The organism is uncultured Actinomyces sp. (assembly GCF_963542285.1).
Classification (GTDB): domain Bacteria; phylum Actinomycetota; class Actinomycetes; order Actinomycetales; family Actinomycetaceae; genus Pauljensenia.
On record NZ_CAUTWQ010000002.1, the window covers coordinates 57672 to 115342 of the forward strand.

Genomic DNA, 57671 nt, shown 5'->3' on the forward strand with positions numbered 1-57671 from the left:
CGCTCGGGTCGTAATCCCAGAAAGGTGCGCATTCTCCCCACCCGTATTCGCCGCGCAAAAGAAGACCTTCGCGGACCTCAATATTGCGAAAACGTACGCGCATCGGAATTGAGTAGACCAGCAGACGATCGATGCCTTCTAAGACCATTCGAGTCTTGGTGGGAAGTGAATCCACAGAAAGCTCGTGGAGGCGAACAGCTGAAGACGTGCTGCCAGTATCCCCCACGGGCCATCTCCTATCGTTCAATAACCATTGCTGATCGCGGGGCAAGAAGAACGTGTCCCGTACACTCAGCTCCGCTGAGAAGATCTTGACCCACAATCCCAGCGAGTTCAACCGCACGATCAGAGTGGTTGAGAATGAAGAGGAAGCCTTCACGTTCTTGAGCTTCCACACCTTCAGGAAGGTCTGGGCACACAGGGCGAATTCGCGTGTAGGTCGTCCACAAGCGCAGCAGGACCGAGCGAGTCAACGCATCAAAGTCCGCAGCTGCGTACCAGATGCTTCCACGGCCAACTTTCCTGCGGGTGAGCGCAGGAAGCCCCGCAAGGTCGAGGCCGCCGCCTCGGCCATCAAAGTATGCAACGCACTCAGGCCCACCCTCCGAGGAGGAATCCCCGGGAATCTGCCACTGCAAACCGGCAGCGGGGGCAAGCTTTTCAGCCCAGCGGCCAGCGCGAAGGTCCAAAGCTGCTCCCCCAAGAAGATCCGCGCTTCGTTTGAGGGCCTCGTTATCGGTATCGATCCCGCACCAATCACAGGCCGCGGGGGTACTTACTGCGGCAGAAATCCGGTTCGCAGCCTTCTCGCGCGCATCATAAACACGCCCCTGGCTGGGACCGGTAAGGGTTGAATGCTCCAGAACCCGCACTCCCGCAAGATCAGAAAGAGAGCCGAGGTATCCGCCTAGAATTGCCCCCAGCTGGGAATCGACAACACCGCTTGGCGCGGTAATGACAATGTGTGCTCCGCGTTCAGCTGCCGTACGCAAAGCGTGAGTTATCTGCGGGTAGTCAATGAAAATCGCGGGAAGAATGATGAGATCGTAAGAGCTGAAATCATTGTCGACGCCCACAACATCAGTGGCGATTCCCGCTTCCCACAAGCTTTGATGCCAGGACTTAGCGGGCGCGAAGTTCCCCCACGAATCTGCGGGATTTTCAGAACTTATCGGACCGATCGCATAGTGGCGCGCCCACTCGCTCTCCCAGTCAATGACAACTGCAGCGCGTGAGCTCATGGAAGTCCCCGTAATGGGCGCCAAAGACTTTAGAGCTTGGCCGGTGCTCACAACATCCGTCCAGATCGGTGAATCTTCGCCAGAGTGCGGCACCATCCCGGCGTGGAAGGTTTCCGATCCCCTAGCGGATTGCCGCCACTGGAATTGGAGGATTCCATCTGCTCCGTGAGCGAGCCTTGCGATGGTCCACAAAAGGAACTGCCCCGGACGCTTGGGAGAGTTTTGGGGTCGCCACTGCACCGCACCGGGGCTCTGCTCCATCAGCAGCCAGGGAGCGCCATTGCCGAGGCCGCGCATGACATCGCCCTGCCACGCAATGTCGTGTGCAGCCTGAGGATCTGCGGGGTCCGGGTAAGAATCATCGGCGATGATGTCGCATAGTGGTGCCCACTTGCGGTAATCGAGAAGCGGGAAGGTCCCCATAAAATTCGTCGTAATGGGACGGTCCGAATAGCGACGAATCACCTCTCGTTCACGTTCCATCTGGGAACGCAGAGCGTAGTCGCTAAAACGACGCCAATCCAGCATCTGCCCGGGGTTGTAGAAGGTGGGCATTGCACGGGGAGGCTGAATTTCTTGGATCTCCCTATAGGTTTGGGACCAAAATGCAGTTCCCCAGGCCTGATTGATCGCCTGAATATCCCCGTATTTCTCCACGAGCCAGCGTCGAAATGCCTCAGCGGACTCATCGTCGAAACTCTCCGCCGTGTGACAGGCGTATTCGTTCGAAATGTGCCACATGACGACACCGGGATGGTCACCAAAACGGCGCGCCATGGCCTCGGTCAACTCGCAAGCTTTACGACAAAAAAGCTCGCTTGAGGGGTTGTACTGCTGGCGCGAGCCAAATCCTAAACGCACGCCTCGAGAATCAACGGGAAGGGTTTGGGGGTAGCGCTGAGCCATCCACGCCGGAGGGGAAGCGGTCCCATTGGCCAGGTCCACGCCAATTCCAGCACTGTGGAGCTGATCAATGAGGTCCGCCAACCACTCCAGATCGTAGTGACCTTCTTCGGGTTCAAGAGATGCCCAGGAAAAGATCCCCAGGGAGATCAGATTGACGCCGGCACGGACCATGCGTTCGATATCGTGTCGGTTGGTTTCCTTGTCCCACTGTTCGGGGTTCCAATCGCCGCCGTAGGCAATCGTGTCCATTAACCTATCCTTCCCAGCACCTCGTGGTGGATCGACAGCGGACTGACTATCCCTTCACAGAGCCAGCAGCCAGACCTGATTGCCAGTACTTCTGCAAGCCTAGGAATAGCACGATCAGGGGCAGAACTCCCAGAAGGGCACCCAGCATGACTGCACCCTTTTGGGGAGCAAAGTAGCTCATCATCCCGTACAAGCCCAAAGTGACAGGTTTGAGTTCAGGCGTCGAGACCATCATCAAGGGAAGCAGGAAGTTATTCCAGGTTGCCACGAAGATGAAGAGGAAGATCGTGACCATTGCCGGAGCAAGCAGGCGAAGAACGATCGTGAAGAACACGCGCGCTTCGGATGCGCCGTCGATGCGGGCGGCCTCAATGAGTTCTGTCGGAACCGAAGAATCCGCGTAGACACGGCCGAGGAACACGCCGAAGGGAGACACACAGCTGGGAATGAGGATCGCCCAAACAGTGTCGGTCAGACCCAGATTGTGGAAGACCACGTACAGCGGGATAGTGAGCAGGGCGACCGGCATGAGCAGACCCGCCATGATCAGCGCCATCGAGACATTACGCCCCGGGAAGGCAAACTTCGCCATTGCATAACCTGCTGCGACCGAGATCAGGGTTCCGATGACGCCGGCAGTTGTTGAGTAGAAGAGTGAGTTGAGCACCCAGCGCCAGAACAGACCTTGGGTCCATCCCATGAGCTTCGTGTAGTTATCTCCCAACTCAAAGTGACCAAACCAGAAGCCGTTGGTGGAAACAAGATCGGCATTCGACTTCGTCGCCGAGAACATCACCCAGATGATGGGCAGAACGAAGTAGAGCATGGTGAAGGTCAGAGCAACGATGGTGACGATTCGAGCGATCTTCGAGGGTGCGAGTGAACGCGGAGGCATTCCCTCGAGAGAGGGGGTGTACTGACGCCCGTCGGGCAGTGTGCGCGTGGTAGTACTCATCGGACGGTCTTCCTTTGCAAGAGCGCGTAGATCACGGCAAGTCCACCCGCAACCAGCGCCATAACGATTGAGATTGCCGAGGCCGGGCCATCGCCACCGGGCGAGATCTGACCAAACATGGTGTTGTAGGCCATCATCATGGGTGTGTAGGCGTTACCCATCCACCCATTTGCAGAGTGCATCACTGCGGGTTCGTTGAAGAGTTGAATTGTGCCGATGATGGAGAGCAAGACTGCCAAGAGGGCAGCTCCGGACACCATGGGGATCTTAATTTGGCGCACAATCTGCCACGAGGAAGCGCCATCAAGACGGGCTGCCTCATAGAGTTCGTGAGGGATTGATTGAAGCGCTGCCAGGAAGATCAGCATGTTGTAACCGGTGTAGGTCCACGTCGTCATATTTGCCATCGAGGCAAGGATTGGTGCTCCAGGAGCCATGAAGTCGATATGGATTCCAAAGGAATCGAAGAACTTCACGATCGGAGAAAGCTCAGGGGTGTAGATATAGAGCCAGACCATTGCGGCAACAATGCCGGGGATGGCGAAAGGTAGGAAGTAGGTCAGTCGGAAAAAGCCTGCGCGGCGGACCAAGAAGGAGTCCAAGACAAGGGCGAGGACAAGAGCTGAGATGATCATGAAGGGGATCTGGAAGGCAGCGTAAACAACGACTCGCCCCATACCGGACCAGAATTGGCCGGAGGTGATCACCATGGTGAAGTTTTCGAGGCCGACGAATTGATTTTTCAGTTCGCCGCCGCCGTATAGGCCTCCGCCACTTGCGACCTGACGGAAGAAGGATTGGTAGATTGCCACGCAAATCGGAACGGCAAAAACCAAGAGGAACATAATGAAGAAGGGGGCCATGAATGCCCATCCGGTTCGCGCATCGTGCCGCTCTCTGATGCGCCGGTTTTGAATGTCAGACTGCATGTATCAATCACCCTCGATTGCTGGCAGATTGTGGACTTTAAACACGGTAGGGGGTGTGGTTCCTCAGCGGAGAAACCACACCCCCTCCGCGATTAGCGCTTACTCAGCGACGGGAAGGTTTCCGTCCTTGAGTGCCTTCACGGACTGCTCCTGAGCAGCCTTGAAGATGTCGATCACCTTGCCGGAGCCATCACCTGCTGCGGTTGCAGCCTTGGTCATGGGATCGCCGAGGGTCGAGAAGAAGGGGATGTAGGGGAAGTTGGGAGCCAGGTTGGCGTTTGCCTTCGACAGTTCAGCGAAGACATCCTGTCCGCCGTAGAACTCCTTGACCGAATCCGGGGTCTTCATGGTGCCGGTCGTGGTTGCAACGACCAGGCCCTGGGAGACCAGAGCGTCGACCTGGGTGTTCAGCCAGTTGTTGAACTCCATGGCACCCTTGGGGTTCGAGCAGCCCTTCATGACTGCAACGCCGGAACCACCGTCGGGTCCGGTGAGAGCGCCCTTGCCGTAGTCAGGGAGCTGAGCAACTGCCCATTCGCCCTTGTTGTCGGTCTTCTCCAGGTCACCGGAGATAAGCGGTGCTTCCCAAGCGGCACCGATCGTGCCGATCAGGGTCTTGTCCGTCAGAGCCTTGGTGAAGGAATCGCCCCAGCGCTCGGTGACGAGAGTGGTCTTGTCATCGAGCATCGACTGCCAGAAGTCTGCAACGGTCTTGGCGGAAGCATCGTCGATATTGACGGTCCACTTGTCGTTTTCAGCCTTGTACCAGACGCCGCCTGCTGCAGCTGCCTGTGCAGACAGGTTGTACTGTGCTTCATCGGTCTCGAAGGCGGAGATGTACTTGCCCTGGGCTGCCGCGGTCTTGGCAGCGGCCTTGAACTCGTCGAGGTTGGTGGGAACCTTGATTCCCAGCTTGTCGAATTCTGCCTTGTTGTAGTAGTAAACAAGCGGGCCGGTGTCCTGGGGCAGGCCGAAGTACTTGCCACCCACGCCAACCTGCGAGAAAGCGCCAGCGGAGTAGTTGGCCTTGTACTGGTTGGCGTACTGGGTCACGTCTTCGAGAAGACCCTTGGTGAACATTTCGGGGATTTCTGCGTAGCCCAGCTGTGCCAAGCAAGGTCCAGAGCCGGCCTTAACGTCAGTTTCAAGCTTCTTGATCATTTCGTTGGCCTTGCCATCGAACTTGACCGCCTGAACCTGAGTGTCAGGGTGTTCCTTGTTCCACTGATCAACCAGCGAGGACACCTTGGTCATTCCTTCACCATCGGGAAGACGGTGCAGGTAGGTGATGGTCGCTGCCTTATCAGCAGATGCCGAAGAGCTTGCGGTGGAATCCGTCTTCGTGCCCGAACCCGAGCATGCAGTCAGACCCATCGCAGCGACTGACATGAGCGCGACAACGCTCATGGAACGGCGTGACATGTGCATGTTGTTCCCTCTCCATCGTGGGACGTTTAAAAAGTTGACACCTTTTGTCAGCTTTATCCATTGCTCTCTTATGCTAACTCACAGAGAAGATGTCTGACACATTTTTAACTTCTGACTGTGCAATTAGTTGATTACGATTTTATAACTAAAGAAGCTGACCTTTTCCCCAGTCAACCCAGCGCCCTTCACCTGCAGCCAATTCAACACGGATTAGTCCGCCCTGGCCAGAAATCTCACTCGAACGCGGAGCATCTGCATCGTTATAAACGAATGCAAGTTCTGATTCTGGATACCAGGCAACTTCAACATCCGGGTTCGACGAGGACAGAACGCTCTCCCATTGATCCTCAGCATGGGCTGCCCACATGATGGAGCGGTGAAGCAAACGGCTATTCGCTGTTGACCATGTCAGACCCGCAAGATACACGCCGCGTCCCGCACAGAAGTCGTGAGCCGAGGCGCGAACACTGCCGCGATCCATCACCAAAACGCGAGTTGCAGAGTCGGTAACGACAACATCACCGGGGTCTTCACCGAAGACATACTCTCCGTCCAGATCAGCCGTAATGAAGTGCTCGCTCACCGGCTCCTCGTAGCGGTCCTTGGACAGCGACCACGAAATCTCCTGATCAACCCCCAAAACGTCAGAGAGAGCGAAGACGCTTCCGCGGCAGATTCCTCCACGATCAGCGTTTCCCTGCGTACCTACCGAGGCCGTGGGCTGACCGACCCCAATGAAACCGCCGCCACGGGCGACAAAGCGGCGCAGGGCATCTTGCAGTCGCAGGTCCTCCCATACTTCCCCTCCGGAGAAGGCCGTATTCGCAGCGCCGGCGTTGATGACCACGTCGACATCCTTCAAAGAGGAATCTCCCCCATCGATGACCTCATCGAAAGACATAAAACGCACGTCAAAAGGAAGCCCCGCAAGGGCTTCGATAACCCCCAAGTAGGTATGGATCTGCTTGTACCACAGGGCATGGGCAACCATATGGGTCTGCCACGTGCGCAGTTTTCCCCAAGCGTTCAAAACTGCAACGCGCACGGGTGCACACGCGGGCTTTTCCCCGCCCGTGGCCTCGTGAAGGGAACGGAACTCTCCAAGGATTTCCTCCACGCGGTCGATGAACTCAGGGAACTTCAGCGCCAAAGAAAGGTAGCCGCCATAGCCCATGCGATCGAGAGGACTGCGGACGATCGCGCGGCGAGCGGTGCGCCACGATTCATTAGCCTCGCCTAGGGGATCACCGCCCTCACGGAAGACATCGGGGAAGAAGTAGGGAAGGAAGCGCCCCTCGGTGTAGCGCACACCGGGAATGTCGGAGATCATGCGGCAGGTCGCTGCCGAACCGACAGATCCAACAACCGCATCCATCTTGATCGAAGGGAAGTAGGGACCGTAGGGCTCCATGCCGATCCAGTTATCGCCAAGGAACATCATGGCCTCGCGGCCCTCCTCGTGAACCTGACGAACCAGCTCACCCGCCTTTTGGGCGACTCGCTTGGAGGTGAAATCGATCCAGTCTTTGAAGACCGGAGTGGGAGTGCGGAAGGGGCAGTTGTACCAGCCGCCATCAACAAAGTCCTCGGGGGTTAGCGCATAGCCGTATTCCTTTTCAAACTCTTCCATCGCCGGGATCGACACCGAGGCCGAGTATCCAAACCAATCGACGTAGCGTTCGCGGCCTCGGGAATCAAAGGCCAAAGTGAAGTGGTAGAAGAAGGTCGTAAAACGAACCACGTCCACTTGAGGGTTCGCTTTCAGCCATGCGGCCAAGGCGTCCTTAACGTGTTCCCAGGTCCGCGGGAATGCCACATCGAAGGGACGCTCCTTCACACGTCCTTCCTCAAGCGCCCAGTCATTCGTCAAATAGTTATACATCTGCGTGGAATCCCACATCTGCACGGCAAAGAAGCTCACGGTGTACACGTGGAAGGGAATGGGCTCGTGGATCGTCACCACCGCGCTCGATGCAGTGGGCGGTAGCTCTCCAACGATCGGCACGGGATCAACGACGGGTAAGGGCTCAACCTCCTGAATGCTCCACTGTGAGGGATCCAAAGCCTGCCCACTGGTCCGATCAATGACCTGCCACCAGCGAGAGGTATCGCATTGAGTATCAGGACGGAATTGCGCTTGGAACCATCCCTCCATGACATTGATACTCAAAGGCCCGCTTTCTGGCGCCGTATGAGGGTTTGACGAAAGGTATTGGTGGATGCGCTCGCATTCGCTCTGATCGGCCCAGTCTTCATCACCACGCGCAGGGAAATACGTGGAATACACCTTGGCAAATGCTCGGTCGACCCACTCAGGAAGTTCTGTTCCATCGGAATTTCGCACTGCGTCCGCGCCAAGGCGCTCAACAAGAGCGCGCACTTCGGCATCAATTCCACGCTCAATGGGAAGGGTAAGACGACCTGGCTTGGTCGATTTGTCAGTCATTGTCACTCCGATGTGTTGATTTCAGCGTCATTGCGAAGAGGTAGACAACTTCGGGCACTTATCCAGCTAGTCCTAAGTTATTTCCTTCTTGGTACGATAGTACAAGCACGCCGAGGTGGTGATGCATTCCCGATAACAATGGAGACACCGATGTCCCTTACTTCTGAAGAAATTAACAGCCAACCTGAGCTGTGGCGTCGAGTTCTTGACGTTCCCACTGATGCACTTCCCAAAGATGGTGAGGCCATTGCCGTCATCGGCTGTGGAACATCGTGGTTTATCGCGCAGGCATACACCGTTGCTCGCGAACGCCAGGGCAAGGGTCTCTCTGATGCCTTCACCGCCACCGAATTCCCCTGGGATCGCCACTACGACCGCGTCGTGTGCCTGTCGCGCTCGGGCACGACAACTGAAATTATTGACATCCTGCACGGTCTGAAGGACCGCGGCGTCCCCAACGTCTTGATCACCGCTGTGGGTAATGGCCCCGCCACCCCCTACGCAGATGTTGAGGTTGTTCTGGACTTCGCCGATGAAGAATCCGTTGTCCAGACTCGTTTTGCAACCACTGCTCTTGCATACTTCCGTCACAGCTTGGGTGACGATATCGCTGCAGCTGCGGATGACGCACAGCGCGCCCTCGAGCTCGAAATCCCCCAGCGTTGGGTTGATGCCGACCAGATCACCTTCCTGGGCACCGCATGGACCATTGGCCTGGCAAACGAAGCTGGCCTGAAGCTGCGTGAGGCATCTCAGTCATGGACTGAGGTCTACCCGGCAATGGAATACCGCCACGGCCCGATCTCTATCGCTCAGCCCGGTCGCCTGACCTGGGTTTTCGGCCCGGTTCCCGAAGGCATGGCCGATCAGGTTGCCGCAACTGGCGCCGAATTGGTGACTTTCGACGGCGACCCCATGGCTCACCTCGTTGTTGCACAGCGTTTGGCCGTTGCTCGCGCTGAAGCTCGCGGTCTCAACCCCGATACCCCGCGCCATCTGACCCGCTCGGTGATCCTCAAGTGAGCAACTCGGACCAGAAGCTCGCCATCGGGATCGATGTCGGCGGCACCACCATCAAGGGGGTGCTCGCTGACACCCGAGGCACTGTGATTACCTCTTCCGAGGCCGTCGCCACCCCCCAGACCGGTGCTGATGATGTCGTTTCTGCGGTCGTGCGTCTGGCCCGAACTCTTCGCGAGGCTTCGGTCGATGCGCCCGTCGGCGTGTGCGTTCCTGGAATTATTGACGAAGAACATGGAATTGGTATTTTCTCCGCCAATCTGGGCTGGAAAGACGCTCCTTTAAGGGAAAAGCTTTCCGAGGCGCTGGGTTCTTTCGTCCCCCTGGGACACGATGTGCGCTCGGGAGCTCTTGCCGAGGCTCTGTGGGGCGTTCGCCGTCCCTCCTGCCTGTATGTGGCAGTAGGGACCGGGATCGCATCGGGCGTTGTGATCAATTCGCACCTCGCGCCGGCACCGCCGTGGGCTGGTGAAATCGGACAGGTTCCCGTTCCACACCCCGATCGCCCCTATGAGGTTGTTCCGCTGGAGCAGGTTGCCTCGGCCAGCGGTATTGCACGCCGGGCAATCGAGGCCGGGATCGTCCCCGAAGGATCGGGGGCCCGAGAAGTTGAGGAACTTGCCCTTTCATCCAGCGAAAACGCTCGAAAGGCACGCGAGATCCTCGAGACCGCGATGAGTCTACTGGGCGGGATTCTTGCAACGGTTTGCCACCAGGTTGGTTCACTTCCCGTCGTTCTGGGAGGTGGCCTGTGCAAAGGTGGCTCACTTGTTTACGATTCCCTTCGTAAAGCCTTGGAATCGGGGTGCACGGTCATGCCCGCACCTGCGCTGCTCTCCGCTGCTTTAGGTTCCTCGTCGCAGGCCTTGGGCGCCGCAGCGTTGGCATTCCAGAGCCATGGAATCGAGGTTGAATCATGATCTGGACCTTCACTCCCAATCCGGCTCTGGATATTACGTGGCAGGCTCCTGACCAAACCCGCGGTCAGGTTCACCGCATTACGGAGTATTCCCAGCGTCCTGGAGGGAAGGGACTGAATGTCTCTCGTGTCTTGGACCAGCTCGGAGTTCCCAACCATGCAACAGGTTTCTTGGGGGGCGCAACTGGCAATGTGATCGCCTCGCTCATGGAGGAAATGACTTCTCTGGTCACACCGGAGTGGGTTGAGGTTCCTTTCCAAACGCGACGCTCAATCGCCATGATTGATAACACCGCCACGGTATACAACGAGTCCGGCCATGCTCTAGATCCTGATTCCTGGAAGCAGATGGTTGATCTTTTGGGTAGCCGCCTGAGCGGCGATGACCTCTTGGTGGTTTCGGGTTCTCTTCCCGGAAATAGCACTTTTGAGGTTCTCGAGCCGGTGTTGCGCCGTGTCCGTCAGATCGGTTGCCGCATCATTCTGGATACCTCAGGGCCATCCTTGGTTGAGTGCGCAGCGTGGGCCGATGTTCTCAAACCCAATCACTTGGAGCTTCTCGACGCTACGGGGGCGTCCTCCATAGAAGAGGGCGCGCGCGCCCTTATCGAGCAGGGACCGAGCTGGGTGTGCGTATCGCGAGGCGAAGAGGGAATGGACCTCTTCTCTCGCGAAAGCCATTGGCACGCCGAGGCCGGAGTTGTCCTTCAGGGCAATCCCACCGGTGCTGGGGATGCCTGCGTTGCATCCCTAGCTCGCTCGCTTGCTCAGGCCGGGGACGACCTTGAGTCTAAGATTCCTACTGCTATTGCCGAGGCCGTCGCAACCTCTGCCGCCGCGGTGACAATGCCCGTCGCTGGGGAGATTGATCTTCCCCTTCGCGAGGAGCTTCTTTCCCGTATTTCTCCTGTTCGCCTGTCCTAATTTGTCAAGAAAGTAGGTCGCTATGCTTGCTGATACCGCTGTACTCGCACGCGATTGCGCCGCCCGCAAGGTTGGCCTTGCGGCTTTTAACGTGGTCCTTCTTGATCACGCTGAAGCATTTGTCGATGCCGCCGAAAACACCGGTTTACCTTTGGTTCTCCAGCTGTCCCAAAATGCCGTGAAGTATCACGGTGGTCGTCTGCGTCCCCTGGGGCGCGCGCTTATCGAGCTTGCCGAGGCCTCCACCGTTCCCGTTTCTGTTCACCTTGATCACGCTGAATCCACCGATTTGTGCCGTGAGGCTGTTGAGCTCGGTTTTACCTCGATCATGTACGACGGTTCAAAGCTTCCAGATGCGCAGAACCGTGAGACTACCGCTGAGATCACCGCTTTCGCTCATGAGTACGGTGTCAGCGTCGAGGCCGAACTGGGTGAAGTTGGCGGAAAGAACGGTGTCCACGACCCCTCGGCACGTACCAATCCTGAAGATGCAGCCCAGTTTGTTGCAGATACCGGCGTTGATTTGCTTGCTGTTGCTGTCGGTTCTTCTCACGCGATGGCAACTCGCGAGGCGGTTTTGGACAATCAGCTGATTGCTGCAATCCACGAACTCGTGCCTGTCCCACTGGTTTTGCACGGCTCTTCCGGCGTTCCCGACGAGGGCATGGTCGCGGCAATTCAAGCCGGAATGACCAAGATCAACGTATCGACACACCTGAATGTCGTCTTCACCCAGGGCGTTCGTCAGATTCTTGATGAAAACCCGAAGATTGTCGATCCGCGAAAGTATGTCGGCCCCGCAACTCATTTGGTTCAAGAAGAAGTTGAACGTCTGATGCGCCTCTACGCACAGGCTTAAAACTCAACGAAGAAAATTTGCCGCCCACCGTGTTTCATGCGATGCGGTAGCACGCAGCCCTCCCGCGCTTGCGCGTGGGAGGGCTTTCCATCTGCGCTCTTATTTATTTGACGTACCAGCCGCGGCCTCGCCACAGGCCTTCGAGGCCCGCCAAACGTTCTTGGAAGTCTTCCCAACTTCCTCGGGGGCCTCCCGCCCAGGCAACCTCAGCAAGAGCCGCTAGGCGCGGAAGCAGCATCTCCCAGACGTCCTTCTCCCGGCGCAGGGTTTCACTCCACAGGCAGGCCTCGACGCCTTCAATTCCCTTACGGTCCACGCCCTCACAGATGCTCTCGGGATCCCAATCCCAAGCTTTCTTCAAAGGAAGGATTCCGGCCCACGTGATCCCGAGCTTCTGTTCTGGGTATTCCTTCATATCGAAGTAGGCTTTCGGGCCGGGTGACATGATAGCTTTCACTCCACGTCCGACAGCACGAGCGATCGAGTCTCCTTCAAGATCGTCATGCCACACTTGGACAAGATCCCCTTCACCCAGTAGATCCGCGGCTTCTTCCCACGCCACAGCGCGCTTGCCCAGTGCATGGATGCGTTCGATCTGGCTGCCAACGATGATCGGGTAGTCACCTTCGGCAGTTGCAAAGGATTCATCGCCACCGATGTGGATACCAGCAGGAGAGAAGGGAGCAAGGGTCTCGACGACGGCCTCGAGGAAGGCTTGGGTCGCGGGCGCCTTGGTTGAGAGAGTCGAGAAGCCGACTTCCGTTCCTTCGTAAAGGGGCGGACAGACACCATCGGGGTTGAGTCCTTCAATCGCATGGAGAGCAGCATTGACGTGCCCGGGGATATCAATTTCGGGGATGATCGCAATCATCCGCGAACGCGCGCCATCGACCAGGGTCTGATAGTCATCGAGAGTGTAGTAGCCGCCTTCTTCCCCGCCGACTGCGCAATCGGATGAGCGTTCAATGAGTTCGGGGAATTGCGGGATTTCAATGCGCCATCCCTGATCATCACTCAGGTGCAGATGCAAGATGTTCAAACCCATTTCGCTCATTGCATCCATAACGCGAAGGATCGTGGGAACGCCGAAGAAATGGCGGGCAACATCGATATGCAAGCCGCGGTGTTTATAAGCGGGATAGTCGATGATCTTCACTGCAATGGGGGCCCGGCTGTGATTCGCGATGGCCAATGTGTTGAGGCGACGCAGACCTCGAGATAGCCCCAATTCGGTAGCAGCAGTCACCTGCGCGCTTCCGCCGGAAATCGTCAAAATATAGGCCTCTGCGAACTGCCATTCCTCGGGGATTGCCAGGGGTGCAATTGCCGCCGAAAATTCCTCAGGAGTCTTCAGCACAACAGAGGGGCTAATTTCTGCCCAAGTGGCTTCTTCCGGATGCGAATCGGCCTCTTCAATGGAGACTGGAAGTGGAAGAAGTCCGGGAATCGCGGACAGCGAGGAGGACATCGACGAGCTCCTTTGCTTAGTCGTCAACTGTATGAACATCCCTATCCTAGCCCTCTAGGCATCAAGTGGTCATCGGCCGCTATTGTTGGGGCTATGAGTGCACTGAATTTCGTTTCCGATACCTTTGATCCTTCGCGCTGGCGTGAGGTTGAGGGTTTCGAGCTGACCGATATGACCTACCACCGCGGGATTTCCCGAGGCCCCGTCGACGGACGCGAAAAGGGCGCCGACTTGCCCGTGGTCCGTATTGCTTTCGATCGTCCAGAAATTCGCAATGCCTTCCGCCCCCATACCGTTGACGAGCTCTATCGTTGCCTGGACCACGCACGAATGACCAGTGATGTCGCTGCGGTTATTTTGACGGGAAACGGGCCGTCCCCTCGCGATGGTGGCTATTCCTTCTGTTCGGGTGGCGACCAGAGGATCCGCGGTAAAGATGGCTACCACTACGAACTTGAGGGCAGCGAAGCCTCGGCGGGAGTGGAACAGCGACGCGAGCAAATTGACCCCGCACGCGCGGGACGGCTTCATATTTTGGAGGTTCAGCGCTTGATCCGCACCATGCCGAAGGTCGTTATTGCGGCGGTTCCCGGTTGGGCGGCTGGTGGCGGCCACAGCTTGAATGTTGTGTGCGATCTCTCGATTGCTTCTCGTGAGCATGCCGCATTCATGCAGACCGATGCGAATGTTGGTTCTTTCGATGCCGGTTACGGCTCTGCATTGCTCGCGCGCCAAGCGGGTGATAAGCGTGCACGTGAGATTTTCTTCCTTGCCAGGCGCTATGACGCCGATACTGCGGAGCGCTGGGGAGTCATTAACGAGGCCGTTCCCCATGCTCAGCTGGAGGAAACCGCGTTGGAGTGGGCTCGGATCATTGCAACGAAGTCTCCGCAGGCTATCCGCATGCTGAAATTTGCTTTCAACTTGGCCGACGATGGCTTGGCCGGCCAGCAGGTTTTTGCCGGCGAAGCGACGCGCATAGCCTACATGACGGATGAGGCTCAGGAAGGTCGCGATGCCTTCATCGAACACCGCTCGCCAGACTGGTCTTCCTTCCCCTATTATTTCTAAATAATAATTCGGCTTTCAGGACTCAACCAGCTTTGTCACAGCTCAAGTCATGGTTACTTTGTATGACATTTCTGCGGAAATATCAGGGAAAAGTACCCAAAAGATACACTTCTGTATCCCATTAGCTTGACAAAACCTATAAACTATTAGCCGTGCGGACTGCAGGAACTCTCCAGCAAGACGTGTCCCCATCACACGAATTGAGTTCATAGAAAGGGCCTATGTGAGAATTCGCTTAGGATCGCGAAACTCCCGAAGGGCACTGTCGTATCGACAGGGCTCCAAGCTTTCGCGCACCCTGATTCTTCTCATAACTGCCGCGATTGGCGGGTCCTTTACGCTTTTAGCTCTGCCTTGGTCATCCGCGTCTGCACATCCGGACACAGCGCCCGTTACGACTGTTTCCACTGATCCTCTTGATCATCTCGACGATGTCGGCGGCAGTCTGGATGTACACGCTACGGCTGAAGCACCCAGCGCAGACCCAACTCTCAGCGTCAAGGATCTTCAGTCAACTCCCGATCGCCTTGTCCTTGACAGCGATTCCCCGCTGGCAAAGAAATTTGTCCGCACACCTTATGAAAAGGCAGAGGTAGTTGTTGAAGGTGCTGAACTTGCGCCCGAAACAGCACTGTCCAATCAGACTCCGGCGGTTACCTTCGACCAACTTGAACCCAAGTCGGCATCCAGTGACGGCACGCCCGCTCTGAATGATCTGAAGGATCACGAAGGTGCGCTTTGGGTTGAGAGCAACGCAACGCCTTCCACCAACGCCACCTCAATTGCCCAATTGCAAGGCGATGAGCAGGATGCTAAGACTCTCGATGAGTTGCAGGAAAAGGGTATTCCCGCCATCGATTCTTCGCTTGCAACCCCTGAGATCCTCGTCCAAAACGGACAAATTCGTACCCTGACATTCGAGCTGACCAATGTCGGCAAGGATGCGAAGGACATCGAGATTGAAGGCGTTTTCTCCAGTAAGGCCTCCGGCAGCAGTACGGTCATTTGGAGCCTCCAGTGCTCAGTTAAAGGCGGAGCAACCTGCCCCGAGCGCGCTGATGGGTATGCAGAATCAATTACCCTCACTCAGGACAAGCCTGAGTTCTCTCCTTTCCATTCCGTGATCAACATGCCAAAGGGCTCCACCATCACGATCACTGCTCAGTTACGCCAAACAATCAGTCAGTGCACTCCCGATGCCCTCAGTGAAACAACTACTCGTTTCAGCTGGGGACGCTTGGGTGCTGACAAATCAAAGCAGACCGATCTTGAGCTAACTGGGAAGATTGCCTGTGCAAGTGCAACTTCCACGCCGACGGCAACACCTTCAGCGACTCCAACCCCCACTTCAACGCCTACCGTGCCTTCAAGTGATGATCAGACGCGTTCTGCGACTGCAACGCCCCTACCGACGGCAACTCCGACCCGGCACATTCACGAGAGCCAGTCGAACGTTCAGCCCCGGCCCAGACAGAACGAGGCTCGCCCTGCCCCTGCCCCGGCTCGTCGAGTACAAGTCTTCGCTCCCGGTTCACCGAACCGTCCGAGCGCACAGGAAGCAGTGCGTCGCAATGCTGCTGCTCAACAGGCTCAGTCAGCTTCCCGTCAGCAGCAAAACACAAACACTGCGGCCCAACGTAATAATGCTGCACCCGCCGCTCCGACGCGGGCGAGCAGCGATGCCACTCCCACTGCTGCTTCCCAAGCTCCTGTAGAGAACCAAGACAACTCGCAGCTGGTTGATTCCAGCTATGGTTTCAACGCGAACGGTCGCCGCGGCGGCTTGATGAGTGACGTCGAAGCCAATAGCGCGGTTGCAGTTGCTGCACTGCTCGTCACTGCTGGCGCCGGCGCGCTGGCGACCTTCCACAAGGGCAAGTGAAACACTCTCGTTGATTTTCCCTGGTACCTATCACTCGATAGGTACCAGTTTTCTTTTTATATTCGAAGAGTTCCTTACGCTCTTCTGAGACGCACAAGCAAGTGCTGCCCGCAACGAGGATAAAGAAGCGCTGGGCTGACCGTGCAGCCCAGCGCTTGTGTCGTTTCAGATGACCTTAGCGGCGTCCAAACTTCGCACGCATCACGCGTGCCAAGGCAAGTTCAGCGAAAGCATCCACCAGAAGAGCACCACCGAAAACACCCGAGAAGATCTTCCATCCCGAACGCGGCTTCGCAGCCTTCACCGCAGAAACCAGTAGCGCCGCACCGGCCGCTGCTTCAATAGAAGCGAGAGCTGAAAGAATCCAGGGGCGGTCAGAAACGACCGCCATATAGGCCTTCTGAATAGCGCTGGGATCTTCTTCCTTGTTCCCGGTCATCATGATGTCAACACTACGACCGATGGCATTCGAGATGCCGCGCGCGTTGTGGAGAACCGCACCTTCAACATCCCCGGCTTCAATCGTGCCCTGTAGGAACTCTGCCACGCCGTGAGGCAGCGCAAGCGCCTTCACAACGGCAGTAATTGCATGAACTCCGTTAAGGTCCTGAGCGGCCAGCAATGCCTCGACATCAGCACCCGGGACATGTGCCGCGATTTCGCGAAGGGCGGGGCGATCTCCCACTAAATCGACCACGGAAGGATCCACAGACTCGACAGAAACGGAACCGGTCACGATACGCGTTGTCATTCCCCAGTTATGGGTGAGCACATGCTCGAGATGCTCATCGGTCACCAAGTACAGATGCAAATCACCATCGGACATCGCCAAGGAAACCAGCGGAAGATCACCGAAGTTCCATCCTGACTTGTCTTCGGGAATTTCTGCCAACAGTGCGCGATACCCATTGTTCAGCTCGACATCTGCGACATCAACACCCTCAAGCGCGGCCAACAGCGGAACCGAGGACGCGGGAGTACGACCGATCTCAACGACACGAACACCCGACTCTGATTCTTCGACCTCTTCAGGAAGGAAATCAGCCAGAGGGCTATCACCCTGAGGAAGAGCATCGATATGTTCTCCGCCCAAACGCACTTCTGCTTTAAAGTGCGAAGCTAACTGAGAAGCAAGCTCGCTGACCGTAATTCCTGCTTGCACATCCTGAGCACCTTCAGCAAGTGTCGCGACTCGCCCGTTCTCAACCGCAATATTGAGACCCAGCAGCTGAGGAGTTGCCTCAAACCACTCCAATTGGGCCAAAACGGAACTTTCACGGAGCACGTGCACAACTTGATCGGGATCAAGCTGGGAGGCAATCATCATTCCCTCAACGCGGGTCCATGTCGCATCAGTCATCATTGTCATCCTTCCGAAGACCCTGAGAATCGTCCTTCGACTAGCTACAAGTTTAGCCTGTCCTTCCGACCGATAGGCACATCACAACAGAAAAGGTGAGGGCACCCATTTGGGTGCCCTCACCTTTCAGTGCTAATGAAGCAGTTCAGAAGCGATCAGCGCATCTTGGTGCCGACCGAGCCCAGACGCTCAGCAGCCTCAACGACGCGTGCAGCCATACCGGCTTCAGCTTCCTTGCCCCAAGCGCGAGGATCGTACTTCTTCTTGTTGCCGACCTCGCCGTCAATCTTGAGGACACCCTCGTAGTTGGTCAGCATCCAGTCGACGACCGGGCGGGTGAAGGCGTACTGGGTGTCGGTGTCAACGTTCATCTTGATGACGCCGTTGGCAACTGCCAGTGCGATCTCTTCGTCGGTCGAGCCGGAGCCACCGTGCATGACCAGGTCGAAGGGACGGTGATCCAGACCGTAGTGAGCAGCGACCTCTTCCTGGATGGTGCCCAAGAGCTCGGGACGCAGCTTGACGTGGCCGGGCTTGTACGCACCGTGCACGTTGCCGAAGGTCAGAGCGGTGATGTAGCGGCCATTCTCGCCCAGGCCCAGGGCCTCAACGGTCTTGATGGCATCTGCGGTCGAGGTGTAGAGCTTCTCGTTGATTTCGCCAACGACGCCGTCTTCTTCGCCGCCCACGGCGCCGACCTCGATCTCGAGGACGGTGTGGGAGTCAACGGCCAGCTGGAGCAGGCGCTTTGCGATCTCGAGGTTCTCATCCAACGGAATGGCGGAGCCATCCCACATGTGGGACTGGAACCAGGGCAGACGACCTGCCTTAACTTCCTCGGCCTCCATGTGCATGAGCTGCTCGGTCCAGGAATCCAGGTTCTGCTTGGCGCAGTGGTCGGTGTGCAGAGCAATGGTGACGTCGTAGTTCTTTGCGACCTCACGAGCGTAGGCAGCCATTGCCAGCGAGCCGGCGATACGGTCCTTGACGGTGGAACCTGACCAGTATTCAGCGCCACCCACGGAAACCTGGATGATGCCATCGGATTCGGCATCAGCGAAACCGCGAAGTGCAGCGCTCAGAGTCTGAGAAGAGGTCACGTTAATTGCCGGGTACGCGAACTTTCCGTCACGCGCACGGTTGAGCATTTCGTTGTAAACCTCAGGGGTTGCGATGGGCACAGGAGCCTCCTAATTGATGACAACATTTGTCGCTTCATATTGTCCCACATTTGCAGAAGAACATCACTGGACTATTGGCCCTCAGATCGAAGTCGTTTGAGCAAGGTATCACTCCCCCTGCTCAACGCTGATCAGAGACCAGTTTTAGACCTACTAAAATACGCCTTCTATATAGGGTGTACTCTTCTTGTCCCTTTTCCCAATATAGGTGGGTGGTTTTTTGGAACGATTCAAACGCGCGCGAATTTGGCTTCACTCTCCGCAGACTTCGTGAGGAACACGGACTCTCACAAGAAACCTTGGCCTACCGTTCTGGCGTGACGAAAAACCAGATTCAACTACTGGAATCAGGACGCGCTTCGGGACGCAAAGGCGAAGCCGGCGCCTCCAATCCACGCATGACAACACTCAGCGGCATTGCACAGGCGCTCGGCATGAGCATCTCTGCACTCCTCGCCGAGGCAGGACTCTAAACTAAAAACTCAGCGTTTTAGTAGTGCGACATGACCGGAGTACCAATCTCCGACCACTGATACACCCACTGCGCCTCTTCAACTGGCATGTTGATGCAGCCGTGTGAACCGCCGGGTCCGCTCCAGCCGAACGAATCCTGCCAAGGGGCACCATGGAATGCGTAGGAGCCAGTCCAATAAGTCACCCACGGCACTCCCTTCGCGCAGTAAGGCCAATCTGGAGTGCACCCCATATCCTGCGCCTCATACTTGAGGTATACGCTGTAGAGTCCCGTGACAGTCTCATGACCAGGCGAACCCGGAACAATCGCGACCGGACCGTGGACAACGGTGGCACCCTCATAAGCGGTAACGGAGTTGTTTCCAAGATTGATCTCAAGCCACTTCTCACCCGGGGCAGCCTGATAAACCAGGTTTTCAGCTCCATCAGCAATGAGCTTGCGTTCATAGGTAGCCGGAGTGACGTCGTAGCTGAAGTTTCCCTCGAACTTCTTATTGTCCTTGAGCGAAGTAATCACCGAGGTAGCGAGTGCATCAAGATCCTTGACCTTGCGACCATCAACAGCCTTCTTCGGAGTCTGAACGATATCGCCAGCAGAGTTGACATTGTGGCGGCCATTCACAGGATCTCGGTTTGTTTCTTCACCCTGAGAACGTACCCACTCGCGGATGCGCTCTTCATCAACCACGGGCTGTTTCAAGGAACCATCATCGGCCAGAGCGATCTTCACCCATCCAACCCGATCCTTCGAGCTGGCCTCGATCGTCTCTTCACCATCGGAGATCTCAACGGGAATCTGCGCAAGCTTATTTGCGGCCTCGGCGATGGTCTGCGCGCTCGCATCATCAACCACGGGAAGAAGGTTAGTTGCACTCAACTGCACTTCTCCCCCGCGAAGCATCCGCGCGGCCTCGTCCAAGGAATTGCGCAGGGCGTCATAGGGAACACCACGCCCAGCCTGGGACTTGGTTGAGACAAAGGACTCCTGATCCTCGGCTGGACGAACAGTAGCGTCAACCACCGGAGTTCCCAGTGAGGAGGCAATCGAGTTCGACAGGTCTTTCATCTTCAGGTCGTCGACACTGATTGCAGCTGGTACGTCATTGTGAACGAAAATCGCCTTGAACCGATTAAACAGGTTCGAATTCGCGGCAAGCGCCCGGTCCGCGCTCCCCTGCGGATCAACGGTTATTCCCATATCGGAAAGCGTCAGGGGTGTCGAATGCCCCTCAACAACGACATTGACCTGCATCGTCTTCGCGCGTTGATCAACCATCTGTGTGATTTCATCCCGGGTCATTCCCGATACCGACTGACCTGCCACACTGACGTTGGGCAGCGCACGCGCCGAATAGTGCAGGGCATAAGCAACCCCAGCCGCACACAGAGCGATCAGAACGCATCCAAGCGTTACACCGATCACAAGCGGCTTACGCAACCGTGAAGATTTATGTTCAGACATCCTCTCCATCCTACTGATTTCACAACATTTTTGCTTGAAATTCTCAGATTGTGCACATCTGTGTCACCCACATATCTTCAGACAGCCCAGATTGTTTCCTGTTACCCTATTCCAACTGGTCGGGGGTACCGTTAGAGTAGGCGGACCCCAGGAGGGATAAACGTGAGTGACCTTCGTCTTCTTGTCGTTCCGGGGGGCACTTCCCCGGCATCTGTAGCGATGGCTCATGCCTCGCTACACAAGCTCGCAGAGCTGTATGAAGAGCGTCAGGCAGACCCCGATCATCCCGCGCCGCACACCGTTGTTGTTATTCGAGACCCAGAGCTCGTCCCCCCATCGAGTTTGCGCACAGCTGCGACCACACCGCGTGAGGCCTTCCCGCCCGAGCTCTACCCAGAGCTTGCCGACCGCATCGACGCCCCCTCTCTTTTTGACAACATCGATCTGGTTTTGGCCTCCTCTGGTTCATCTGGTGAACCGCGATTAGTTGGCCTCTCCATCGATGCATTGATGGCCTCGGTCAAGGCGACGCATTCCGTTCTAGGAGGACCGGGGCGTTGGATCTTGGCGCTGAGTTCTCACCATATCGCGGGCGCTCAGGTACTCATGCGCGCTGCCGCGACCGAAATTTCTCCTCAGATCGTCGATTGTTCCCACGGTTTCAATCCAAAGGATCTGCTTCCCGCGATTGCGGGGGCAACCTCCGATCCCTCTCTGCCGGGCTATCTGTCACTAGTCCCGACCCAATTGGTTGATTGCCTGAACGCTGGCGACGAAGTCGTCAGTGCACTGGCACGCCTCCACACCATCTTGATCGGCGGGACTCGTCTTGATCCCGCACTGCGCCAACGCGCCGAGGACGCAGGACTCAGCATCATCGAATCCTTCGGAATGACCGAAACCTGCGGCGGCTGCGTGTACGACGGCGTTCCACTTCCCGGGGTCATGGTGCGCACCCTCGAATGGGACGGTGCCACCCGTATCGCTATCGCCGGCCCAGTCTTACTGACGCGCTACCTTGTCGGCGACACCCCATTCCACGACGAGGCCGGCACCCGCTGGTTTATCAGCGGGGATACCGGCGTGATCGACGCCGGTGGGCGTCTGAAAGTTTTGGGGCGCGCCGACGACATGATCATCTCCGGAGGGCTGAACATTCCGCCCATCCGAGTCGAGGATGCCCTGAAGAACGTAGCCGGCATCAAGGACGCGTGGGCGCTGGGATTAGACGATGAAAAATGGGGACAAGCGTTGTCCTGTCTTGTTGTCCCCGAGGACGCTCCTTCCTTCCCTCCCCCACCTGATTTTGTTGAGGAACAGGGGCATCGCATTCGCGAGGCCGTTTCTTCCCAGATCGGTCGCCCGCAGGCACCGCGTCGCGTGATCTTCGTTTCTTCGATTCCGCAGCTTTCTTCCGGAAAGGTCGATCGCATTGCCGCACGCCAGCTCGCCCAATCACTCACGGGGACAGAGTCTGAGTGGCGCCGATGAGCAGTGAGAATAGGCGGCAAGCAAGCCTAGGCGACTGGGTTGAAGGTGCCAGGCTGCGCACCCTTCCTGCTGCTGCAGCCCCAGTCTTCGTCGGCGTTGCCGCGGCTTTCGCCTTGGGCGCTGTTCATCCGGAACGCTCAGTCCTGGCGCTTTTTGTCGCACTATTGCTTCAAGTTGGCGTGAACTACTCCAACGACTACTCCGACGGCATCCACGGAACGGATGACCAGCGAAGCGGGCCCCAACGTTTGACCGGGTCAGGGCTTGCGCGGCCTCGTACTGTTTTAAAGGCGGCACTGGAGTGCTTTGCCGCAGCCGGCGTCCTTGGGTTGATCCTTGTTGCAATCAGTGGAACGTGGCCTCTGATCGCCGCGGGTATTGCTGCGGTTGCAGCAGCCTGGTTCTACACGGGCGGGAAACACCCCTACGGCTATATGGGAATCGGCCTATCGGAACTCTTTGTCTTCGTTTTCTTCGGACTGATGGCGACCGTTGGAACGACATGGACACACATCCCTTCAGCGCCTTGGTGGCTGTGGCTTATGGCCTCATGCTTGGGTCTGATGTCGGTGGCGATGCTCATGGTCAACAACATCCGCGACATTCCTACCGATAGCGTCACCGGGAAAATGACAGTGGCTGTTCGCTTGGGACAGCGAGCTTCTCGAATCCTCTTTTCCCTGTGCCTATTGGCCCCAATCTCTGCCTTCTTTGCGCTTCCCGCAGCGATCGGCACCCATGTCATCATCTGCATTTTGGCGTCACTCGCGTGGATTCTGGCGATCTTCCAGCCGGTCTATTTGGTGTTGAGTGGAGTGAAGGGAAAGGACCTCATCATTGTCCTCAAGCACACCGGCTTTTTAACCTTGGGGTGGGCACTCTTCATTAGTGCACTCTTGATCTCAAGTACATTTGCCTGAACAACTGCTCTAAACTCAAACCATGGTACGCATTCTGTTCATCGTCGCATGGTTCGCCGCATCGATTTATGCAATTTCAGATTGGGCAACAACGCCTGCCGACAGAATGCCTATGAAGCTTTCTCGGATGACCTGGCTGGTCATCTTGGTCGTGACAGTTCCATTCGTTTCTCTTGGAGCAATTGCGTGGATCGTCCTCAAGATGGTCGCAAATGCCGAGGATCGTCAGGCACAATCCACTCCCAAAGCCCCAACCGCCCCAGACGATGATCCTGAATTCCTCTTCCGGTTGGAGCGCGATCTTCAGATGAAGCGTAAGCGCGAAGAAGAACGGAAGAATAAAGAAAACCCCTCCACCACTGAGGATGAAGGGGATGGACCCGAAGAAGGGCAGACGAAGAACTAGCGCTTGAGATGGCATTCAGACACCCCGGGGACCATATCCGATGCCTTGGATAGCAGGTGCGCAGCCGGCTCGTTATAGGTCATTCCAACCAGCACGTCATCGTCAAAAATGAGCGAGGTCAGCGAAGCAAGGGAGCATTGCCTTGACAGCGGTGAGTGTCTCAATGGCTGGTGACGGATCAACCGCTGAAGTGAAACGATGGGCATTTGGTGCGAAACCAGCAGCGCTTCATGGCCGCGCGCCTCACGCAATGCGCGAGCAACCGCACGGGTCATGCGCTGAGCAGCATGCGCATAGGACTCTCCCCAAGAGGGGCGCAAGGGGTTGACGTAGTAACGCCAGTATTCGGGGCGTGCAAGAACCCACGGATTCGCATTGACCGCTACACCTTCAAAAACCGATTCAGCCTCAATGAGGTTGTGATCATGTTCAATCTCAAGCTCGTAGGCAAGCGCGGTCGGCGCTGCGCTCATCTGGGCGCGCAACAGGGGCGAGGCAATGACGTGGGTAATATCAGCGCCGCTGTCGACAAAATACTCAGCGACGGCCTCGGCCATCTCAATTCCAAGGTCAGTTAAGCCATAACCGGGAAGGCGGCAGTACAAAACACCATCGGGATTATCAACTTCACCGTGGCGCATCACGTGAATAACAGTCTTCATGACAGTGCCTTTCTGGAGGTACCTCTGCGCTGAGGCAATACTGCGATGTATTCAGCGCATGCGTTGCGGGAGATATGCCGAAGGGCCCCACCAGTGGAGGGACCCTTCAAGAAGATCACTTCTTGTTGCGACGCTGGTGACGCGTCTTGCGCAGCAGCTTGCGGTGCTTCTTCTTCGCCATGCGCTTGCGGCGCTTCTTAATGACGGAGCCCATGGGGTTCCTCCCTCGAGTGTGTAGGTGCGGCAGAGGTGACTACCGCCTGACGTCAGGTGCCAAAAGGCACAGCAGGTTTATATTACCCGTTAATCCCCGCAACGCGTTCATCGATGTGATCAGTCAGACCGGCGCGGATCAGCTGTCCAACAGCTGACTCGGGTACGCGGAAGCTCTTGCCTACGCGAATTGCCGGCATTTCTCCGTTGTGAATCAGACGATAAACAGTCATCTTCGAGACGCGCATAATATCCGCCACCTCAGACACCGTCATAAAACGCGGGGCAGAGTGCTGATCCATTGATGACTCCCAGACGTGCAAAGATTATTTCCGTCCTATGATACGTGATTCACTCACCCAAAATGCAACTTTCTCCACTTCAATTTCATGCAATTACTTCAGTCACCTGTGTCACGTTATTCACATACGTTTCAGCCAATAGACTTTTAGGGCATTAGGATGAAGCTTGCGAGTGATTCTGGAGGTGACATGGCTCGTAGAAAACGGCGTCCTAGCACGCTTGGTCGGGCATCCGATCAGCATTCCTCTGCATCACATCGTCGTGCGCTCGCTCACTCAAGCCGAGGCTACGGACCAACAGGTATCCCGGAAGATCGACCGTCACCTACCGTTGTCTATCCCGCCGGAGTCAAGCCCTACATGCTTGAAGATTCCGGAATTCTCACTCGCTTCCGCGTCTGGTTTGCACATGAAGCTCGCTTTTCGCCCGCACGACTGGTGCTCATCGTTTTCGTCATGCTCATCGCATTCATCACCTGTCTGCTTGCCCTCCCCATCTCAACAGCAGCTGATGAACGCGCACCTTTCGTTGATATCCTCTTCACTGCAATTTCCGCGGTCTGCGTGACCGGCCTGACCGTTGTTGATACCGCGACGTATTGGTCAGTTTTTGGCCAAACCGTCATTGCGATGGGTATCTTTGTCGGCGGCCTAGGTGTCGTTACCCTGGCAACTATTTTGAGCTACGCCGTTTCGCGGCAGCTGGGACTCACACAGCGAATGTTGGCAACTGTGGAGACAAAAACCAGCGGTATGGGGCGGCTGACCGCTCTGCTGAAAGCGGTCATCGGCACCTCATTTATCGCCCAGATTTTGCTCACGATTGCTTTCGTTCCCCGCTTCCTTACCCTGGGCCATGAGACAGTATGGGAATCGCTCTTCCATGCGGCTTTTATGGCAATCTCGGTGTTCAATAATGCCGGCTTTGTCATCTTGAGCGGTGGCTTGGTCCCCTACCACACGGACTGGTGGATGCTCAGCCCCATTATTCTGGGAACCTTTGTCGGGGCGATCGGCTTTCCTGTCGTCTCCGATCTCTCACAACACTGGCGCACTCCCTCCAGATGGGCCCTGCATACGAAACTCACACTTTCGACATACATTCTTCTGGTTTTCTTTGGCACCATCACTTTCGCCATCACCGAATGGACGAATTCAGCCACCCTTGGCGATCTTGATATTTCCTCGCGATTGTTGAACTCCCTCTTGGCAGGGGTCAACACCCGCTCCTCGGGTTTATCTTCTTTAGACGTAGCGAATATGCGCCCCCAGACCCACTTCATCCAAGACATCATGATGATGATCGGTGGCGGTTCCGTATCAACCGCAGGTGGTATCAAGGTCACGACCTTCGCCGTTCTTTTGTTGGCTGCTGCTGCCGAAGCCCGAGGCGACCGCGACATAGAAATCTTCAGCCGACGCATCCCCCACTCGGTGCTTCGCCTGGCCGTTGCAGTGACCCTCTTGGGATCACTTTTGGTTGCACTCTCGACCGTCGTTTTGCTGACTCTGACCGGCTACACTCTTGATGTCGTTCTCTTTGAATCGATTTCCGCATTCGCGACCGTTGGACTTTCAACAGGTATTACTCCCGAGCTCCCAGCAATTGCAAAATACGTTCTTGCAGCCCTGATGTTTGCGGGGCGTACTGGAACCATGACCCTCGCAGCTGCGCTCGCTCTGCGCGATCGGCCTCGGGCAATTCGCCAACCAGCCGAGTCTCCGTTGATCGGCTAAGGCCGCGTCGCCCCACGAGCAAAAGCCCTCACTCGTGGGAGAATACGACTATGGCAGAAGAAAAGACCCTTGCATCAGGAACCCTGGTCATCGGATTGGGACGTTTCGGTTCAGCCGTTGCTCTCACCCTGGACAAGCTTGGCTACGAAGTGCTGGCAGTTGAAAAAGACAGCCGCCGCGTCCAGCAGTTCTCGGGTCGTATTCCCGTTGTCGAGGCCGACGCCTCCTCGATGGAAGCACTGAACCAGTTGGGAGCCAGGGATTTCTACTCCGCGGTCGTGGGGATTGGATCTTCCTTGGAGGCTTCGGTGCTCATCACTGCAAACCTTGTCGATATTGGAATGACAAATATTTGGGCGAAGGCCATCTCGCGCGAGCACAGTCGTATTCTTCGACGCATCGGCGCCCAGCACGTTGTCGCTCCCGAATTCGATGCCGGTCAGCGCACAGCCCACCTCGTTGGTGGACGCATGATCGACTACATCGAAATGGACAAGGACGGCTTTGCCATCATGAAGCTCCGTCCGCCGAAAGAAGTGTGTGGTTTTACCCTCAGTGAGCTCGATCTTCGAGGCCGTTACGGCGTGAATGTGTTGGGGATCCTTCGTCCGGGGGCGCCCTTTGAGTACGCCGACCCGACGACTCGAATTAACCGCGAAGACACCATCGTGGTTTCAGGAGATACGCGACTTTTGGAGCATTTCGCAAACCGACCCTAAGTGGCAGCTTCACTTTCCTATTCTGTGCATACACCGTGTTATTAACGTGCACGGATAGGAATTCTATGTGCGCACGAGGCCAAACTGGACGCAGATGCCGGTGGTGTGGTTTAGCGTAGGGATATGGCGAAAGAAAAAAGTGTGTACCGCTGCAGCGAATGCGGTTGGACCTCACCCAAATGGGTTGGCCAGTGCAGAGAGTGCCATCAATGGAACTCCATGGAAGAGTCCGGCCCCTCTGTTTCCGCTCCGGGTGCGGCTGTCGCACTCACGCCTCGTCAGCCCGCTCAGCCCATCAACAACATCAGTGCTGAGCGCGCGCGGTCCAAGCCGACGGGAATCAGCGAGTTTGACCGTGTTCTCGGTGGGGGTATTGTTCCCGGAGCTGTCATCCTTCTTGCCGGTGAACCCGGGGTTGGAAAGTCCACTCTTCTTCTGGACGTTGCTTCGACCTGCGCCGCCCAGGCACCGGTCTTGTACATCACCGGCGAAGAGTCTGCTTCACAGGTCAGGGGGCGCGCAGAACGTATTGGCGCCCTGCACCCACAACTTTTCCTTGCGGATGAAACATCGCTTTCCACGGCTCTTGGGCAAATTGACGCGACCAACCCTTCTCTGGTCATCATCGACTCGGTTCAAACTCTTCAATCCGACCGGCTCGACGGCAGTGCTGGTAGCGTTGCACAGGTTCGCGCCGTTGCAACAGCGCTGATCCGCGTTGCAAAGGAACGATCAATCCCAATTCTCCTTGTAGGCCATGTGACTAAAGATGGCGGCATTGCCGGACCCCGCCTACTCGAGCACTTGGTGGATGTCGTCTGCCAATTCGAAGGCGATCGACACACGCGCCTTCGCTTGCTCCGAGCTGTCAAAAATCGTTACGGCCCCACCGATGAAGTGGGCTGCTTCGAACTGGGTGACACAGGAATTGTTGGTTTGACAGATCCTTCGGGTTTGTTCCTTTCCCAGTCCCAATCTGCGGTTCCAGGCTCGTGCGTCACCGTCACTCTTGAGGGACGTCGTCCCCTCCCCACTGAGATCCAAGCTCTTGTTGCTCACACTTCTGCGGGTTCCCCTCGTCGAACCACCGTCGGAGTTGACCACTCACGCGTAGCGATGATTTTGGCAGTCCTTCAGGCACGCCTCGGTATTGATACCTCGGATTGCGACGTTTACGCCTCAACTGTCGGAGGTGCCCGCATCAGTGAGCCGGCTGCCGACTTGGCAACGGCAATCGGAATTGTCTCGGCCATTCGGGGAACTCCAACACGCAGCGCTCTGATTGCTTTCGGCGAAGTGGGACTCACAGGGGAGGTCCGGGCATGTACTGGCGTACGTCGCAGAATTCAAGAGGCTGCGCGCCTTGGATTCAAGGTTGCCATCATTCCCGCACAGGGAAGTGAAGAGGCCATGGGGATCGACGGAATTACGGTTCTGCCAATCTCGGACCTTGCCGGCGCGCTACGTGCCGCTATTCACTGAGTCTCTTCCTTCATTGTGCGGATACTCGAATACACTTAGAGCAGGAATCACGCATCGAAAGGCAGGATTCATGACATCAGATGCCGCTCTTCTGCGCAGCGCACTTCAAGATATCGCACCGGGCACGCCCCTTCGCGAAGGATTGGAACGCATCCAGCGCTCCCATACCGGCGGCTTGATTGTTCTTGGTGTCTCTCCTCAGCTTGAGGAAATGTGCTCGGGTGGTTTCGATCTCGATATCGAATTCACAGCCTCACGTCTACGCGAATTGTGCAAAATGGACGGCGCGGTCATCATCGACCCCACCGATTGGCGAATCCGCAAGGCAAATGTCCAACTTTTCCCCGATCAGAGCATCCCTACCGATGAATCGGGTATGCGTCACCGCACTGCACAACGCACCGCCTACCAAACCCACCTTCCGGTGCTCTCAGTTTCGGCGTCAATGCGTCTTATTTCCATCTACGTCGGCAAGTACCATCACATCGTTGAAGAACCCGAAGCACTGCTGTCTCGCGCTAATCTGGCCGTCGACACCCTAGACCGTTACAGCCAGCGTCTGGATGAGGTCCTTCAAACACTTACGATCTTGGAAATGCGTGATTCTGCAACTATCCGTGATGTCGCAACCGTCATGCAGCGCATGGAGATGATCCGACGCATCACCTCTGAAATCAACGAATACCTTGAAGAACTTGGTTCAGAAGGACGCCTTTTGGCTTTGCAGGTCGATGATTTGGTTCGCGGTTCAGGGTCCGAACGCGCATTGGTTCTTCGCGACTACACCCGTGATGCCTCCGCGGTCTCAACCGCAGAAGCAGCCCTCTCGGAGCTTGCCAGCGATCGTCTGGTTGATCTCGCGGCTATCGCTAACGTGCTGGGCTTGGGCGTTTATGATCCCACTGACCTAGATCGCACCATCCAACCGCGTGGCGTGCGAGCTCTTTCTTTGGTTCCTCGTCTTCCATGGAATGTCATCAAAGACATCACCAGTCATTGGGAGAACCTTGCGGACCTGCGTGAAGCAACAGTTGAGGATCTGCAGCAAATCGAAGGCATCGGCCCCTACCGCGCAAAGCTCATCCGCGAAACGCTCGAGAATCAATTCTCAATGGCTGCTACGGGGATTGTCGGCTGGTAGTCAGCTGGTAAGACAACTACAAGCTCCCCCCAACAAGCCCTACGTTTGGGCATTCCCCATTGCCCCTAACCTCAGTGGGGAAGAATTCTAATGGCCTTCTTCACCCTGCGGCGCGCTCGTCGCTTCAGAAGTGCTGGGCGAGGGCTCAGGCGTTGCTTCAGTTGTTGGCTGAACCGGCTGAGTCAAAGTGAATACCCGTTCATCTCCGACCGTCTGGCCATTCAACAGCAGCTGTAAACGATATGTTCCAGCTGGAGCAGGATCGGTCGCACCATCGGAATTCCGGTCCTTCGCATCGCACCCCGAGTAGAGCCCGCCATCCCATGTGAGACCACCATTCCACGTATCTCCGGGAATCAAGAGCAAGGTCGCACTCTCGCGATCACGCTGGCACTTCGAACCGTCATATACCGTTTCATCACCGGTGGAAATCTTGAAATCAATGTGCCCAAACTCAAAAGAACAGGCGACTCCCGCACGGTTTTCAATAGCGACCGAAATGTTCTGTGCTTGGCCGACTTCACCACCAGAAATGGTCGGTCGAACCGTCAGATCTGCCGAGGCACAGGCGGGAATACGAACTCGCCCTTCCGCATCGACAATTCCATCGGCCGTGGCCTGTTCACCATCTTTAAGCGCTGCGGTTCCAGAGCGCGTCACCGTCGCGGTGGGCGTCGGCGAAGGAGTTGCAGAAGCGCTGGGAGTGGCCTCGGGCGCGGAAGACTGAGTGACCGCTGAAACGGCCTTTGCAATCCCCCACACAACAAGTGCAATGATCACAAGCAATCCAAGTCCGGTGATAATACGCCTGACCCACAGGGAAGGGGGCACCTGTCCCCCAGCCGGCTTTCTTGGAGGGGTCCCACCCGAACGAGCTGTGGGACGAGCACCCGGACGTCCTGCGCGAGGAGCCCTTGAACGTGATGTTGAGGCCGAAGAAGACCGTGGCCTATTGGGCATGAGACTACCTTCTCCCCTCAGATGCATCGCTCTTACGAGCTTTCACACGTTGTGCTCCAAGAGTGCCCTTGTCACGCCGAGTGCGTGACTTCATCACCTCAGTGTCATCATCCTTTGGATCAATGACGCACCAGCGTTCAACGATCACTCCGACAATGCCCCACACACCAGCACCGAGCGCACACATCAGTCCGCAAATTCCAGCGTAAACACTGGTCTGTGCTTCCCAGCGAGCGAGGAAGGCCAATGACATACCTGCTAAAAGTCCAGCGCTGATCCCACCACCAAGCGCACTCGCGCGAGCGAACATTGCGATTCGGAAGGCTGATACAGCGTCAACCCAGGTAGTCTTATGCGCTCGAAAGCGCCGAACCTGGATCCCCATCCAGAGAAGTACGCCAGCAACAACAACAAAAACCAGGGCCAGGGCGGGATGAATAATCCACGGCCCCGCACCCTGACGAATCGCAAAGGCGGTTGCGGCTGCGGCAAGCGCCGAGGCAGCCGCTGCCTCGGCGATCAACAGCACAATACTCAGTGGCTTCATGAATCCTCAGGACGACGACGGAAGACTGGAATCTGACCGGTAATGCTTGGACGGATTGTCACGTCGCGGTTGACAGAGGAGGGGGTCTGCGAGCCGGGAGTTATTGGTCCCTGATCAATGGAGTCATCGAGTTTGGGATCAAGAACATGACTGTAGCGAGGCGGCAAGCTCGGCGAAGGACGACCCACGTCCTCACGCGGACTCAGCGCACTGGAATCATCCACAACACGTACGTCCTCAGAGAAGTTCCAGCCCGGCAGCGCACGCGAGGCGCGAGCCTGTGAAGCGGACTTCCGCTGGGCCGAGGCAGCCGAAGGCTTCGCGCCCGAAGCGTTTTGTGCAGGTGGGGCACTCTCTGTACGTGCACGTCCCTGCGTGGGGGCCGAGGCTTGATTTCCCGCTGACGAGGCCGACTCGGGACGGCGAGCAAAGAGCGAACTACGCCTTGGCTGGGTATCTTCCGTTCCGGGATTCTGTTGCTCTTGAGGAGCAGAAGCGCGGTGCGAGGGCTTTGCACGATGAGACTGCGCTGCAAGACGGTCAGTACGTGCACGGAAAGGACGCGGCGAATTAGCCGTCGAGATACCCGTTCCTTCTTCGGTTACCGGACGCCAACGCGGGCGACGAGTCCGGCGCCCAACGGGAACCTCAGCTGTAATCGGTGAAGTTGAGCGAGAATTCTGCGCTGGCTCTTGCGCGCTTGGGGTATTGGCAGACTGCGGTGCGGCCTCGGGAATGGGTTGAGGAAGCGTGCTGTTGTGCATGCGTTCGAGGAGCGAGTGACGCTCGACCACGGGGGGTTCGGGCTCAGCAGAAGGGACAGGACGACGAGGCTCCAAAGAGACCATGCCCGAAGCGAGGTTGGTGGAAGCCGCAGTCGTATCTGCCGGAGACGGGGTGGCCGACAGGCGCAGTCGACGAAGCGGAGGTGCACTCACGGGAGAAGGTGCAGGAACCTGGCGGCTCGCGAGCTGCGCGGGCACCTCACCGGAAGTATCCACGGGAGAGGACACGGAAGTTTCTTTGGGCTCAGGCGCGGGTTGAGCGGCGGAAACTGCTGAGGGAGAAGGCTTCGACAGCTCAACATGGCGCGATTCAACGGATTCAACCGGGGCCCCCCAGCGATCCCACAAGCGATGCCAAGTCACATCGGTGCCTTCATCAGTGGGCGCAAGGCCAGAACGCGATGCTTCGGGAAGCATATCCAGGCGACTCGGACGCGAGGACTGGGAATTTGTCTCAAGCTTCAGCGGACGCAGCTGCTGAGCATGATCGAGGCGCGGAAGGCGCATCCTGTGAAGAAGTTCGTCCGAATCAGCGATCACCGATTCGGGATCTTCGAGCCAGTCCCCCACTGCGTCAAGAATTCCACCACGATCCGGAGCCTGTTCGATAAGCTCCGATGCGGCGCCGAAGCCGGAAAGCTCAGCCTTAGGCTGGGCCATCAGCCACGGAGAGAGCACAAAAGCACGCTGGTGTGCACGCGGATGCGGCAGTGTCAGACGTGGGTCATCCGAGCTCACGCCGTCAATTTGAATGATGTCGATATCGATGGTGCGCGAGCCCCAGACTTCATGACGCACACGACCCAAGTGTGCTTCAAGCGCGTGGATTCGATCCAAGAGCTGAAGGGGTGCCATAGACAGTGTTCCCATAGCCACGGCATTCCAATAATCAGGCTGAGGCTTTTGTCCGGGACGCAATACAGCACGAGTACGAACCAGAGGTGAAACTTGAGTAATTTCCACGCCATCCCAGCTGGACATTTCGTCAATCGCTCGCTTAAGGGTGACGGGAACATTGCCCAGATTTCCACCAAGTGCGAGCACTAGTGCGCGTGGAACCGAGGGTGCGTCAAGTTCGTCCTCGGCAGGCTCTTCGCGCTGTGCTGCTTTGCTGTCCTCCTGAGCGGTGTCCACCACTAGCTCCGAGGCCGTGGCGGGCTGCTGCGGCGCTGCGGGAGAATGCAGCTGAACAGGCTTATCCGAATCGGGGGCCTGGGCTTCCTCTTCCTGGGAAGCTACGGCATCTGATGGTGCACTGGGCGCAGAGGGAGCAGGTGACAGATCCTCATCAGCATCGGGAGCGCTGGGGGGAACAACATTCGATGCCGCGACGAAAGGAAGCGGGATATCGCCCTTGCGGATCGTCACCGAAACATCGGTAAAGGGAACCTCAATTGGCGCTTCAGGCTTGTGGACAATAACCTCCACGCCACGAACACGCGAATCTTCAAGAGCCGCATCAGCGATCTTGTGGCCAAGTGTTTCAATCAGACGAACCGAGGGGCCCACAAGGATCGCGTGAGCTTTCTCTGCAATTTCGGCGTAAGAAACCGTATCGGCAATGTCATCACTGAGTGCAGCACGATCGGTATCAACCCACAAAAGCAGGTCAACAGTGAAGGTTTGAGGAGCGCTCCACTCCTTTTCGAGAACTCCGTGGACAGCCTCAGCTGTAATACCGCGTAACGCGATCACATCGAGCTGTCCCACTGTGCCCTCACCTCCCTGCACGTACAAGCTTTGCTTGTTGGCTTATGGCATGGACCCTGACGGCCCATATTCCGTCTGAAAGCGCGCGCCGAGATATATCGAGAGTTGCTTCATCTCGGTCCGAAAGGGGGGACTGACCGAGGAAGCGTTTTCGGGACGCACCTATAAGAACAGGGTACCCAAGCTCAGCAAAAATGGGCAGCGACGCGACGAGAGACCAGCATTGTTCGTTATTCAGTGAAAAACCCAGTCCCGGGTCAACAATGATGCGCTCAGGATCAACCCCGGCCTCGAGAGCATCACGAACCTGAAGGGAAACACGCTCTCTCAGAGCAACTGCGATGGGCTGATCACCGTAGTCGAAAGACTCTTCAGGCATCCCCGGAAGCGCTCGATAGTGCTGAATAACATAGGCACAGGATGTCGAGGCAACGGCAGCATTCATCTGCGGATCCCAGCGTCCTCCACTGACATCATTGATGATCGCAGCACCCGCGTCTGCCGCACGACGTGCTGTCAGCGCGTGCAGGGTATCCACAGAAACAACAACCCCCGATGCAGCAAGGCGTTGAATAATCGAGCCGATTCGCCCCCATTCTTCGTCCTCGCTGATTCGCGTGGAGTTCGGACGTGTTGATTCGCCGCCCAAGTCGACCAGGTCCGCGCCTTCCTCAAGCATTTGCTGAGCATGGTCGAGTGCTGCCCCCGGATCCAGAAAACGTCCCCCATCCGAGAAGGAATCTGGGGTGACATTCAAAATGCCCATGACAAGCATTCGATCCCTTGGCAGATCAATCCCTTCGGGAAGACGAGGCGGTTGTGCACCTCCCGCGAGTGCCCAGGAGGAAGAGGCCTCGACAGAAGTCATCGGCGGACCCCGCCCAATGCCAAAGACATCATTTCCGCACGAGTGGCGTCACGCTTGACAATTCCGCGAAGTGCGGAGGTCACTGTCGAGGAGCCCGGCTTGGAGATCCCTCGCATCGTCATGCACATGTGCTCGGCCTCGACAACGACAATGACACCCTGAGGTGCAAGAACCTCATCGATCGCATCCGCGATCTGAGCTGTCAGACGTTCCTGAACCTGCGGGCGACGCGCATAGCCTTCGACGACGCGCGCGAGCTTTGAAAGCCCCGTGACGCGGCCGCCCTTGGGGATGTACCCCACGTGCGCATGCCCATAGAAAGGCAGCAAGTGATGCTCGCACACAGAGTAGAAGGGAATATCGCGGACCATGACAATCTCATCAGTGCCCACTTCGAAGGTGGTCTTGAGATGGTCACGAGGATCTTCTTCGAGGCCGCTGAGAAGTTCACGCCACGCACGACCCATCCGCGCAGGAGTATTGCGAAGCCCCTCACGGTTAATGTCTTCACCGACGGCTTCAAGAAGCGCGCGTGAGGCGTCTTCAACTCCTTGTTGATCGTAACTCACTGGGCATTCTCCTCGGGTGCGATACCACCATCGGGGTCATCCAGAACCTCTGCGGGAGCAGCTTGTTCAGCCGCTGGATCATCAGCAGATTCGGACTGCGCGCGATCACTGAGGGGCATAGCGATCGGATTTCCCATAACCGCGCCCTGAACCGCTCCTTCCGCACCGTAATTCCACACCGGACGTTCATCTTGCTTGATGACATCCTTGAAGATCTCAGCAAGCTGAGCTTCATCCAGGGTTTCTTCTTCCAAAAGACGCTGGGCCAAACGATCCAGAACCGCGCGGTTCTTAGTCAAAATCTCCCAAGCCTCACGGGTTGCGTTATCCAAGAGGGCACGCACTTCCTGGTCAACAACAGAAGCAAGCTCATCAGAATAGGAACGCTCAGCACCTCGACCGGTACCATAACCGGTCATCGGATCCGAATCATCCGCAGTCAAACGAACGTTACCCACGCGATCGGACATGCCATATTCAGTAACGAGCGCACGAGCCTGAGAGCTGGCCTTCTGGATATCGTTCGAGGCACCGGTTGAAGGATCACGGAAGACGATTTCTTCGGCAACGCGACCTCCCATTGCATAGACCAGATCGTCAAGAATCTGATTCCTGGTCTTGGAGTAGCGGTCTTCGGTGGGCAGCACCATGGTGTAGCCCAGCGCGCGTCCACGCGGAAGAATGGTGACCTTCGTGACCGGATCCGTGTAGCGCAATGCCGCTGCACACAGGGCGTGACCGCCCTCGTGATACGCGGTCACCAGCTTGTCGTGGTCATTCATGACACGAGTGCGCTTTTGCGGGCCGGCAATCACACGGTCAATGGCCTCGTCGATCGCGCGGTTATCAATCAAGTCAGCATTTGAACGAGCCGTCAGCAACGCGGCCTCGTTCAAGACATTTGCCAGATCCGCACCGGTGAAGCCGGGAGTGCGCTTTGCGATCATATGCAGATCAACATCATCGGTCAGGGGCTTGCCCGCAGAGTGCACGCGCAGGATTGCCTCGCGTCCCTTCAGATCGGGGGCTTCAACCGCAATCTGTCGGTCAAAACGGCCCGGACGCAGAAGGGCGGGATCAAGAATATCGGGACGGTTTGTCGCCGCGATGAAGATCAGGTTCGAGGAATCGTCAAAGCCGTCCATCTCAACGAGCAGCTGGTTGAGCGTCTGGTCGCGTTCATCAGAACCACCACCATAACCAGAACCGCGGTGACGACCGATCGAATCAATTTCATCGACGAAGATAATCGCGGGAGCAACCTTCTTTGCGCGGGATACAAGATCACGCACACGCGAAGCGCCAACACCGACATACATCTCAAGGAATTCCGAACCTGCGATGGAGAAGAAGGGAGCCTCAGCTTCACCCGCCACAGCCTTCGCCAGCAGGGTCTTACCGGTTCCAGGAGGCCCGTAGAGCAGAACACCGCGAGGAATGCGCGCACCGACCTTGCGGAACTTCTCGGGGGCAATCAGGAACTCGCGAACTTCTTCAAGTTCCTCAACGGCCTCGTCTTCACCAGCCACGTCTGCAAAGGTGACGTTCGGGCGTTCCTGGTTAAAGTCCTTGGTGCGGCTCTGGCCAAAGGGCCCCATCATCTGGGATCCACCCACACGCCTCATAAAGAACCAGAAAAGCCCCATGACCAGTGCCAAGGGAAGGATCGCGGCAAGGGTAGAACTCAGGAAGGAGGACTGCGGGTAGTACGCATCCCAGCCTTTACCGGGATTAGCATTCTCAATCGACTCAACAATTGACTGCGATTGCGTGCGCGCATAGGTGAAGCTGATGTTCCGACCTAGGCTTCGTTCGGGGTCATTGGCACCAGTGGACTTGTGGGTCCACGGGTCCTTCAACACCAAGTTGACCTGCTGAGTTCCATCGTTCACGACGACGCGTTCAATCTCAGCTTCCTTCAGGATCTGAAGACCTTCGGAAGTATCCACCGATTGCGGCTGGAACCACGTCCACAGGAAGAACAGGGCAATCACCAGAGGAAGCAACGGGATTGCAACAAGCCCCCAGGTGTTCCTCTTCTTCTTGTTCTGAGTGTTATCTGCCATGGATTTACCTTTCAGCCGCCGTATACGTGCGGTGCCAGGGTCCCAACGAAGGGAAGTTGACGGTAGTGCTCTGCGTAGTCCAGTCCGTAGCCCACAACGAATTCATTCGGGATATCGAAACCGACGTACTTGACCTCGACCGGGACCTTGAGGGCTTCGGGCTTGCGCAGGGCAGCAGCAATTTCCACAGAGGCTGCGCCTCGAGCCAGAAGGTTTTCGCGAAGCCACGACAGAGTCAGTCCAGAGTCAATGATGTCTTCGACAATCAGGACATCACGGCCGGTGACGTCTGTATCGAGGTCTTTGAGGATACGGACAACGCCGGTCGACTTAGTGCCTGCACCGTAGGAGGAAACAGCCATCCAGTCCATCGAGAGAGGAGTGTGGAGGTGGCGCGAGAGGTCGGCAACGACCATGACCGCGCCCTTGAGGACACCCACAAGAAGAATTTCTTTGCCCTGGTAATCGGCATCAATTTCAGCGGCAAGCTCAGCCATTCGGCGTGCCAGCTCGTCTTCCGTAACCAGAATGCGTTCGAGTGCGTTTCCCATGTCCTGTGCGTCCACAGTCCCATGTCCTTTCCTGTGCGGGTCCCGACTTTATAAGAGTGCCACATATACGCGAAGAGGCGCTCAGCATGGCAGAGTTTCTCGCTCTTGGCGCAACAAGGAAGAGTCAGCAGGTGTCATGGCAATGAGATACGCCTGCTTTCCTTTCCCCTTGCGTAAGAGTGTTCCCCCTGGAATCGAGATGGGCCCTTGTCCTGTCCAGTGGTCGATAAGTGCGCGTGCCTCTTGCAGATGTACGTAGCTCGGTGCGCCAAGTGCGCTCAGGTAACGGTGTAGGACGCGCATCTGCACCGCCTGGGGAATCTGCAGCAGGCACTCGATTTTGAGGATTCCCATTCCCGAGGCAGTATCCTCCCCTAGCGGCATCGCTTCCCACGCGCCTGTCCACACCTGGTTCGCCCACTGATCCAAGGCCTCGTCATCCGCTGCGGAAAGCTCCGCAGTGCGCGCAAGGGAGGGCACAGGGTCGATCCCCAAGCTTTTCTGCAAACTGGGAAGTGCGCATTCTCGGATCGCGCTTCGACGTAGTGCACTTCCATCAGAGGCCCTCCAAGGACCATCCATAGCGTTCGAGGGATCATCAACCCAGGGAAGACCAAGCTCGCGACATACACCAATAGTCTCAATACGTCGACATTTTATAATTGGTCGAATCCAGACGATCTCTCCCGCGTCATCACATAAGCTCATCGCTTTCAATGACCCAACTCCAGAGCCGCGCGCCAAACGCAAAAGCACGGTTTCAGCCTGATCATCCATCGTGTGTCCAAGGAAGACCGCAACGCGCCCTCCCAAAGATCTGGCATGGTCCACAAGAGCACGCCGACGCGCATCGCGAGCCGAGGCCTCGGGCCCCCCTTCTGCCGCAAGTGTGACGCTCACCCATTCGGCGTGGGCACCGAGCGACGCCATGCGCTCACTCACCTCGCGTGCCTCGATATCCGAACCAGCTCGGATCCCGTGATCAACAGTCAAGGTGTGGGGAGTAGAGCCCGCGCGCAGGCAGTGATCAATGGTCACCGCTGCGAGCGCAGTCGAGTCTGCGCCCCCGGATACGGCAATAAGTAAGGCATCGCAGTGCTGAATGGCCCACTGAACGTGCGGACGCACTTCCAGCGAGAGAGTACGTACATCTCCCTTGGGATTAGCGGGAATTGTGATCACTGGAAACTCGGCCACATCCGGTTGTTGAGAATCGATTCAAGACCGGGGCCGATCAAGATCTGATGGACTTCATTCGCCATCTCACGGCGAAGCTGTGTAATTCCTCCGGGAGCCACTCCCCCAAGCAGGCTGATCAGAGCCCCATCGACCATAAAATCTGCAGGCCGATGCGCAGTAATCCAATTGACCGAAGACAGATCTTTCGGAGTCAATGAATCCATAAAAACATCGATGAGACACTCACGAAGAAGCAGCTGACGCGCAAGCTCTTCAGCATCAATTGCATCAATCGGCGCGGCGGCGACAAGTTCGCGGCAGTACTCCCGATAAAAAGGCGTTCGCATGGACAGCCAAGTGTCAACCCCCGCACGCAAAGACACCCACTTTGCCCAATCTCCCAGATCGAACTTGGCGCGCACACCCGCTTCTAAAACATTCGGGGCGACAAGATAGGCAGCAGCACCGCTAGGTCCGCTCACGCTCAGAGAATGTTTTGCCAGCACTCCTAAAGCCGCGCACAGGGTGGCTGCGCTGGGAAGACTGCGTGCGCATACTCCCCATTCATCGGCAAAATCTGCCCACTGGATCATTGCGCTGCGACGCTCAATGATCGGCAAATCCACGTGCACGCCGTCCTGCACATCAGAAGAGGGGAACTCAGCGAAGCGAGTGATCAGGGAAGGCAGACGCCTAGAAGCCCATTCTTGCCCACGTCGAAGACGTGAGACAATCGCCTGCGCCGATGAGGCTGAAGCCTGCGGTCCAGAAAACATGCCCATCGCGCTCAGGCGCGCAATCTGTGTGAGCGAGGGATACAACGGCATGTCTCTATGCTATCGAATTGCTCTGCGCTTGTATGCAGCCTTTTCGACTGAAGCCACAGCTTCACCACCGCTCAGCGAATACTTCGTAGCACTCACATCTCCGCAATGGCAGTGACAAAATCATTCAGATAGCTGCGAGTTGAATATGCGCCATCATCGGGAACTTTGTCGAAACCGACGACAAAAATCACCTGGTGCCCCTTCGACGTCGACACCACGCCGGCAAGTGAAGAGACCTGCGAAAGAGAGCCCGTCTTCGCTTGCGCATTGCCAGCCACGACCTCGTCATTCAAGCGGTGTGCGAGGGTTCCCTGCACGCCCGCCCAGGGCAGGTTTCGGACCACTCGTGGCGCAACGGGCTGCGAGGCCTCGAAACCCTGGGAAAGAATTGCCGCCAAGGTCTTTGGCGCAATCCGGTCATTCGAGGACAGGCCCGAGCAATCCTCCAGCGAGAGCTGATCTGTGGGAATTCCGCGATCCGCCAAGGTCTTTTCAAGATTCTTGACCGCACCATCGAATGTCACTTCAGAGCCTGCCTGGCGCGCCGCAAAGTGACAATACTGGTCTGCAAGGGTGTTATCTGAGTGGTAGAGCATCCAGCGAATCTGCTCATCAAGGCTTGCGGACTGAACGGATGCAATCCGGTTCGCACCCTGCGGGGCTGCGCCTCGGACACCAAAATCGACGGAGATCCCCTGTTCACTGAGCTTTTGCGCGAAAACCTCCGCGACATTGGAGATTGAGTCGGGGTAGAACTCATTGGAGTTCGGGTAGGTGCGACCCGCATCGATCGCATAGGGAGCAAGCTGGCCTTCGTAGCTGGCAACCTGCTGTTCGCTCCACGAAGCGGGGCGCTTGCTGTCGGCAAAGAGCGCGGGAGCCGCGTGAAGTTCGACGTGAGAAATGCCCTTAGAGGTCAAGGCATTTGCCGTGTCTTTTGCAAGGGTTTCGAGGCCTGCGCGCCCGCTGACCTCAAGGGAATTGGTTCCCTCACCCAAAAGAAGGTCGCCTTCCCCTTCGAGGTAGATATCATCATCACTTTGCGCAACCGAAGTGGTCAGGTGCGCATTGGGGTCCAGGTGACTGAGAGCGGTATAGGCCGTGAGAATCTTGGTGATCGAAGCCGGGGTGTGCGCACTTTCCGCATTACTTTGGAAGAGCGTCTGACCATTGTTCGCGTCAACAACAAGTGCCCACGCGTTCCAACCGCCTTCTTCAGCTGCCGAGGCCGCAGGAGCCCACGCTTCTTGGAGTTGTTGGGCGCTGGGAGCTTGACTATCACTCTGCGACTGTGAAACATTCAATGTAGGAGCGGGTACAGCAGAGGCTGTGGGGGCTGCAGATGGTGCAGATGCTTGAGAAAGTGTGAAGATGCCGGGTGCGATATCATGCACATCTGCCACAAAATAGGCTGCGATCAGCACCGCGGCGCTAGTAGCGCCTACAATCGCAGCAGTAGTCCCGCGTCGCATGTGGGGATTGTCCTTCCATCAATGGTCTAGGAATAACCCTAATGCTTCGAGGGGTAGTAATACGTAATCGACATCCACGTGGTGGATCAACGACTCAACCAGTCAGGAGAGGCTCTAATGGAATTCGACGTGACCATCGAGATTCCTAAGGGAAACCGAAACAAGTACGAGATCGACCACGAAACGGGACGCATCCGTTTGGATCGTATGCTCTTCACCTCGACTCGCTATCCCGATGACTACGGCTTCATCGACGATACCTTGGGCGAAGACGGCGACCCCTTGGATGCGCTAGTTTTGCTTGAAGAGTCGACCTTCCCGGGCTGCGTAATCCGCTGCCGCGCACTGGGCATGTTCCGTATGCGCGACGAAAAGGGCGGTGACGATAAAGTCCTGTGCGTTCCCGCATCCGACCAGCGTGCAGCATGGCGTACCGAGATCGAAGACGTCTCAGAGTTCCACCGTCTTGAAATCCAGCACTTCTTTGAGGTCTACAAGGACCTCGAGCCCGGCAAGAGCGTTGAGGGCGCACACTGGGTTGGACGAGAAGAGGCCGAGGAAGAAATTCGTCGTTCCTACCAGCGCGCAGAAGAGCAAGGTTTCAACGCGCACTGATCGCTTAAACACTTTTTCAACGGGATTGGGCTGGTGTTCTCACGAACACCAGCCCTTTTCTGTTTGCAAAACAGACACACGAAGTCGGTAAATGACACAGGCTATAACCCGTGACATTCGCCGACAACATGTGTCGAGCCGCTTACCCCCACGCCCATCCCGGTTTCCACGCCGCTCACCACCCAGCCCCAGCCTCGTCTTCACTTCCCCTGCCACCCGGGCCCGGCCTCGTCCCCCCCTTTTCCCACACGAAGTCGGTAAATGACACAGGCTATAACCCGTGACATTTAGTGACTTCATGTGACTTTTCTAAGAAGACGAACGGGAGCAGCTACGCACTCAGCGCTACTCACACCAAGCAGCCAAGAGTTATCCATAGGGTGTACACGCAATCGGCGTTTTCCACAGATTTTTACGAAACTCTCCCTCTTGAACGCCGCTATTAAACACTGAGCAGATGGACGAAGAAGAGATAGAAGGGTGCGTACTCTCCCGATCAACACGAGAAGTTTATTTAGCACCAATAGACGGAAGTTCTCACTCACAAGTCAGGATAAAACGCGGCTTTATGCTGACCATTTCGTCGGGACTACCTCGGTGGGAAGTTAAGCAATACATTGATTGTGCACGTATTGCTTCTCTCGCACAATCACGAGATCCGCGGATCGTATTCGTCGGAACCAGCTCGCTTTGTGTCCAGGGAGTTCCACTGTGGTCAGCGAACCATGACATCACCTTTTGGTGTCCTCAGCCCTATCCAAATTCCACTCTCCCATCGGTGCGCTACTCAGGTTTCACCATTCCACGTGTAAAGGTGAGGAAACTGCGCAGACCTCCGCTGACAGATCACCGGTTAACTGAGAAAGGTGTTCAAGTAGAAGACAAATTGGATGCAGCTCTTCGCCTTGCAATGGGGTCGCAACACTTTGAGGCTTTTATAGCCATGTGCATGACACTGCACACCGAATCGGAATTCTCGCTACAGCGCATAGGGTCTTCACGTATCCGCGAGAATGACCTGCGCGAGGAGCTCATTCGACGATTGTCCGCTGCTCAGGAAAACGGCTGGAAGTATGGAGTATCCACTGCGAAGCTCATTGTGAAGAACGCAGATGCAGGATGCGATAACCCCGCCGAAGCGGCAATGCTCTACGCGATCCGCAGCATCTACAGTGGTCCTGTACTGACACAGTTCGAGATGAACGGTAGTGCAGGAAGATATTTCATCGATTTCGCTCTACCAGAGAAACGCGTCGCGATCGAATTTGACGGAATGAGCAAACTGGGAAGTACGAATGAGGACCTCTACCGCGCAAAACAACGATGGATTCGTAGAGAACAGAACCTGCGCGACTGCGGATGGAATGTCATTCGATACACGTGGGAGCAGCTAAAGACCCTGCCTCGCCTTCAGATCGATCTTGCCCAACGGCTCGACTTACTCGAGGCCATACCAACGACTTCTAGCCGGCTGTGGGATAAGGGGTATATCGATTAAGTATCCAGCGTCTTTCACCTGACGCGTCTCTCGATGGCCTTCCACATTCTCCTTGCGAAGTCGCTGCACCCACCCAACCTCCACACGTTATCGCCAAATGTCACAGGCTATAACGCATGACATTCACCGACTTCCTGTGGCAGCGAAGAACGAACAGCTTGTTGCGAAAGCAGCGAGAGCATCACGAGCAGCGCCCCGGCTACCTACACACGAAAGCTCTACGCTCGCCTAACCTCCACACGTTGTCGCCAAATGTCACAGGCTATAACGCATGACATTCACCGACTTCGTGTGCAATTAGATGAGAGCCATGCCAACTTCGTGTGACATTTAGGGATGAGCTGGCGGCACCCGATGCCACACAACCGCACCCCGAACAACCACAGCAACCGCGAAGTGCCCGCTTTACTTGAGCAGCGAGCACCTCACTTGAGCAGCGAGCACCTCACTTGTGCAGCAAGTGCCTTACTTGCGCATCAAGCCTTTTACTTGTGCGGCAGCCCCTTCGATTCAAGCCACTTCGACGCAATCGCGGAGGCAGACTGCGCCTCAACAGTCGACTGGCGGTTCATTTCCACCAAGTCTTGCGGTCCCAGTTGTTTCGATACGCGATTGAGCACCTCGCGCGCATTCGAATCCAAACGAGAAGACACAACCGGCACCACCCTCGATGCCAAGATCAATCCCTTCGGGTCATTCAAGATCTTGAGTTGTCCCTTCGCCAGCACCGGATCCGAGGAATAGATATCGACCAGCTGAACCTGGTTATTCTCTAAAGCCTTCACCGTCAGCGCACCACCGGAGTCTTCAATCGGAGTAAACCCAACCTTGACTCCGTACATGGACTCAAGCCCTTTGGGGCCGTAGGGACGTGTATCAAGCTCTGAATTTCCACCCAAAGTCACGCTAGGAAGACGCGATAAGTCGCCAATCTCTTGGAGCCCGTATTGATCCGCCAGAGCTGTCGTCACAACGTAGGAATCTTGATCAGCCGCCTCAGCCTGATCCGTGATGGAAAGGCCGTCAGGCATGACCGAGGCCAAGGCTTCGTAAACCTCGTCGGCTTGGGTCTGCGTGGCCTGGGGATTGAGATACTGCAGCAAGGAACCGGTGTATTCAGGGAAAACGTCGATTTTTCCCGAGGCAATTTCGGGCATATATACTTCACGCTGCCCAATGCGAAACTCTCGTTGAACGCTATAGCCGGCTCCTTCGAGAGCTTGCGCGTATGTTTCGGCCAAGATCTCATTCGAATAGTAGTCCTGACTTCCAACGACAATGGCGCCATCAGAACTTCGCCCTTCAAAGGTCGCGGTCGAACCGCATCCTGCTAGACCCACCAAGACACAGGCCAAACCAGCATGTACTACGGAAACTCGGAGTCGGCCTCGTGAAGAAAAACGGGGCAAAACGCTCACCACTCACCCACTTCCCCACCACCGAGGCGGCGGCTTGCTCGCGCCTGCAGGCGCCCAAAAAGAAGATCAACAATGAGCGCAATGACAACAACGACCAGCGCTCCGCCAATCATTTGACCGTAGTCCCGGGTTTTCAGACCGACATAGAGAAAGCGCCCTAAACCAAGGTTGGCCGTATAAGCAGCCAGGGTCGCTGTTGCAATTACTTGTAAAACCGCCGAACGAAGTCCGGTGATGATCAGTGGGGCACCCGCGGGAATCTCAAGTTGAGTGAGGATCTGCCTCTCAGTGAGTCCGATCGCTCGCGCAGCATCAGAGGATCCTTGGGCAGAGATCACTCCGGAATAGGCACCTGCAAGAATCGGCGGCATTGCCAGGGCAACAAGGGCAATAAGGGGCGCTTGCCAACCGATCCCTAACCACAATCCAATCAGGGTCAGAAGGCCAAGAGTTGGCACCGCCCTCGCGGCTCCCGTTGCGGTTAAAACAAGGTTTTTCCAGCGTCCTGTATGCCCGATATACACACCAATCGGTAGCGCAATCAAAGCGGAGATCAGGACAACGGCCACAACGAAAAGCACGTGCTGACCAGTCCGGACCAGGATTCCAGACGGACCCAGCCAATTCTGCCCCTCCTTTAACCACTCCACTGCTTCAAGGAGAAGATTCATCGCGCTCGCCTCCAGGGGGTCAGCACAGCCCCACAAGCAACTGCAAGGAGTTCCAATACCAGCGCCAGCCCAATGGTGAGAACCAACCCTGCAACGACCTCGATGGTAAGGCCTCGCTGGAAACCATCAGTGAACAAGGTTCCCAATGAACGCACGCCAATGAATGCTCCAACAGTCACCAATGAAACCGTCGATGTAATAACGACCCTGCTTCCCGCAACGATCACTGGAATTGCAAGGGGAAGCTCTACCGTGAAGAAACGGCGAAGTGGCGACATCCCAAGGGCATCAGCAGATTCGAGCACATCTTTGGGAAGCGCTGCGAAAGCCTGCGCGCACTGTCGAATCAGCACAGCCACACCGTAGATCGTCAAAACAATGACCATATTCATCCGCGAGCGCAGCGCAATCCCAAAAATCACAGGGATAACGACCAGAAGAGGAAGCGAAGGAACCGCGTAAAGAATTGAAAGAAAAGATAGCACCGGGCGTCCAATAATCTTTGAACGCTGTGCCCAAGCACCGACCGGGACTGCAATGAGGATCGAGGCGATAATCGCTGGTAAAGCAATCGCGAGGTGCGCACCGATCAGATCCCCAATCAGCGCCCACGAACTGGTCAGCCAATTCACGCGCGTTCCCCCTGGGCATCATTTCCCAAGTCCGCGGCAAGGGCGCGCGTATCGATTCCGCCGGGCACGCCTTCGAGGATGCGCTCTCGCTCGCTCATTGCCGAGGTTCCCAAGAAATCGCGTACAAAATCATCCGCAGGATTCAATAAGAGCTCACGCGGGGTCCCTTCCTGCACAATCTGCGCCCCCTCGCGAAGGAGTGCAATGCGATCTCCCAGAACAATGGCCTCGTCAATATCGTGAGTGACGAAGAGGATCGTGGTTCCTAAGGACTGTTGAATGCGACGGAGTTGGCGCTGGAGGTCCGAGCGGACCAAGGGATCTAGGGCACCGAAAGGCTCATCCATCAGCAGAATGTCTGCGCGGTTTGCCAAGGCCCGTGCAACACCGACGCGTTGACGCTGACCGCCAGAAAGCTGGGCGGGGTAGCGCTTCGCCATCGAGGGGTCGAGGCCGACGAGCTCCATGAGCGTGAGCGCATCTGCTCGCGCACTTGCCTTTGAAACGCCTTCTAGAAGCGGAATGGTTGCAATATTGTCAACGATTGTTCGATGCGGGAAAAGACCGCCGTCTTGAAGGACATAACCAATGGAGCGGCGGAGGGCGACAGGATCTTCATGCGTGACATCGCGGCCGCGGACTGTAACAGTTCCGGAAGTGGGAGTCACCATGCGGTTCACCATCCGCATGAGTGTTGTCTTGCCGCAGCCTGAGGTCCCCAAGAATACCGTTGTTGTGTGCGGGTCAATTGTTAAAGAAAAATCTTCAACCGCTTTCGTATCGGGTGAATATGTTTTCGACACGTGGTCGAAGGTGATCATGACATTCCTTATCGCGATGACGAAACGCTGGTGCGTCGTTGCCAATGTGTGGCGTCACCAAGGAAAACGACCATTCACGGGAACTTATTTCTTGTTTGCTCTAAGTTGAGCCAACTCACAAACGGATCTGATAAAACGAGGCCCGGGCGTCTTCCCCAAACGCCCGGGCCTACAAGAACTATTCAGTGAATGTCGTCATACCACGCGCACTGCGTAGGGCAGAACCGCGCTCCATCCATAGATCGAGGTGATTCGAACCGGAACACCGAAGGTCGGTGCCTCGATGATCTGGTTGTTACCCAGGTAGATCGCAACATGGTCGATGTTGCCACCATCCCAGTTCCAGAAAATCAGATCGCCGGGCTGGGCTTGACTGACCGGCACACGAGTGCCTTCCGAGTACTGTGCCTGCGACCAGTGGGTCAGGTAAATACCCTGCGAACGGTACGCCATGGTGACCAGACCGGAGCAGTCATAGCCGGGGCCTTCGCCAGCCCACACGTATGGCGCGCCGAGCTTACTCTTCGCCCAAGCGATGGCACCTGCAGCGGCATCGGAATTACCACCGCCACCGCCCGATGGGGTGTCATCGTCGTCGTCATAGCTGGCTGCCGGGGCAGGAGCTGGCGTGTACGAGTTCTGCTGTTCACGTGCGCGACGTGCGGCTTCGGCAGCTGCCTGCTGGCGTGCAGCCTCTGCTGCGGCAGCCTGGCGTGCGGCTTCAGCGGCTGCAGCCTGACGCTGCGCCTCAAGCTCGGCCTCGCGTTGATTAATCAGCTCGACGGTTGTGTTCTGCTTGCGCGCGAGCTCCTCAACCAGAGCATCACGGCGAGCAGCAGTCATGGCCTGCGCGTTACTTGCGTCGTTTGCAGCGCTCTGAGCCGCAGCGGCACGAGTTTCAACCTGCGCGGTTGCTTCCGCTTGCTTTGCCTGCGCCTGGATCGCAGCGTCGTTCATGACGTTTGCGACCTGCTCAAGCGCGGCAACCTTTTGCATTTTGACGTTCGCCGAGGCCGAGAAGGAGTTGAGCGTAGCCTGCTTGGTTTCGACCGTGCGCAGCCCGTCGGCGGAAAGATAGGGGGCGATGGAGTCAAGGGATGAACCGCCATCGCGGTATGCCGTCTGCGCGATCGAGGCGATCTCTTGCTTCCCCGCCTCGTAATCAGCCTTCGCTTTATCAGCATCCGCCTGCGCTTGACGCGCGGTCTGGGTCGCCTGTTCAAGCGAGTAGCGGGCACCGTTCAGCTCTTCCGCAGCACTCATGGCTTTCTGAAGTGCGACTTCAGCTTCGCTTTTTACGCTTGCAAGTTCTACTTCGATCTGAGCGACCGACATTTTTGCCGCATTTTCGGCTTCGCGGGCTCGTGCGATCTCTTCGTCACTGGGAGCTGCAAGAGCGATACCGGGAGTTGCTGCAGCGAGTGATGCAAATAGCGCGGTCACGCTGATTACGCGAATACCGCGGCGCTTTGTCTCACGTCTCACTGGTCCACCTGTCGTTGTACGCCGGGAGAAGGGCGTGCGTCGTCATATACAGCATTCGAGAGTAGTTCACTTAGGCAACATTCGCAACAACGTTTAACCGAAGCCACATAAATCACGATCGCAACATTTGTAACATTCACCCCAAATAACGATATCTTTCACACGAAAATCCACATAAAATCAATGCAGACCCCCAACACAGGAGTGAGTACAGTGGACGAAACCGAGCTCCCCGAGTCCCCAAGCAGCACCGATTGCTTCAACGGCCTCGTCGATGAGGCCGTGCTGGCCCCCTGGGGAGAAGAAGGCCCAGCCCCCGTTGGCCAGTGGCGGCGCGACGTCCTAGGTGAGGGCTACGAATCACGCACCATCCCCCTCATGGATGATGACGCAGGTCCTGTTGTTGCAACTTTGGTTCGCTACCAAGGTCACGCAGCTTCCTCCCCCTCCCCTCGTTTCATTACCCTGTACATTCACGGCCGCAACGACTACTTTTTCCAGCGCGAGCTGGCCCAAAATATCGCCGACTGTGCAGGGGCCTTCTACGCAATCGACCTTCGTAGGTATGGTCGTTCGCTACGCCCCGGCCAGCGCATGGGATTCATTTCGAACCTCAGCTTGTACGATGAGGAACTCGGAGAAGCTCTGGATCTGATCCGCGATGACTACCCCGACCTTCCACTTGTTCTTATGGGTCACTCAACGGGCGGATTGCTTGCAACACTGTGGGCAAATCGCCATCCCGGCGCAATCGATGGCCTGATCTTGAATTCTGCATGGCTTGAAATGCAGACAATGGCTTCCATGCGTTCAACCGTGGCTCCGATTCTTGAACGCATTGCCTCTCGAAATCCGATGTGGGCGGTTCCAGGAGGAGGCAGCGGCCGAGATAACTATGCACGTTCGCTCCACGAGGGCTGGAACTCGCTAGAGGCACCACTACCAGAATCTCTCAAGCCCTACGCCGACGATCCCGCTGTTCAGGGATGGGATTATGCGCTGGAATGGAAGCGTCCCGGCTCCTACCCCGTTTACGCAGCCTGGCTCGAGGCGATCCTCGAAGGCCACGACAGCGTTGCGACTTCGGTCAAATTGGATATTCCAGTGCTTTCGATGATGTCGACATCAAGTTTCTTCAGCGAAGAATTCACGCCAGAAACTTTTTCAAGTGACGTCGTCTTAGATCGGGAAGTCATCTTGGAGCGCTCATCGCGCTTAGGGCCACTGGTGACCATTGCCAGTTTCCCGGGCAAGCACGACCTGCTACTCTCTGACCCTCAGGTGCGCGCACGGGTCTACGAAACAATGGATCGCTGGATTAAGGCATTTATCTAATCGCGTGAGTACTCGCGAATGATCTCTCGGTTGACCTCTGCTAGGGACTCACCCAAGGTCGGGCCTTCTTCCCCACCCAGGTGCCACAACGTCCAACCGTTACCGGAAACACCAAAGTAGGAAAGCGCGTCCTGCGGGTTATCCCAGCTCTCTTCACCCGAGCGGAACAGGCCATCGGCTGTGAATTCACACTCTGCCTGAGGAACACCAACGATAATTGCGGGGACATCCTCGGCAATAATCTGCCCAAGGACACGCAGGGCAGCCGCATCACGCGAGAGGACAGGGATCCCCGCCTCGCGCGCAGCGCGGAGCTCTTCGCTTTCCTCTTCTAAGTCGTCGTCTCCATCTTCACCAACAACTGGCGCAGCATGATGATGCGAATCGCTGCCTTCGAGCACATGCTCGGCTTCCATTTCAGAAGCTTCCGGCTCTAAGGTCTCGGCGCCAGCTGCCTGTTGAAGGAGCTCTTCATCCTCGGGAAGGTAGTCGTCACTGTCGGGAGTCAAGGCCTCGGCCTCGGTAGGCGGCTCGGAAGCAACAATGTCAACGCCCGCTGTGGACTCAATGGTCACGGGGGCGGACACTTCGCGGATTGACGAGGCGATCGCGGGGACGTCGTCGGAGCGCCCCGTTAACAGGTGAGGAGCGTGCGCGTAGGTACGCGGGCCAACAGCATGCACTTCAAGGAAAGAACGCCCATTGCTCATCTCGCGCAGGCTCATTTCATGAACCTCAACACCGGAGGCAGCTAGAACCTCAAGCGCTGGACGAACGGCTGGATCAATGCGGCCAACAACCATGACCAGACGCGGCCCTGCTCCGGGCGAGGGTGGCATTGAATCGCGGAACTGAATCCACCCGGACTTGAAAGCTGCGACGCCTCCGGGATATTCACGAGCCAGATCCGACCAGGACAGCGCGGCAGTTCCAGCAAGGCGTGACAGGGACTGAATCAGCGTATCTGAGTCCAAGAAGTCAAGAATCTCGACCGAGACAACTTGACCCGAAGGATCAAGGGCGGTCAATCGAGGAGCTTCGTCTTCTGCGGAGCCATCGACAAAGGCCGAACCTTCGAAGGGGGAAATATCTCGCCAGGTGATGGGGAAAAGTGGGCGCGAAACAATCTCAAGCACCTGATTACACACGGCATCAACGATTTCGGGGGTCAAACCGTCGGATACTGAGCGGCCGAATTGGGCAGGGATCAAACGCCCCTCATCGAATTCAAAGAGAGCCATGAAGCTTCCAACCCCTCGCGCTGATGCTAGATGTGTTGATGAATGGTAGATGCGATCTGGTCTTATTGTTCCACAATCACGCCGAGGCGTGGACGAAGACGGGCCGGAGAAGTTGAGAGTAGTGACAGGTGACGGAGTGGATCGACATGCGAAAAGCGGGTCCGCAGCGTCCAGATCTGATACCGCAGTACCAGGGACGATGCGGACCCGCCCAAGCAGGCACGGTCTGTTAAGACCGGCTAAAAGGACTCATTCCCGCGAAGGATCACTTCGCCTCGACGGCTTCCTTTGCCTTCGAACGACGGTTGGAGAAAACCAATGCGTAGGCGCAAGCAGCACCAACAGCGGCCACGCACAGCGTGATCAGGAAGATGATGTGGTAGCCGGCCGCAGGATCTGCAGCGTGGGAATCAATGATGTTCGAGGTTGAGTAGTTCGCCCAGATGACAGGTGCGTAGACCAGGAAGGAACCAACCGACATTGCGGAACCATTGATGTCTTCAGGCAGGTGAAGCTCGGCGATCGGAGCAAGGATCACGGACTTACCCAAGAAGACGCCGAAGGCCATAACGATCAGGAAGATCATTGCGGGCCACATCATCGAATCCGAGACGGGGAGCATGTAAACCACACCCACACCGATAGCGATGACGGTCAGAGCGACAGCCATCATGGTGGTGGAGGACTTGAAGATGTAGTCAGCGAGAACGCCTGCAACCAGGCCAGCAATGATGCCGACGAAGCCGGTCGAAAAGATACCGAAGGTCGAGGCCTGAGCGGTGGAGGCCTGGTAGACGCGGGTCAGGTACGGTGCGGCGGAGTAAATCAGGTCGACGTAGCACCAGTAGACGCACATGCCTGCGATGCCTGCGAACCACACGCGAGGCTGGATCAGAACCTTGCCGAGGCCCACCAGGGCTGCGGTGTTCTTGGAGTGGCCCTCGGACTCTGCAACAGCGTTTGCGGGGACGAAACGGAGGATGGCGAAGATGTTCGGGATCAGCAGCAGGGAGTAGCCCAGGCCGAAACCAATCATGATGCCGTTAGCGTGAGTCGGGAATGCAGCAATGCAGGCGATGACGATCAGGTTCATGCAGAACTCGAGGCCACGACGGAGAGATTCAAGAAGACCCATGGCCAAGCCACGGCCCTTGGAGTCGGAATCGGAGGCCATGAAAGTGACGCCGTTCACGACGGCGGGCCAACCGATTGCGTCCCACACTGCCCAAGTAGCAGCAACAACAAGAAGGGCGGTGAGGTTCAAGTTGTAGCCCAGAATCGGGGAGAGCCACAGGAACAGGAAGGTCAGCAGTCGCCAAGAAGCGAAGGCGATGAGGATCTTGCGGATGGGGAAACGGTTGTTCACCCAACCTGCAGGAACGTACATGAACATTGCGAAGCCGAGGACGGTCATGATCTTACCGAAGTCAGCAACGCTGATGCCCAGTGCCTGGGTCACCGGGTCAAGCAGCGAACCCTTGAATGCCTCGAAGGAGACGTAGACCAGCTGGCCGGTCAACACGACAGTGAGGTAGCCGCCGATGCGGCCCTTCTGCATGAACTTAGGGAGGCGCGACTTTGTGCCTACTGAGGTTTCAGACATTTTGTTGAATTTACCTTTCGAGATTCACTCACTGAAGATGGGCAAAAGAGTCCGCAACATCGGTGAAGACACCGGTTGCGCCCCAATTGAAGAGCTCATGTGCTCGATCAATCGAGTTTACGGTCCACACGTTGACACCGAAGCCTGCCTCACGGAAGGCCTCAACCTTGGACTTGGTCAGACCGCGGTCCTCGGGGTGAATGTATGACGCGCCAACCAGCTCGAGCATGGACTTCCAGTCGTCGTAGAGAGCACAAGTCTCGTACAGGCAGCCCACTTCGTACTGAGGTGCGCGTTCCTTGATCTTCGCCAGCAACACGTGATTAAAGGAGGAGAAGAAAACCTCTCGTTCGGGGTCGAGTCCAGTCAACGCATCAAGAATCGAATCAATGAGGCGCATGGACATGGCGCCGCCGGCCTCATTTGACTTGATCTCAATGTTGGCATTCAGCCCACGGCGGTTGAGGAGCTCGATCAGCTGCTCAAGGGTGGGCAGGGGCTGTCCGGCGAATTCCGGAGAGAACCATGCACCAGCATCGATCGATGCCAGATCTGCCTTCTCGAGGCCGTAGTACGACCCGCTGCGATTGGTCGTACGATCAAGCGACGTGTCGTGGATGACGATTGGCGTACCGTCACCAAGGATGTCGACGTCAGTCTCGATCCAGGTGAGACCAGCATCTGCAGTCTTCTCAAAAGCTGCAAGACTGTTCTCGGGTGCGACACGGTTCAAACCGCGGTGTGCAAAAATGCGACGTTCCATAGAAGTTCACTGACTTCCTTGTCGAGGATGGACAAAACCTAAAGATCAGGGACTAATAATCCCCGATCTCCGCTGTTAATTATGTGACTGGCGTGTTCCAGTTTCATGCTTATAAATGTGTTCCCGCACACATATTCACATATCTGCTCAACGCGAACATCGATAACTAAACTATATTTGCGCAGGTCAGAAGCTATTACAAAGAAATTGCGCAGGACTTACCCAGCTTTCTGCACTTATGTGCAGAGCCCTCTGCACCTATGTGCGGATACATAGCTGTACTATTCGCCATTTTAGGGAAGCGGACAACTCGTCAGGTCTTATTTTTTCAATTAAAAATTTGGAACAGGTGCCGTCAAAGCGTGCTCAATCCAGCGGAAGAAATACCGTTCACGCACCAATTTCCGCACTCAGACAAGTATCAGCTAGCACAAATTTCACATTGTTAGGATGAAGGCATGGTACTGGTGTTCGCGCTCTTGATTTGTGTGATTATCGCCGTTCTCTTTTTCTACATGGGAATGCTGCTGTGGATGATCTTCTCTCCCGACTATTTGCTTGTCATAGGATTTTCGGGCATTTTCACGATGGATCACATGGGCTGGCTGACATCCTCAGAAAAGGCCCACTTCATTTGGGCTATTGTTGCAATGGTTATAGCCGGATTTGCCTATTACAAGCTCAATCACCTGCTGTACTCGGTCTCTTCACGCATCTATGCGATTGTCAGTTTTCCGATCGTGGTCGTCTCAAGCCTGATCCTCATGCTGACTTTTGTTCTGAAAATGCTTGAAGAAGTTGCACCAAACCTTGCAGATGACCCGACCATCGAACACGCAATTTATATTGTGCTTGCCCTCATCATTGCCGTTTTTGCATGGCGTAAACGGCAAACAGCTATGGCTCGGCTGCACTCCCCTGCCAACATCGTCCTGACCAACGGCAATGTGATGGTTGTGGAGAGCAGCAGCGTTATGCCCACCTCACCGTATACACCGCCAGCCACTCCACCTACACCAGCGCCCGGCGCTTTCCCGCCACCAGCTGGGAAGGGCGGATTTAAGAATTACTGACGTTCGGGCGAACTCTTGACTCCCTAGGGTGCCATGACAATTCGCGCGCAGGTGCCCCGGAAACGCAGGTGCCTCGCAAAAGCAAGTGCCCCGCCAGCCGAAGCTGGCGGGGCACTACGCTATATCCGCGCTAGACGCGGCCATTACAGCCGATCACGCGGTCATATCTGTGTGATCCTCAACAGCTGCACGCCCGGCCTCCAGGCGTGCAACAGGCACACGGAAGGGCGAGCAGGACACGTAGTCGAGTCCAACCTTGTGGAAGAAGTGGATCGATGCGGGATCGCCACCGTGCTCACCACAGACACCAAGCTTGATGTTCGGCTTGGTGGAACGTGCGCGACGCACGCCCTCGGCCACAACCGTGCCGACACCGTGAACATCGATTGACTCGAAGGGCGAAACACCAAAGATGCCACCCTCGATGTACTGCGGGAAGAACACACCTTCAACGTCATCACGCGAGAAGCCCCACACGGTCTGAGTCAGGTCGTTCGTACCAAAGCTGAAGAAGTCGGCTTCCTCAGCCAGATCCTCGGCGGTCATGGCCGCACGCGGCAGCTCGATCATCGCGCCGATAGTCACGCCGGACAGGTCAACGCCCTTGGAAGCGGCAACCGCGGCGATGATACCTTCGCCTTCCTCGCGGATCAGCTGAAGCTCACGCACCGAGCCAACCAGCGGAACCATGATTTCAGGGCGCGGATCCTTGCCGCGGGCAACCAGCTCAGCGGCAGCCTCGCACAGTGCGCGCATCTGCAGGGCGAAGAGGCCGGGCAGGTAGATGCCCAGACGCACGCCACGCAGGCCCAGCATGGGGTTCTGCTCGTGGAAGCGACGCACGGTGAGCAGCATCTCTTCATCTGCGGGCTCGACGGTGCCAGCAGCCTTGGCGAGTGCAACCTTGACCTCGAGCTCGGTGAGCTGGGGCAGGAACTCGTGCAGCGGCGGGTCGATCAGACGCACGGTCATCGACTTGCCGTCCATGACCTCGAGCATTGCCAGGAAGTCTTCCTTCTGCAGCTTCTCCAGGGCGTCGAATGCTTCCTGACGCTCAGCGGAGCCTTCCTCGGACAGGATGACGCGCTCGACCAGCGGACGACGCGAGCCCAGGAACATGTGCTCGGTACGGCACAGGCCGATACCCTGTGCGCCGAACTCCAGTGCACGCTGCGAGTCCTCGGGGGTGTCGGCGTTGGCGCGCACCTGCAGGCGACGCACCTCGTCGGCGTGGGTGAGGATGCGGTGGACGGCCTCGATCAGTTCGGAGGTACCGGGGTCGCCAGCTGCTGCAGCCAGGCCAGCTTCGAGGCCGTGGCTCAGGTAGGTGGTCACCGGGGAGTCGGTCACGGGGACCTCGCCGAGGAAGATCTCACCGGTCTGGCCGTCGATCGCGATGGTGTCTTCGCCGGTCAGGACGCGACCTGCGACGGTCACGGTTCCGGCCTCGGCGTCGATCTCAAGAGCTTCAGCGCCGCAGACACAGGTCTTACCCATGCCGCGCGCAACAACTGCGGCGTGCGAGGTCTTACCACCACGGGCAGTCAGAACACCCTCGGCTGCGACCATGCCGGGCAGATCGTCGGGGTTGGTCTCACGGCGGACCAGCACGCACTTGACGCCTGCTGCTGCCGAGGCCTCGGCCTGAGCGTTATTGAAGACGATGCGACCAACAGCTGCGCCCGGGGAGGCAGCCATACCGCGAGCAATGAGTTCCTTGGATGCATTCGCATCGAACTGCGGGAACATCAGCTGGGTGAGCTGGTCACCGGTCACGCGGCCCAGGGCCTCGTCGCGGGTGATGAGCTTTTCGTCAACCAGCTGGACTGCGACGCGGAAGGCGGCGGCAGCGGTGCGCTTGCCGACGCGGGTCTGGAGCATCCACAGCTTGCCGCGCTCGATGGTGAACTCGATGTCGCACAGGTCGCGGTAGTGGGTTTCGAGCTTGTGCATGATTCCGCGCAGCTCGTCGTAGACCGGCTTGTTGATCTTCTCAAGATCAGCAAGGGACAGGGTGTTACGGATACCTGCAACGACGTCCTCGCCCTGAGCGTTCTCAAGGTAGTCACCGTACACACCGGAGTGGCCGGTAGAGGGGTCACGGGTGAAGCACACGCCGGTGCCGGAGTTTTCGCCCATGTTGCCAAACACCATGGTGCAGATGTTGACTGCGGTGCCCAGGTCATGGGGGATGCGCTCACGGCGACGGTAGATGCGGGCACGCTCGGTGTTCCAGGAACGGAAAACGGCCTCGATAGCCATGTCCATCTGGGTGCGAGGATCCTGCGGGAATTCTTCACCGGTCTGCTCGTAGACGATGGTCTTAAAGATATCGACCAGGCCCTTGAGGTCCTCGGCGGTGAGCTCGGTATCGCCCTTAACGCCGCGTTCCTTCTTCAAGTTGTCCAGAGCGTCAGAGAAGAGATCGCCCTCGATATCCAGAACGGTCTTGCCGAACATCTGAACCAGTCGACGGTAGGAGTCCCATGCAAAACGCTCGTTGCCGCTGACAGCAGCAAGACCGTGGACGGATTCGTCGTTGAGGCCGATGTTGAGGACGGTTTCCATCATGCCGGGCATGGAGAACTTTGCGCCCGAACGAACCGAGACAAGCAGCGGATCCTTGGGATCGCCCAGCTTGCGACCCATTTCTTCTTCGACCTTGCGAAGTGCGACGGTCACTTCAGTATCAAGACTTTCAGGGGCCTTGCCGTCGTGCAGGTAGACGCGGCACGCTTCGGTGGTAATTGTGAATCCGGGAGGAACAGGCAGGCCGAGCTTCGTCATCTCTGCCAGGTTCGCACCCTTACCTCCGAGCAAGTCTTTCATTGACTTGTCGCCCTCGGAGAAGTCGTATACATACTTGACCATCTGGTCCCTCAACTTCCGTTGTTTTGGGGGGTACCCGTCATCGGGCCCCTGTGTATTGACATACTAACCAATGGAAAAGTACCGGCCAAATGATGCGGGCTACGCCGCGAAATTACGCGGGTGGCCCGTTCACCATATGGTCACTGTTTTATCGAACAATGAATTCGACCAGGACGTTTTCTCCCAGATCAATAACGTCGCCGTCGCTCAGTGGCACGGTAACACGCGGAGGAACTTCCTGAACATTGCCATTCGAGCTGCGCA

General features: G+C 56.8%; 51 protein-coding genes (2 of these 51 cut by a window edge). 18 read left to right on the forward strand and 33 right to left on the reverse strand.

Annotated features, from left to right (window positions below; genetic code table 11):
* From RW023_RS01450 to gnpA, 6 genes are all read right to left on the reverse strand, one after another.
* Nucleotides 1–226, reverse strand: partial view of an o-succinylbenzoate synthase gene (locus RW023_RS01450; RefSeq protein ID WP_315579550.1) — the start only. Its footprint begins 836 nt before the window's first position; only the first 226 of its 1062 coding nucleotides appear in the window; its start codon is at nucleotides 224–226; its stop codon lies beyond the left edge, outside the window.
* Between the two features lie 10 nt (nucleotides 227–236).
* Nucleotides 237–2396, reverse strand: coding sequence for a beta-galactosidase (locus RW023_RS01455; protein WP_315579551.1), 2160 nt, complete (start codon nucleotides 2394–2396; stop codon nucleotides 237–239).
* 46 nt (nucleotides 2397–2442) lie between these two features.
* The gene (locus RW023_RS01460; RefSeq protein WP_315579552.1) at nucleotides 2443–3351 is read right to left on the reverse strand and encodes a carbohydrate ABC transporter permease; all 909 of its coding nucleotides are present in this window, start codon (nucleotides 3349–3351) and stop codon (nucleotides 2443–2445) included.
* The gene (locus RW023_RS01465; protein ID WP_315579553.1) at nucleotides 3348–4280 is read right to left on the reverse strand and encodes a sugar ABC transporter permease; all 933 of its coding nucleotides are present in this window, start codon (nucleotides 4278–4280) and stop codon (nucleotides 3348–3350) included. Before RW023_RS01465 ends, RW023_RS01460 begins: the two co-directional genes overlap by 4 nt.
* A 99-nt stretch (nucleotides 4281–4379) precedes the next feature.
* On the reverse strand, nucleotides 4380–5708 hold the full coding sequence (locus tag RW023_RS01470) for an extracellular solute-binding protein (protein WP_315579554.1): 1329 nt from the start codon (nucleotides 5706–5708) through the stop codon (nucleotides 4380–4382).
* Between the two features lie 145 nt (nucleotides 5709–5853).
* Nucleotides 5854–8154 (reverse strand): 1,3-beta-galactosyl-N-acetylhexosamine phosphorylase, encoded by a 2301-nt coding sequence (gnpA, locus tag RW023_RS01475; protein WP_315579555.1) that lies wholly within the window; start codon nucleotides 8152–8154, stop codon nucleotides 5854–5856.
* 150 nt (nucleotides 8155–8304) lie between these two features.
* On the opposite strand from gnpA, the gene RW023_RS01480 reads away from it, so the two are divergent.
* The 4 genes from RW023_RS01480 to RW023_RS01495 are packed head-to-tail and all read left to right on the forward strand — an operon-like array spanning nucleotide 8305 to nucleotide 11876.
* A complete protein-coding gene (locus RW023_RS01480; protein ID WP_156334597.1) occupies nucleotides 8305–9177 on the forward strand; it encodes an SIS domain-containing protein in 873 nt (290 codons plus the stop codon).
* Nucleotides 9174–10094, forward strand: coding sequence for an ROK family protein (locus RW023_RS01485; RefSeq protein ID WP_315579556.1), 921 nt, complete (start codon nucleotides 9174–9176; stop codon nucleotides 10092–10094). The genes RW023_RS01480 and RW023_RS01485 overlap by 4 nt, the downstream gene beginning before the upstream one ends.
* On the forward strand, nucleotides 10091–11017 hold the full coding sequence (locus tag RW023_RS01490; protein ID WP_315579557.1) for a 1-phosphofructokinase family hexose kinase: 927 nt from the start codon (nucleotides 10091–10093) through the stop codon (nucleotides 11015–11017). The genes RW023_RS01485 and RW023_RS01490 overlap by 4 nt, the downstream gene beginning before the upstream one ends.
* A gap of 22 nt (nucleotides 11018–11039) precedes the next feature.
* Nucleotides 11040–11876 (forward strand): class II fructose-bisphosphate aldolase, encoded by an 837-nt coding sequence (locus RW023_RS01495; protein WP_315579558.1) that lies wholly within the window; start codon nucleotides 11040–11042, stop codon nucleotides 11874–11876.
* 103 nt (nucleotides 11877–11979) lie between these two features.
* On the opposite strand, the gene RW023_RS01500 is transcribed toward RW023_RS01495, so the two are convergent.
* Nucleotides 11980–13344: a family 20 glycosylhydrolase gene (locus tag RW023_RS01500; RefSeq protein WP_315579559.1), complete on the reverse strand. Its 1365-nt coding sequence runs from the start codon at nucleotides 13342–13344 to the stop codon at nucleotides 11980–11982.
* Between the two features lie 93 nt (nucleotides 13345–13437).
* Between RW023_RS01500 and RW023_RS01505 the strand changes: the two genes are divergently transcribed.
* Together RW023_RS01505 and RW023_RS01510 are read left to right on the forward strand one after the other, a co-directional pair.
* Nucleotides 13438–14415: a 1,4-dihydroxy-2-naphthoyl-CoA synthase gene (locus RW023_RS01505; protein ID WP_315579560.1), complete on the forward strand. Its 978-nt coding sequence runs from the start codon at nucleotides 13438–13440 to the stop codon at nucleotides 14413–14415.
* Nucleotides 14416–14638: 223 nt separating this feature from the next.
* On the forward strand, nucleotides 14639–16297 hold the full coding sequence (locus RW023_RS01510; RefSeq protein WP_315579561.1) for a hypothetical protein: 1659 nt from the start codon (nucleotides 14639–14641) through the stop codon (nucleotides 16295–16297).
* Between the two features lie 175 nt (nucleotides 16298–16472).
* On the opposite strand, the gene RW023_RS01515 is transcribed toward RW023_RS01510, so the two are convergent.
* Together RW023_RS01515 and fbaA are read right to left on the reverse strand one after the other, a co-directional pair.
* Entirely contained in the window at nucleotides 16473–17660 is a 1188-nt protein-coding gene (locus tag RW023_RS01515; RefSeq protein ID WP_315579562.1) for a hypothetical protein, read from the reverse strand.
* Nucleotides 17661–17812: 152 nt separating this feature from the next.
* Nucleotides 17813–18838 (reverse strand): class II fructose-bisphosphate aldolase, encoded by a 1026-nt coding sequence (gene fbaA, locus RW023_RS01520; protein ID WP_315579563.1) that lies wholly within the window; start codon nucleotides 18836–18838, stop codon nucleotides 17813–17815.
* A gap of 212 nt (nucleotides 18839–19050) precedes the next feature.
* Here fbaA and RW023_RS01525 point away from each other — a divergent pair, with 212 nt between their 5' ends.
* A complete protein-coding gene (locus RW023_RS01525) occupies nucleotides 19051–19311 on the forward strand; it encodes a helix-turn-helix transcriptional regulator (RefSeq protein ID WP_315579564.1) in 261 nt (86 codons plus the stop codon).
* Between the two features lie 17 nt (nucleotides 19312–19328).
* On the opposite strand, the gene RW023_RS01530 is transcribed toward RW023_RS01525, so the two are convergent.
* Nucleotides 19329–20774 carry a L,D-transpeptidase family protein gene (locus RW023_RS01530; protein WP_315579565.1) on the reverse strand — a complete coding sequence of 482 codons (1446 nt, stop codon included), beginning with the start codon at nucleotides 20772–20774 and terminating at the stop codon, nucleotides 19329–19331.
* Nucleotides 20775–20936: 162 nt separating this feature from the next.
* Here RW023_RS01530 and RW023_RS01535 point away from each other — a divergent pair, with 162 nt between their 5' ends.
* From RW023_RS01535 to RW023_RS01545, 3 genes are read left to right on the forward strand one after another with little or no spacing between them, the layout of a single operon-like run.
* The gene (locus tag RW023_RS01535) at nucleotides 20937–22265 is read left to right on the forward strand and encodes an AMP-binding protein (RefSeq protein ID WP_315579566.1); all 1329 of its coding nucleotides are present in this window, start codon (nucleotides 20937–20939) and stop codon (nucleotides 22263–22265) included.
* The gene (locus RW023_RS01540) at nucleotides 22262–23185 is read left to right on the forward strand and encodes a 1,4-dihydroxy-2-naphthoate polyprenyltransferase (protein WP_315579567.1); all 924 of its coding nucleotides are present in this window, start codon (nucleotides 22262–22264) and stop codon (nucleotides 23183–23185) included. Before RW023_RS01535 ends, RW023_RS01540 begins: the two co-directional genes overlap by 4 nt.
* Nucleotides 23186–23207: 22 nt before the next feature.
* A complete protein-coding gene (locus RW023_RS01545; RefSeq protein ID WP_315579568.1) occupies nucleotides 23208–23591 on the forward strand; it encodes a phospholipase in 384 nt (127 codons plus the stop codon).
* Here the strand turns inward: RW023_RS01545 and RW023_RS01550 are convergent.
* The 3 genes from RW023_RS01550 to RW023_RS01560 all read right to left on the reverse strand — a co-directional run bounded on the left by RW023_RS01550 (nucleotide 23588) and on the right by RW023_RS01560 (nucleotide 24768).
* Nucleotides 23588–24253: a histidine phosphatase family protein gene (locus RW023_RS01550; RefSeq protein WP_315579569.1), complete on the reverse strand. Its 666-nt coding sequence runs from the start codon at nucleotides 24251–24253 to the stop codon at nucleotides 23588–23590. The genes RW023_RS01545 and RW023_RS01550 overlap by 4 nt on opposite strands.
* A gap of 115 nt (nucleotides 24254–24368) precedes the next feature.
* Nucleotides 24369–24467 (reverse strand): 30S ribosomal protein bS22, encoded by a 99-nt coding sequence (locus RW023_RS01555; RefSeq protein ID WP_003792170.1) that lies wholly within the window; start codon nucleotides 24465–24467, stop codon nucleotides 24369–24371.
* An 82-nt stretch (nucleotides 24468–24549) separates the two neighbouring features.
* Entirely contained in the window at nucleotides 24550–24768 is a 219-nt protein-coding gene (locus RW023_RS01560) for a helix-turn-helix domain-containing protein (RefSeq protein WP_315579570.1), read from the reverse strand.
* Nucleotides 24769–24957: 189 nt separating this feature from the next.
* Here RW023_RS01560 and RW023_RS01565 point away from each other — a divergent pair, with 189 nt between their 5' ends.
* The 4 genes from RW023_RS01565 to disA all read left to right on the forward strand — a co-directional run bounded on the left by RW023_RS01565 (nucleotide 24958) and on the right by disA (nucleotide 29847).
* A complete protein-coding gene (locus RW023_RS01565; RefSeq protein ID WP_315579571.1) occupies nucleotides 24958–26505 on the forward strand; it encodes a potassium transporter TrkG in 1548 nt (515 codons plus the stop codon).
* Nucleotides 26506–26555: 50 nt separating this feature from the next.
* Nucleotides 26556–27224: a TrkA family potassium uptake protein gene (locus tag RW023_RS01570; protein ID WP_315579572.1), complete on the forward strand. Its 669-nt coding sequence runs from the start codon at nucleotides 26556–26558 to the stop codon at nucleotides 27222–27224.
* Between the two features lie 123 nt (nucleotides 27225–27347).
* Nucleotides 27348–28706, forward strand: coding sequence for a DNA repair protein RadA (gene radA, locus RW023_RS01575; protein WP_315579573.1), 1359 nt, complete (start codon nucleotides 27348–27350; stop codon nucleotides 28704–28706).
* A 70-nt stretch (nucleotides 28707–28776) separates the two neighbouring features.
* Nucleotides 28777–29847, forward strand: a complete 1071-nt coding sequence (gene disA, locus RW023_RS01580) for a DNA integrity scanning diadenylate cyclase DisA (RefSeq protein ID WP_315579574.1) — start codon at nucleotides 28777–28779, stop codon at nucleotides 29845–29847.
* Between the two features lie 87 nt (nucleotides 29848–29934).
* On the opposite strand, the gene RW023_RS01585 is transcribed toward disA, so the two are convergent.
* The 10 genes from RW023_RS01585 to dacB form a co-directional block, all read right to left on the reverse strand.
* Nucleotides 29935–30627 carry a phage prohead protein gene (locus RW023_RS01585; RefSeq protein ID WP_315579575.1) on the reverse strand — a complete coding sequence of 231 codons (693 nt, stop codon included), beginning with the start codon at nucleotides 30625–30627 and terminating at the stop codon, nucleotides 29935–29937.
* Nucleotides 30628–30811: 184 nt separating this feature from the next.
* Entirely contained in the window at nucleotides 30812–31354 is a 543-nt protein-coding gene (locus RW023_RS01590; protein WP_315579576.1) for a DUF3180 domain-containing protein, read from the reverse strand.
* The gene (gene folK / locus RW023_RS01595) at nucleotides 31351–33849 is read right to left on the reverse strand and encodes a 2-amino-4-hydroxy-6-hydroxymethyldihydropteridine diphosphokinase (protein WP_315579577.1); all 2499 of its coding nucleotides are present in this window, start codon (nucleotides 33847–33849) and stop codon (nucleotides 31351–31353) included. The genes RW023_RS01590 and folK overlap by 4 nt, the downstream gene beginning before the upstream one ends.
* A 7-nt stretch (nucleotides 33850–33856) precedes the next feature.
* Nucleotides 33857–34717: a dihydropteroate synthase gene (gene folP, locus RW023_RS01600; protein WP_315579578.1), complete on the reverse strand. Its 861-nt coding sequence runs from the start codon at nucleotides 34715–34717 to the stop codon at nucleotides 33857–33859.
* Complete coding sequence (gene folE, locus RW023_RS01605; RefSeq protein ID WP_291458247.1) at nucleotides 34714–35286, reverse strand: GTP cyclohydrolase I FolE; 573 nt, start codon at nucleotides 35284–35286, stop codon at nucleotides 34714–34716. The genes folP and folE overlap by 4 nt, the downstream gene beginning before the upstream one ends.
* Nucleotides 35283–37352 (reverse strand): ATP-dependent zinc metalloprotease FtsH, encoded by a 2070-nt coding sequence (ftsH, locus tag RW023_RS01610; protein WP_315579579.1) that lies wholly within the window; start codon nucleotides 37350–37352, stop codon nucleotides 35283–35285. Before ftsH ends, folE begins: the two co-directional genes overlap by 4 nt.
* Before the next feature lie 11 nt (nucleotides 37353–37363).
* Nucleotides 37364–37918, reverse strand: a complete 555-nt coding sequence (gene hpt / locus RW023_RS01615; RefSeq protein ID WP_019126898.1) for a hypoxanthine phosphoribosyltransferase — start codon at nucleotides 37916–37918, stop codon at nucleotides 37364–37366.
* A gap of 66 nt (nucleotides 37919–37984) precedes the next feature.
* On the reverse strand, nucleotides 37985–39100 hold the full coding sequence (tilS, locus tag RW023_RS01620) for a tRNA lysidine(34) synthetase TilS (protein WP_315579580.1): 1116 nt from the start codon (nucleotides 39098–39100) through the stop codon (nucleotides 37985–37987).
* Complete coding sequence (locus RW023_RS01625; protein ID WP_315579581.1) at nucleotides 39082–39909, reverse strand: hypothetical protein; 828 nt, start codon at nucleotides 39907–39909, stop codon at nucleotides 39082–39084. The genes tilS and RW023_RS01625 overlap by 19 nt, the downstream gene beginning before the upstream one ends.
* Before the next feature lie 92 nt (nucleotides 39910–40001).
* Nucleotides 40002–41381, reverse strand: a complete 1380-nt coding sequence (gene dacB, locus RW023_RS01630; protein WP_315579582.1) for a D-alanyl-D-alanine carboxypeptidase/D-alanyl-D-alanine-endopeptidase — start codon at nucleotides 41379–41381, stop codon at nucleotides 40002–40004.
* 117 nt (nucleotides 41382–41498) lie between these two features.
* Here dacB and RW023_RS01635 point away from each other — a divergent pair, with 117 nt between their 5' ends.
* Together RW023_RS01635 and RW023_RS01640 are read left to right on the forward strand one after the other, a co-directional pair.
* Nucleotides 41499–41996, forward strand: a complete 498-nt coding sequence (locus RW023_RS01635; protein ID WP_315579583.1) for an inorganic diphosphatase — start codon at nucleotides 41499–41501, stop codon at nucleotides 41994–41996.
* 949 nt (nucleotides 41997–42945) lie between these two features.
* Nucleotides 42946–43494, forward strand: a complete 549-nt coding sequence (locus RW023_RS01640; protein WP_315579584.1) for a DUF559 domain-containing protein — start codon at nucleotides 42946–42948, stop codon at nucleotides 43492–43494.
* Nucleotides 43495–43979: 485 nt separating this feature from the next.
* Here the strand turns inward: RW023_RS01640 and RW023_RS01645 are convergent, their stop codons facing one another.
* The 5 genes from RW023_RS01645 to RW023_RS01665 form a co-directional block, all read right to left on the reverse strand.
* Nucleotides 43980–44912, reverse strand: coding sequence for an ABC transporter substrate-binding protein (locus tag RW023_RS01645; protein ID WP_399499211.1), 933 nt, complete (start codon nucleotides 44910–44912; stop codon nucleotides 43980–43982).
* Complete coding sequence (locus tag RW023_RS01650; RefSeq protein ID WP_315579585.1) at nucleotides 44909–45583, reverse strand: ABC transporter permease subunit; 675 nt, start codon at nucleotides 45581–45583, stop codon at nucleotides 44909–44911. Before RW023_RS01650 ends, RW023_RS01645 begins: the two co-directional genes overlap by 4 nt.
* Entirely contained in the window at nucleotides 45580–46215 is a 636-nt protein-coding gene (locus RW023_RS01655; protein WP_315579586.1) for an ABC transporter permease subunit, read from the reverse strand. The genes RW023_RS01650 and RW023_RS01655 overlap by 4 nt, the downstream gene beginning before the upstream one ends.
* Nucleotides 46212–47036 carry an ATP-binding cassette domain-containing protein gene (locus RW023_RS01660; RefSeq protein WP_315579587.1) on the reverse strand — a complete coding sequence of 275 codons (825 nt, stop codon included), beginning with the start codon at nucleotides 47034–47036 and terminating at the stop codon, nucleotides 46212–46214. The genes RW023_RS01655 and RW023_RS01660 overlap by 4 nt, the downstream gene beginning before the upstream one ends.
* Before the next feature lie 195 nt (nucleotides 47037–47231).
* Entirely contained in the window at nucleotides 47232–48521 is a 1290-nt protein-coding gene (locus tag RW023_RS01665) for a C40 family peptidase (RefSeq protein ID WP_315579588.1), read from the reverse strand.
* A gap of 183 nt (nucleotides 48522–48704) precedes the next feature.
* On the opposite strand from RW023_RS01665, the gene RW023_RS01670 reads away from it, so the two are divergent.
* Nucleotides 48705–49856 (forward strand): alpha/beta hydrolase, encoded by a 1152-nt coding sequence (locus tag RW023_RS01670; RefSeq protein WP_315579589.1) that lies wholly within the window; start codon nucleotides 48705–48707, stop codon nucleotides 49854–49856.
* Here RW023_RS01670 and RW023_RS01675 read toward each other — a convergent pair.
* The 3 genes from RW023_RS01675 to RW023_RS01685 all read right to left on the reverse strand — a co-directional run bounded on the left by RW023_RS01675 (nucleotide 49853) and on the right by RW023_RS01685 (nucleotide 53463).
* On the reverse strand, nucleotides 49853–51097 hold the full coding sequence (locus tag RW023_RS01675; protein ID WP_315579590.1) for a hypothetical protein: 1245 nt from the start codon (nucleotides 51095–51097) through the stop codon (nucleotides 49853–49855). The genes RW023_RS01670 and RW023_RS01675 overlap by 4 nt on opposite strands.
* A 265-nt stretch (nucleotides 51098–51362) precedes the next feature.
* Complete coding sequence (locus tag RW023_RS01680; RefSeq protein WP_315579591.1) at nucleotides 51363–52700, reverse strand: MFS transporter; 1338 nt, start codon at nucleotides 52698–52700, stop codon at nucleotides 51363–51365.
* 28 nt (nucleotides 52701–52728) lie between these two features.
* Nucleotides 52729–53463, reverse strand: a complete 735-nt coding sequence (locus tag RW023_RS01685) for a glycerophosphoryl diester phosphodiesterase (protein WP_315579592.1) — start codon at nucleotides 53461–53463, stop codon at nucleotides 52729–52731.
* Nucleotides 53464–53921: 458 nt separating this feature from the next.
* Between RW023_RS01685 and RW023_RS01690 the strand changes: the two genes are divergently transcribed.
* Nucleotides 53922–54536, forward strand: coding sequence for a hypothetical protein (locus RW023_RS01690; RefSeq protein WP_315579593.1), 615 nt, complete (start codon nucleotides 53922–53924; stop codon nucleotides 54534–54536).
* A 153-nt stretch (nucleotides 54537–54689) separates the two neighbouring features.
* Here the strand turns inward: RW023_RS01690 and ppdK are convergent, their stop codons facing one another.
* Together ppdK and RW023_RS01700 are read right to left on the reverse strand one after the other, a co-directional pair.
* Complete coding sequence (gene ppdK, locus RW023_RS01695; protein WP_315579594.1) at nucleotides 54690–57407, reverse strand: pyruvate, phosphate dikinase; 2718 nt, start codon at nucleotides 57405–57407, stop codon at nucleotides 54690–54692.
* Between the two features lie 148 nt (nucleotides 57408–57555).
* Nucleotides 57556–57671, reverse strand: the 3' portion of a protein-coding gene (locus RW023_RS01700; protein ID WP_315579595.1) for an FHA domain-containing protein. The gene runs 1426 nt beyond the window's last position; 116 of the gene's 1542 nt are visible here — the last part of the coding sequence; its start codon lies beyond the right edge, outside the window; the stop codon is at nucleotides 57556–57558.

Coding starts and splice junctions, on each gene's coding strand:
- disA (WP_315579574.1), top strand. CDS start 28,777: ATGACATCAGATGCCGCTCTTCTGCGCAGCGCACTTCAAGATATCGCA.
- RW023_RS01660 (WP_315579587.1), bottom strand. CDS start 47,036: ATGATCACCTTCGACCACGTGTCGAAAACATATTCACCCGATACGAAA.
- RW023_RS01455 (WP_315579551.1), bottom strand. CDS start 2,396: ATGGACACGATTGCCTACGGCGGCGATTGGAACCCCGAACAGTGGGAC.
- RW023_RS01540 (WP_315579567.1), top strand. CDS start 22,262: ATGAGCAGTGAGAATAGGCGGCAAGCAAGCCTAGGCGACTGGGTTGAA.
- dacB (WP_315579582.1), bottom strand. CDS start 41,381: ATGCGACGCGGGACTACTGCTGCGATTGTAGGCGCTACTAGCGCCGCG.
- RW023_RS01570 (WP_315579572.1), top strand. CDS start 26,556: ATGGCAGAAGAAAAGACCCTTGCATCAGGAACCCTGGTCATCGGATTG.
- RW023_RS01670 (WP_315579589.1), top strand. CDS start 48,705: ATGCAGACCCCCAACACAGGAGTGAGTACAGTGGACGAAACCGAGCTC.
- RW023_RS01675 (WP_315579590.1), bottom strand. CDS start 51,097: ATGGCTCTCTTTGAATTCGATGAGGGGCGTTTGATCCCTGCCCAATTC.
- gnpA (WP_315579555.1), bottom strand. CDS start 8,154: ATGACTGACAAATCGACCAAGCCAGGTCGTCTTACCCTTCCCATTGAG.
- RW023_RS01555 (WP_003792170.1), bottom strand. CDS start 24,467: ATGGGCTCCGTCATTAAGAAGCGCCGCAAGCGCATGGCGAAGAAGAAG.
- radA (WP_315579573.1), top strand. CDS start 27,348: ATGGCGAAAGAAAAAAGTGTGTACCGCTGCAGCGAATGCGGTTGGACC.
- RW023_RS01560 (WP_315579570.1), bottom strand. CDS start 24,768: ATGGATCAGCACTCTGCCCCGCGTTTTATGACGGTGTCTGAGGTGGCG.
- RW023_RS01650 (WP_315579585.1), bottom strand. CDS start 45,583: ATGAATCTTCTCCTTGAAGCAGTGGAGTGGTTAAAGGAGGGGCAGAAT.
- RW023_RS01690 (WP_315579593.1), top strand. CDS start 53,922: ATGGTACTGGTGTTCGCGCTCTTGATTTGTGTGATTATCGCCGTTCTC.
- RW023_RS01505 (WP_315579560.1), top strand. CDS start 13,438: ATGAGTGCACTGAATTTCGTTTCCGATACCTTTGATCCTTCGCGCTGG.
- RW023_RS01685 (WP_315579592.1), bottom strand. CDS start 53,463: ATGGAACGTCGCATTTTTGCACACCGCGGTTTGAACCGTGTCGCACCC.
- RW023_RS01565 (WP_315579571.1), top strand. CDS start 24,958: ATGGCTCGTAGAAAACGGCGTCCTAGCACGCTTGGTCGGGCATCCGAT.
- RW023_RS01545 (WP_315579568.1), top strand. CDS start 23,208: ATGGTACGCATTCTGTTCATCGTCGCATGGTTCGCCGCATCGATTTAT.
- RW023_RS01635 (WP_315579583.1), top strand. CDS start 41,499: ATGGAATTCGACGTGACCATCGAGATTCCTAAGGGAAACCGAAACAAG.
- ppdK (WP_315579594.1), bottom strand. CDS start 57,407: ATGGTCAAGTATGTATACGACTTCTCCGAGGGCGACAAGTCAATGAAA.
- RW023_RS01460 (WP_315579552.1), bottom strand. CDS start 3,351: ATGAGTACTACCACGCGCACACTGCCCGACGGGCGTCAGTACACCCCC.
- RW023_RS01550 (WP_315579569.1), bottom strand. CDS start 24,253: ATGAAGACTGTTATTCACGTGATGCGCCACGGTGAAGTTGATAATCCC.
- RW023_RS01490 (WP_315579557.1), top strand. CDS start 10,091: ATGATCTGGACCTTCACTCCCAATCCGGCTCTGGATATTACGTGGCAG.
- RW023_RS01680 (WP_315579591.1), bottom strand. CDS start 52,700: ATGTCTGAAACCTCAGTAGGCACAAAGTCGCGCCTCCCTAAGTTCATG.
- RW023_RS01515 (WP_315579562.1), bottom strand. CDS start 17,660: ATGATGACTGATGCGACATGGACCCGCGTTGAGGGAATGATGATTGCC.
- RW023_RS01640 (WP_315579584.1), top strand. CDS start 42,946: ATGACACTGCACACCGAATCGGAATTCTCGCTACAGCGCATAGGGTCT.
- RW023_RS01480 (WP_156334597.1), top strand. CDS start 8,305: ATGTCCCTTACTTCTGAAGAAATTAACAGCCAACCTGAGCTGTGGCGT.
- RW023_RS01470 (WP_315579554.1), bottom strand. CDS start 5,708: ATGCACATGTCACGCCGTTCCATGAGCGTTGTCGCGCTCATGTCAGTC.
- RW023_RS01590 (WP_315579576.1), bottom strand. CDS start 31,354: ATGAAGCCACTGAGTATTGTGCTGTTGATCGCCGAGGCAGCGGCTGCC.
- RW023_RS01465 (WP_315579553.1), bottom strand. CDS start 4,280: ATGCAGTCTGACATTCAAAACCGGCGCATCAGAGAGCGGCACGATGCG.
- RW023_RS01500 (WP_315579559.1), bottom strand. CDS start 13,344: ATGTCCTCCTCGCTGTCCGCGATTCCCGGACTTCTTCCACTTCCAGTC.
- RW023_RS01495 (WP_315579558.1), top strand. CDS start 11,040: ATGCTTGCTGATACCGCTGTACTCGCACGCGATTGCGCCGCCCGCAAG.
- RW023_RS01530 (WP_315579565.1), bottom strand. CDS start 20,774: ATGTCTGAACATAAATCTTCACGGTTGCGTAAGCCGCTTGTGATCGGT.
- ftsH (WP_315579579.1), bottom strand. CDS start 37,352: ATGGCAGATAACACTCAGAACAAGAAGAAGAGGAACACCTGGGGGCTT.
- folP (WP_315579578.1), bottom strand. CDS start 34,717: ATGACTTCTGTCGAGGCCTCTTCCTCCTGGGCACTCGCGGGAGGTGCA.
- RW023_RS01625 (WP_315579581.1), bottom strand. CDS start 39,909: ATGCCGTTGTATCCCTCGCTCACACAGATTGCGCGCCTGAGCGCGATG.